At 47.8% G+C, this 56,633-nt stretch carries 66 protein-coding genes, 1 pseudogene and 1 riboswitch (1 of these 68 running past the window's edge); of the genes and pseudogenes, 47 read left to right on the top strand and 20 right to left on the bottom strand.

Going from position 1 to position 56,633, the window contains the following annotated elements:
- The 4 genes from DWX59_RS15090 to DWX59_RS15075 all read left to right on the top strand — a co-directional run.
- A protein-coding gene (locus DWX59_RS15090) for an amidohydrolase (protein WP_117560017.1) crosses the window boundary here: on the top strand, nt 1-1,347 show its 3' portion. The gene continues 282 nt to the left of window position 1, outside the view; 1,347 of the gene's 1,629 nt are visible here — the last part of the coding sequence; its start codon lies beyond the left edge, outside the window; it ends in the stop codon at nt 1,345-1,347.
- Nucleotides 1,348-1,503: 156 nt separating this feature from the next.
- The gene (gene serS, locus DWX59_RS15085) at nt 1,504-2,793 is read left to right on the top strand and encodes a serine--tRNA ligase (RefSeq protein WP_117560016.1); all 1,290 of its coding nucleotides are present in this window, start codon (nt 1,504-1,506) and stop codon (nt 2,791-2,793) included.
- Nucleotides 2,794-2,969: 176 nt separating this feature from the next.
- Nucleotides 2,970-3,338 carry a VOC family protein gene (locus DWX59_RS15080; protein ID WP_008716394.1) on the top strand — a complete coding sequence of 123 codons (369 nt, stop codon included), beginning with the start codon at nt 2,970-2,972 and terminating at the stop codon, nt 3,336-3,338.
- An 11-nt stretch (nt 3,339-3,349) separates the two neighbouring features.
- The gene (locus DWX59_RS15075; RefSeq protein WP_165642262.1) at nt 3,350-3,811 is read left to right on the top strand and encodes a DUF5684 domain-containing protein; all 462 of its coding nucleotides are present in this window, start codon (nt 3,350-3,352) and stop codon (nt 3,809-3,811) included.
- Nucleotides 3,812-4,000: 189 nt separating this feature from the next.
- Here DWX59_RS15075 and DWX59_RS15065 read toward each other — a convergent pair whose 3' ends face one another.
- Nucleotides 4,001-4,432: an aspartate carbamoyltransferase regulatory subunit gene (locus DWX59_RS15065; RefSeq protein WP_117560015.1), complete on the bottom strand. Its 432-nt coding sequence runs from the start codon at nt 4,430-4,432 to the stop codon at nt 4,001-4,003.
- Nucleotides 4,426-5,349, bottom strand: coding sequence for an aspartate carbamoyltransferase (gene pyrB / locus DWX59_RS15060; RefSeq protein ID WP_117560014.1), 924 nt, complete (start codon nt 5,347-5,349; stop codon nt 4,426-4,428). The genes DWX59_RS15065 and pyrB overlap by 7 nt, the downstream gene beginning before the upstream one ends.
- Nucleotides 5,350-5,715: 366 nt before the next feature.
- Here pyrB and DWX59_RS15055 point away from each other — a divergent pair, with 366 nt between their 5' ends.
- The 19 genes from DWX59_RS15055 (at nt 5,716) to tsf (ending at nt 29,707) form a co-directional block, all read left to right on the top strand.
- The gene (locus DWX59_RS15055) at nt 5,716-6,567 is read left to right on the top strand and encodes an ABC transporter ATP-binding protein (protein ID WP_409337936.1); all 852 of its coding nucleotides are present in this window, start codon (nt 5,716-5,718) and stop codon (nt 6,565-6,567) included.
- Between the two features lie 19 nt (nt 6,568-6,586).
- A complete protein-coding gene (locus tag DWX59_RS15050; RefSeq protein WP_409337939.1) occupies nt 6,587-8,383 on the top strand; it encodes a COG1361 S-layer family protein in 1,797 nt (598 codons plus the stop codon).
- Complete coding sequence (locus DWX59_RS15045; RefSeq protein WP_117560012.1) at nt 8,370-9,779, top strand: ABC transporter permease; 1,410 nt, start codon at nt 8,370-8,372, stop codon at nt 9,777-9,779. The genes DWX59_RS15050 and DWX59_RS15045 overlap by 14 nt, the downstream gene beginning before the upstream one ends.
- A gap of 68 nt (nt 9,780-9,847) precedes the next feature.
- Nucleotides 9,848-9,939: riboswitch (ZMP/ZTP riboswitch) on the top strand.
- Between the two features lie 75 nt (nt 9,940-10,014).
- Nucleotides 10,015-10,728 carry an IMP cyclohydrolase gene (locus tag DWX59_RS15040; RefSeq protein ID WP_117560011.1) on the top strand — a complete coding sequence of 238 codons (714 nt, stop codon included), beginning with the start codon at nt 10,015-10,017 and terminating at the stop codon, nt 10,726-10,728.
- A 17-nt stretch (nt 10,729-10,745) separates the two neighbouring features.
- Nucleotides 10,746-11,924: a phosphoribosylaminoimidazolecarboxamide formyltransferase gene (locus DWX59_RS15035; protein ID WP_117560010.1), complete on the top strand. Its 1,179-nt coding sequence runs from the start codon at nt 10,746-10,748 to the stop codon at nt 11,922-11,924.
- A 29-nt stretch (nt 11,925-11,953) separates the two neighbouring features.
- The gene (locus tag DWX59_RS28735; protein WP_165642260.1) at nt 11,954-12,112 is read left to right on the top strand and encodes a hypothetical protein; all 159 of its coding nucleotides are present in this window, start codon (nt 11,954-11,956) and stop codon (nt 12,110-12,112) included.
- A gap of 114 nt (nt 12,113-12,226) precedes the next feature.
- Complete coding sequence (locus DWX59_RS15030) at nt 12,227-13,564, top strand: MATE family efflux transporter (protein WP_117560009.1); 1,338 nt, start codon at nt 12,227-12,229, stop codon at nt 13,562-13,564.
- 271 nt (nt 13,565-13,835) lie between these two features.
- A complete protein-coding gene (locus DWX59_RS15025) occupies nt 13,836-15,695 on the top strand; it encodes an LTA synthase family protein (protein ID WP_117560008.1) in 1,860 nt (619 codons plus the stop codon).
- Between the two features lie 83 nt (nt 15,696-15,778).
- On the top strand, nt 15,779-16,408 hold the full coding sequence (gene sigK, locus DWX59_RS15020; RefSeq protein ID WP_117560007.1) for an RNA polymerase sporulation sigma factor SigK: 630 nt from the start codon (nt 15,779-15,781) through the stop codon (nt 16,406-16,408).
- Between the two features lie 128 nt (nt 16,409-16,536).
- Nucleotides 16,537-17,943: a glycoside hydrolase family 3 protein gene (locus DWX59_RS15015; RefSeq protein WP_235845063.1), complete on the top strand. Its 1,407-nt coding sequence runs from the start codon at nt 16,537-16,539 to the stop codon at nt 17,941-17,943.
- Nucleotides 17,944-18,074: 131 nt separating this feature from the next.
- A complete protein-coding gene (galE, locus tag DWX59_RS15010) occupies nt 18,075-19,091 on the top strand; it encodes a UDP-glucose 4-epimerase GalE (protein ID WP_117560006.1) in 1,017 nt (338 codons plus the stop codon).
- Between the two features lie 161 nt (nt 19,092-19,252).
- Entirely contained in the window at nt 19,253-20,887 is a 1,635-nt protein-coding gene (locus DWX59_RS15005) for a putative DNA modification/repair radical SAM protein (RefSeq protein ID WP_117560005.1), read from the top strand.
- A 19-nt stretch (nt 20,888-20,906) separates the two neighbouring features.
- Nucleotides 20,907-21,701: a TIGR03915 family putative DNA repair protein gene (locus tag DWX59_RS15000; RefSeq protein ID WP_117560004.1), complete on the top strand. Its 795-nt coding sequence runs from the start codon at nt 20,907-20,909 to the stop codon at nt 21,699-21,701.
- Nucleotides 21,702-21,911: 210 nt separating this feature from the next.
- Complete coding sequence (locus DWX59_RS14995; RefSeq protein ID WP_117560003.1) at nt 21,912-23,441, top strand: YifB family Mg chelatase-like AAA ATPase; 1,530 nt, start codon at nt 21,912-21,914, stop codon at nt 23,439-23,441.
- Entirely contained in the window at nt 23,432-24,586 is a 1,155-nt protein-coding gene (dprA, locus tag DWX59_RS14990) for a DNA-processing protein DprA (protein WP_117560002.1), read from the top strand. Before DWX59_RS14995 ends, dprA begins: the two co-directional genes overlap by 10 nt.
- A gap of 50 nt (nt 24,587-24,636) precedes the next feature.
- A complete protein-coding gene (gene topA, locus DWX59_RS14985; RefSeq protein WP_117560001.1) occupies nt 24,637-26,742 on the top strand; it encodes a type I DNA topoisomerase in 2,106 nt (701 codons plus the stop codon).
- Nucleotides 26,743-26,896: 154 nt separating this feature from the next.
- Nucleotides 26,897-27,685 carry a GTP-sensing pleiotropic transcriptional regulator CodY gene (codY, locus tag DWX59_RS14980; RefSeq protein WP_117560000.1) on the top strand — a complete coding sequence of 263 codons (789 nt, stop codon included), beginning with the start codon at nt 26,897-26,899 and terminating at the stop codon, nt 27,683-27,685.
- Between the two features lie 303 nt (nt 27,686-27,988).
- Nucleotides 27,989-28,735, top strand: a complete 747-nt coding sequence (rpsB, locus tag DWX59_RS14970) for a 30S ribosomal protein S2 (protein ID WP_117559998.1) — start codon at nt 27,989-27,991, stop codon at nt 28,733-28,735.
- 36 nt (nt 28,736-28,771) lie between these two features.
- Entirely contained in the window at nt 28,772-29,707 is a 936-nt protein-coding gene (gene tsf, locus DWX59_RS14965) for a translation elongation factor Ts (protein WP_117559997.1), read from the top strand.
- A 485-nt stretch (nt 29,708-30,192) separates the two neighbouring features.
- Here the strand turns inward: tsf and DWX59_RS14955 are convergent, their stop codons facing one another.
- The 8 genes from DWX59_RS14955 to DWX59_RS14920 form a co-directional block, all read right to left on the bottom strand.
- Complete coding sequence (locus tag DWX59_RS14955) at nt 30,193-30,399, bottom strand: hypothetical protein (RefSeq protein WP_117559995.1); 207 nt, start codon at nt 30,397-30,399, stop codon at nt 30,193-30,195.
- 28 nt (nt 30,400-30,427) lie between these two features.
- Nucleotides 30,428-30,694: a hypothetical protein gene (locus DWX59_RS14950; RefSeq protein WP_235845062.1), complete on the bottom strand. Its 267-nt coding sequence runs from the start codon at nt 30,692-30,694 to the stop codon at nt 30,428-30,430.
- Nucleotides 30,695-30,729: 35 nt separating this feature from the next.
- Nucleotides 30,730-31,029: a hypothetical protein gene (locus DWX59_RS30010; RefSeq protein ID WP_369910986.1), complete on the bottom strand. Its 300-nt coding sequence runs from the start codon at nt 31,027-31,029 to the stop codon at nt 30,730-30,732.
- A complete protein-coding gene (locus DWX59_RS14940) occupies nt 30,965-31,543 on the bottom strand; it encodes a GNAT family N-acetyltransferase (protein ID WP_235845061.1) in 579 nt (192 codons plus the stop codon). Before DWX59_RS14940 ends, DWX59_RS30010 begins: the two co-directional genes overlap by 65 nt.
- Nucleotides 31,544-31,621: 78 nt before the next feature.
- Nucleotides 31,622-31,969 carry a hypothetical protein gene (locus DWX59_RS14935; RefSeq protein WP_117559993.1) on the bottom strand — a complete coding sequence of 116 codons (348 nt, stop codon included), beginning with the start codon at nt 31,967-31,969 and terminating at the stop codon, nt 31,622-31,624.
- A 96-nt stretch (nt 31,970-32,065) separates the two neighbouring features.
- Nucleotides 32,066-32,263, bottom strand: coding sequence for a hypothetical protein (locus DWX59_RS29345; RefSeq protein WP_235845060.1), 198 nt, complete (start codon nt 32,261-32,263; stop codon nt 32,066-32,068).
- 154 nt (nt 32,264-32,417) lie between these two features.
- Nucleotides 32,418-32,762 carry a hypothetical protein gene (locus tag DWX59_RS14925; RefSeq protein WP_117560070.1) on the bottom strand — a complete coding sequence of 115 codons (345 nt, stop codon included), beginning with the start codon at nt 32,760-32,762 and terminating at the stop codon, nt 32,418-32,420.
- Between the two features lie 53 nt (nt 32,763-32,815).
- A complete protein-coding gene (locus DWX59_RS14920; RefSeq protein ID WP_117559992.1) occupies nt 32,816-33,298 on the bottom strand; it encodes a hypothetical protein in 483 nt (160 codons plus the stop codon).
- A 218-nt stretch (nt 33,299-33,516) separates the two neighbouring features.
- Here DWX59_RS14920 and DWX59_RS14915 point away from each other — a divergent pair, with 218 nt between their 5' ends.
- Nucleotides 33,517-34,482, top strand: coding sequence for an IS91 family transposase (locus tag DWX59_RS14915; protein ID WP_117559991.1), 966 nt, complete (start codon nt 33,517-33,519; stop codon nt 34,480-34,482).
- A 151-nt stretch (nt 34,483-34,633) separates the two neighbouring features.
- Here DWX59_RS14915 and DWX59_RS14910 read toward each other — a convergent pair whose 3' ends face one another.
- Entirely contained in the window at nt 34,634-35,143 is a 510-nt protein-coding gene (locus tag DWX59_RS14910) for a GyrI-like domain-containing protein (RefSeq protein ID WP_117559990.1), read from the bottom strand.
- A 169-nt stretch (nt 35,144-35,312) separates the two neighbouring features.
- On the opposite strand from DWX59_RS14910, the gene DWX59_RS14905 reads away from it, so the two are divergent.
- The 12 genes from DWX59_RS14905 to DWX59_RS14855 all read left to right on the top strand — a co-directional run bounded on the left by DWX59_RS14905 (nt 35,313) and on the right by DWX59_RS14855 (nt 40,783).
- Entirely contained in the window at nt 35,313-35,942 is a 630-nt protein-coding gene (locus tag DWX59_RS14905) for a hypothetical protein (RefSeq protein ID WP_117559989.1), read from the top strand.
- 17 nt (nt 35,943-35,959) lie between these two features.
- Entirely contained in the window at nt 35,960-36,250 is a 291-nt protein-coding gene (locus DWX59_RS29340; RefSeq protein WP_227116785.1) for a hypothetical protein, read from the top strand.
- Complete coding sequence (locus DWX59_RS29335; protein ID WP_227116784.1) at nt 36,250-36,480, top strand: hypothetical protein; 231 nt, start codon at nt 36,250-36,252, stop codon at nt 36,478-36,480. Before DWX59_RS29340 ends, DWX59_RS29335 begins: the two co-directional genes overlap by 1 nt.
- Before the next feature lie 70 nt (nt 36,481-36,550).
- Entirely contained in the window at nt 36,551-36,955 is a 405-nt protein-coding gene (locus DWX59_RS14895; protein ID WP_117559988.1) for a hypothetical protein, read from the top strand.
- A 66-nt stretch (nt 36,956-37,021) separates the two neighbouring features.
- Nucleotides 37,022-37,687: an SMI1/KNR4 family protein gene (locus DWX59_RS14890; protein ID WP_117559987.1), complete on the top strand. Its 666-nt coding sequence runs from the start codon at nt 37,022-37,024 to the stop codon at nt 37,685-37,687.
- Between the two features lie 70 nt (nt 37,688-37,757).
- Nucleotides 37,758-38,039, top strand: a complete 282-nt coding sequence (locus tag DWX59_RS14885) for a hypothetical protein (RefSeq protein WP_117559986.1) — start codon at nt 37,758-37,760, stop codon at nt 38,037-38,039.
- Nucleotides 38,040-38,059: 20 nt separating this feature from the next.
- Nucleotides 38,060-38,518, top strand: coding sequence for a hypothetical protein (locus DWX59_RS14880; RefSeq protein WP_117559985.1), 459 nt, complete (start codon nt 38,060-38,062; stop codon nt 38,516-38,518).
- Nucleotides 38,519-38,531: 13 nt separating this feature from the next.
- Nucleotides 38,532-38,996, top strand: a complete 465-nt coding sequence (locus DWX59_RS14875) for a hypothetical protein (RefSeq protein WP_117559984.1) — start codon at nt 38,532-38,534, stop codon at nt 38,994-38,996.
- A complete protein-coding gene (locus DWX59_RS14870; protein ID WP_117559983.1) occupies nt 38,993-39,463 on the top strand; it encodes a hypothetical protein in 471 nt (156 codons plus the stop codon). The genes DWX59_RS14875 and DWX59_RS14870 overlap by 4 nt, the downstream gene beginning before the upstream one ends.
- 45 nt (nt 39,464-39,508) lie before the next feature.
- Entirely contained in the window at nt 39,509-39,853 is a 345-nt protein-coding gene (locus DWX59_RS14865; RefSeq protein WP_117559982.1) for a hypothetical protein, read from the top strand.
- 67 nt (nt 39,854-39,920) lie between these two features.
- On the top strand, nt 39,921-40,379 hold the full coding sequence (locus tag DWX59_RS14860) for a hypothetical protein (RefSeq protein WP_117559981.1): 459 nt from the start codon (nt 39,921-39,923) through the stop codon (nt 40,377-40,379).
- A gap of 92 nt (nt 40,380-40,471) precedes the next feature.
- Nucleotides 40,472-40,783: a hypothetical protein gene (locus DWX59_RS14855; protein WP_117559980.1), complete on the top strand. Its 312-nt coding sequence runs from the start codon at nt 40,472-40,474 to the stop codon at nt 40,781-40,783.
- A gap of 179 nt (nt 40,784-40,962) precedes the next feature.
- On the opposite strand, the gene DWX59_RS28730 is transcribed toward DWX59_RS14855, so the two are convergent.
- The 4 genes from DWX59_RS28730 to DWX59_RS14840 all read right to left on the bottom strand — a co-directional run bounded on the left by DWX59_RS28730 (nt 40,963) and on the right by DWX59_RS14840 (nt 42,893).
- Entirely contained in the window at nt 40,963-41,124 is a 162-nt protein-coding gene (locus tag DWX59_RS28730; RefSeq protein ID WP_165642248.1) for a hypothetical protein, read from the bottom strand.
- A gap of 181 nt (nt 41,125-41,305) precedes the next feature.
- Complete coding sequence (locus DWX59_RS14850; RefSeq protein ID WP_117559979.1) at nt 41,306-41,881, bottom strand: hypothetical protein; 576 nt, start codon at nt 41,879-41,881, stop codon at nt 41,306-41,308.
- Nucleotides 41,882-41,950: 69 nt separating this feature from the next.
- Nucleotides 41,951-42,199 carry a DUF3781 domain-containing protein gene (locus DWX59_RS14845; protein WP_117559978.1) on the bottom strand — a complete coding sequence of 83 codons (249 nt, stop codon included), beginning with the start codon at nt 42,197-42,199 and terminating at the stop codon, nt 41,951-41,953.
- A gap of 133 nt (nt 42,200-42,332) precedes the next feature.
- Complete coding sequence (locus DWX59_RS14840; RefSeq protein ID WP_117559977.1) at nt 42,333-42,893, bottom strand: TetR/AcrR family transcriptional regulator; 561 nt, start codon at nt 42,891-42,893, stop codon at nt 42,333-42,335.
- A 141-nt stretch (nt 42,894-43,034) separates the two neighbouring features.
- Between DWX59_RS14840 and DWX59_RS29330 the strand changes: the two are divergent.
- Together DWX59_RS29330 and DWX59_RS14825 are read left to right on the top strand one after the other, a co-directional pair.
- A pseudogene (locus DWX59_RS29330) lies at nt 43,035-43,967 on the top strand (NmrA/HSCARG family protein).
- A 76-nt stretch (nt 43,968-44,043) separates the two neighbouring features.
- On the top strand, nt 44,044-44,898 hold the full coding sequence (locus DWX59_RS14825; RefSeq protein WP_180215692.1) for a sialate O-acetylesterase: 855 nt from the start codon (nt 44,044-44,046) through the stop codon (nt 44,896-44,898).
- 407 nt (nt 44,899-45,305) lie between these two features.
- Here DWX59_RS14825 and DWX59_RS14815 read toward each other — a convergent pair whose 3' ends face one another.
- The 5 genes from DWX59_RS14815 to DWX59_RS14790 all read right to left on the bottom strand — a co-directional run bounded on the left by DWX59_RS14815 (nt 45,306) and on the right by DWX59_RS14790 (nt 48,577).
- Nucleotides 45,306-46,079: a 4Fe-4S binding protein gene (locus tag DWX59_RS14815; protein WP_409337938.1), complete on the bottom strand. Its 774-nt coding sequence runs from the start codon at nt 46,077-46,079 to the stop codon at nt 45,306-45,308.
- A 201-nt stretch (nt 46,080-46,280) separates the two neighbouring features.
- Nucleotides 46,281-46,706, bottom strand: coding sequence for an MmcQ/YjbR family DNA-binding protein (locus DWX59_RS14810; protein WP_117560067.1), 426 nt, complete (start codon nt 46,704-46,706; stop codon nt 46,281-46,283).
- 370 nt (nt 46,707-47,076) lie between these two features.
- Nucleotides 47,077-47,520, bottom strand: a complete 444-nt coding sequence (locus tag DWX59_RS14800) for a hypothetical protein (RefSeq protein WP_235845058.1) — start codon at nt 47,518-47,520, stop codon at nt 47,077-47,079.
- 15 nt (nt 47,521-47,535) lie between these two features.
- Nucleotides 47,536-47,937 carry a hypothetical protein gene (locus tag DWX59_RS14795; RefSeq protein WP_117559973.1) on the bottom strand — a complete coding sequence of 134 codons (402 nt, stop codon included), beginning with the start codon at nt 47,935-47,937 and terminating at the stop codon, nt 47,536-47,538.
- Nucleotides 47,938-48,094: 157 nt separating this feature from the next.
- Nucleotides 48,095-48,577, bottom strand: coding sequence for a hypothetical protein (locus tag DWX59_RS14790; protein WP_117559972.1), 483 nt, complete (start codon nt 48,575-48,577; stop codon nt 48,095-48,097).
- Nucleotides 48,578-49,003: 426 nt separating this feature from the next.
- Here DWX59_RS14790 and DWX59_RS29645 point away from each other — a divergent pair, with 426 nt between their 5' ends.
- From DWX59_RS29645 to DWX59_RS14745, 9 genes are all read left to right on the top strand, one after another.
- Entirely contained in the window at nt 49,004-49,129 is a 126-nt protein-coding gene (locus DWX59_RS29645) for a hypothetical protein (RefSeq protein ID WP_268878112.1), read from the top strand.
- A 143-nt stretch (nt 49,130-49,272) separates the two neighbouring features.
- Nucleotides 49,273-49,929, top strand: coding sequence for a DUF2695 domain-containing protein (locus DWX59_RS14780; protein ID WP_117559971.1), 657 nt, complete (start codon nt 49,273-49,275; stop codon nt 49,927-49,929).
- Nucleotides 49,895-50,503 carry a hypothetical protein gene (locus DWX59_RS14775; protein WP_117559970.1) on the top strand — a complete coding sequence of 203 codons (609 nt, stop codon included), beginning with the start codon at nt 49,895-49,897 and terminating at the stop codon, nt 50,501-50,503. The genes DWX59_RS14780 and DWX59_RS14775 overlap by 35 nt, the downstream gene beginning before the upstream one ends.
- A gap of 112 nt (nt 50,504-50,615) precedes the next feature.
- Nucleotides 50,616-51,035 (top strand): VOC family protein, encoded by a 420-nt coding sequence (locus DWX59_RS14770; RefSeq protein ID WP_117560066.1) that lies wholly within the window; start codon nt 50,616-50,618, stop codon nt 51,033-51,035.
- Nucleotides 51,036-51,466: 431 nt separating this feature from the next.
- Nucleotides 51,467-52,003 carry a CD3072 family TudS-related putative desulfidase gene (locus DWX59_RS14765; RefSeq protein ID WP_117559969.1) on the top strand — a complete coding sequence of 179 codons (537 nt, stop codon included), beginning with the start codon at nt 51,467-51,469 and terminating at the stop codon, nt 52,001-52,003.
- An 82-nt stretch (nt 52,004-52,085) separates the two neighbouring features.
- Entirely contained in the window at nt 52,086-52,292 is a 207-nt protein-coding gene (locus tag DWX59_RS14760; RefSeq protein ID WP_166460232.1) for a hypothetical protein, read from the top strand.
- A gap of 428 nt (nt 52,293-52,720) precedes the next feature.
- Nucleotides 52,721-53,536, top strand: coding sequence for a hypothetical protein (locus DWX59_RS14755; protein ID WP_117559967.1), 816 nt, complete (start codon nt 52,721-52,723; stop codon nt 53,534-53,536).
- Between the two features lie 20 nt (nt 53,537-53,556).
- A complete protein-coding gene (locus DWX59_RS14750; RefSeq protein ID WP_227116772.1) occupies nt 53,557-55,521 on the top strand; it encodes an ABC-F family ATP-binding cassette domain-containing protein in 1,965 nt (654 codons plus the stop codon).
- 133 nt (nt 55,522-55,654) lie between these two features.
- Nucleotides 55,655-56,464, top strand: coding sequence for a mechanosensitive ion channel family protein (locus DWX59_RS14745; RefSeq protein ID WP_117559966.1), 810 nt, complete (start codon nt 55,655-55,657; stop codon nt 56,462-56,464).
- Nucleotides 56,465-56,633: the final 169 nt, after the last annotated feature.

The following is a 56,633-nucleotide window of genomic DNA, read 5'->3' as shown; positions in this document are numbered from 1 at the left end:
TTCATCCTTGAACATAATATCAGGCCGGGGACCTGGGTCAAGGGCAGGGGATGGAACCATGATTACTTTGAGGACGGCAGGCGTTTCCCTGACCGCCATGACCTGGACGGGATATCAATGGAACATCCCATTTGCCTGATAAGGACCTGCGGCCACGCGTGTGTGGTCAACACCAAAGCCCTGGAGCTTACCGGTATCACAAAGGACACGCCCCAGGTGGAGGGGGGAAGGTTCGAGGTGGAGGCGGATGGCAGGCCCAACGGTATTTTCCGTGAGAATGCAATGGACCTGATATACGGCCGCCTGCCCGAACCCACCAAGGAAGATATCAAGGAGATGATCCTCGCCGCATCCCATGCCCTGAACCGCTGCGGTGTTACCTCTTCCCAGACCGATGACCTGCTGGCCTTTAACAATGTGCCATATGAGCGTGTGCTGGAGGCATACAGGGAACTGGAGGCGGAAGGCCGGATGACGGTCAGGGTATATGAGCAGTCCCAGTTCACCACCTTAAAGGACCTGAAAGGATTTCTGGAAAAAGGGTATCATACAGGATGGGGAACCCCATGGTTTAAGATCGGACCGTTAAAAATGCTGGGGGACGGCTCACTGGGCGCCAGGAGCGCGTATTTAAGCAGGCCATATGCCGACGATCCGTCTACCTGCGGGATTCCTATATTTACCAGGGAACAGTTTGAGGAGATGGTGGGTTATGCCAACTCCCATGGGATGCAGGTGGCCATCCACGCAATCGGTGACGGGATACTGGACGATATACTGGCTGCTTACGAAAAAGCCCTTAAAGAGTGCCCAAGGCCGGACCACCGCCACGGCATTGTCCACTGCCAGATAACAAGGCCGGACCAGTTAAGGAAATTTGAAGAGCTGTCCCTGCATGCCTATATCCAGTCCATTTTCCTGGATTACGACATCCATATCGTGGAAGAACGCATCGGGAAGGAGCGGGCCGCATCCAGCTATAACTTTAAGACCTTGTATGAGACAACCCATACATCCAACGGCTCCGACTGTCCGGTGGAACTGCCGGATGTGATGAAGGGCATCCAGTGCGCGGTAACCAGGACAACGGTAAAGGACCATGTGGGACCGTATCTCATGGAGCAGGCCATGAGCGTTCAGCAGGCCCTTGATTCCTTTACGGTTGAAGGCGCCCATGCTTCCTTTGAGGAAAATGAAAAAGGCCGTATTGCGCCGGGCATGGCCGCGGACTTCGTGGTGCTGGATTCAAATCCCTTTGAGGTGCCTGCCGGGGAACTGGCCCGGATCCGGGTGGAGGCCACCTATGTAAACGGCGTGTGCTGCTATGCATCACAGGAAAGAGATTAAATTTCGCTCTTTTCGTGCTGTCAGCCTCAAAAAATCAGTAAAAAGGGGCTTTTATTTCCCTGGAAAATGTTATATACTTTGTAACAGTACAGGAATGCCTGTCTTTTTATGGAAGGCAATGAAGGCATTACATCAAGGAAACCCAGGAGGAATACCATGTTAGATTTGAAGTTTGTAAGAGAAAACCCGGACATCGTCAAACAGAACATTAAAAATAAATTCCAGGACAGCAAACTGTCGCTGGTGGACGAAGTGATTGCATTGGATGCAGAAAACCGCGTCACCCAGAAGGAAGCAGACGACCTGCGCGCCAGCCGGAACAAGCTGTCCAAGGAAATTGGAAAACTGATGGCACAGGGTAAGAAGGAGGAGGCTGATTCTGTCAAGGCCCAGGTAAGCGCCAACTCCACCCGTCTGGCCGAGCTGGAGGCAAAGGAAGGGGAACTGTCTGAGAAAATCATGAAGATCATGATGACCATCCCCAACATCATCGACCCCAGTGTCCCCATTGGAAAGGATGACAGTGAGAACGTGGAGGTGGAGCGCTTTGGGGAACCGGTGGTGCCTGATTTTGATATCCCATACCACACGGAAATCATGGAGCGCTTTGAGGGCATTGACCTGGATGCTGCAAGAAGGGTTGCAGGCAATGGCTTCTACTATCTGATGGGTGATATTGCACGGCTGCATTCCTCTGTTATTTCCTATGCGAGAGATTTTATGATTGACCGTGGATTTACCTACTGTGTGCCTCCCTTCATGATCCGCAGCAATGTTGTGACCGGCGTCATGAGTTTTGCGGAGATGGACGCCATGATGTACAAGATTGAGGGTGAGGACCTGTACCTGATCGGTACCAGCGAGCACTCCATGATCGGCAAATTCATTGATACAATCACACCGGAAGCCCAGCTTCCCCAGACACTGACCAGCTACTCCCCATGCTTCCGCAAGGAGAAGGGAGCCCATGGCATTGAGGAGAGAGGGGTTTATCGTATCCACCAGTTTGAGAAGCAGGAGATGATTGTTGTCTGCAAGCCGGAGGAAAGCCCCATGTGGTATGATAAGCTGTGGCAGAACACGGTTGACTTATTCCGTACCCTGGACGTTCCGGTCCGTACCCTGGAGTGCTGTTCCGGCGACCTGGCCGACCTTAAGGTCAAGTCCGTGGACGTGGAGGCGTGGTCCCCAAGACAGAAGAAGTACTTTGAGGTGGGAAGCTGTTCCAACCTTGGGGATGCCCAGGCCCGCCGACTGAAGATCCGCGTGCAGGGAGAGGATGGAAGCAAGTACCTGGCCCATACCCTGAACAACACCGTGGTTGCGCCGCCCCGTATGCTGATTGCCTTCCTGGAGAACAATCTGCAGGCTGACGGCAGCGTGAAGATCCCGCAGGCCCTTCGTCCATACATGGGCGGAATGGAAGTCATGGTCCCGAAGAAATAATGAGATGACGTCTGTCTGGAACCGCAGCAATTTTATCAGACGCAGTATCAGCCTGACCGGTCCCTATGAGTGGGGCCGGTCAGTTTTTTCCTGCATATGGTAATTTGGTCCGCCATGTGCTATAATAACAACGTGTCCATGCGGATTGATTTATTCACAATAAGGAGAGAAACCCTATGATAACATTTAACCATTTTAATTTTAATGTACTGAACCTGGATAAGAGCCTTGCCTTTTATAAGGAAGCACTGGGCCTGGTGCCGGTAAGGGAGAAGGAGGCATCTGACGGCTCCTTTAAGCTGGTATACCTGGGTGACGGGAAAACGGACTTCACCCTTGAACTGACCTGGTTAAGGGACAGGACAGAAGCCTATAACCTGGGAGAATGTGAATTCCACCTGGCATTCCACGTGGATGACTTTGATGATATCCACAAGCATCATGAAGAGATGGGATGCATCTGTTATGAGAACCCGGGCATGGGCATTTATTTCATCACGGACCCGGACGGCTACTGGCTTGAGATTGTCCCGGCCAGAGGATAGGGGGAGACACAATGGAAGAATTGGTCATGCTGCTTTTGGGGTTTGGGATTTTACTGTTCTTTATAGCAGTAGTGCTGCTCATCATCTACATCCTTGCCTACTGGATGATATTCAATAAGGCAGGGGAGCCGGGCTGGAAGGCATTGATCCCTATCTACAGCACCTATACCGAGTATAAGCTGGTCTGGAATACGAAGATGTTCGCAGTGTTCATGGCATTTGTCATTGTCACGGCCATTCTTGAGAGGGTGGACGGTATGCTGTTCCTGTATTACGCCGCATCCATTGGGACAATTGTGATGAACATCATGGCCTGTGTCAAGATGTCCATGTCCTTTGGCCACGGCACGGGATTTGCAATCGGTCTTATCCTGCTGAATCCCATTTTCCTGCTGATTCTGGCTTTTGACGGCTCCGCCTACATCGGGCCTGAGGGACGGCGCCCGCAGACAGAGCGTCAGGGGATTTTATGAACACATGGGATTCGAGGTCTATCAAAGGGATGAACTGGACGGACAGAGAAACCCATTTCCCATCCTCCATATGAGGAGAAGGGCGTGATGTCCGGCAGCGGCATGTCACGGCCCCATGCATCGAAAAAAGAAGCCCACCGGAATCCATATCCCGGCGGGCTTCTTTCTTGTATGCTTTAAATCCTTGTCCTACTTAAATTCGCTGTACTTCTCCTCGCAATACTGGCACCTGTATGTCTCGCTCTTCTCGTCCGCCAGATAGAATATATGGGGAAGTTCCTGTTCGATGGAGGTAATGCAGCGCGGGTTCTTGCACTGGATTACATTGGTGATCTTCTTGGGAAGCTTTAATGCCCGCTTCTCAACAATCTTGTCATTCTTAATGATATTCACCGTAATGGTGTGGTCGATGTAGCCAAGGACCTTAAGGTCCACGGTATCCAGTCCGCCTTCAATCTTAATGATGTCCTTGCGGCCCATCTTGTTGCTGCGCGCGTTCTTGATGATGGCTACCTGGCATTCCAGCTTGTCCAGGCCAAGGTGATAATAGATATCCAGGCTTTTTCCGGCCTCGATGTGGTCTAAAACAATGCCTTCTTTTAATCCGCTGATATTTAACATGGTTTTTCCACCTCCAGTAATCTCATGATTAAGGCCATACGCACGTATACCCCATACTGGGCCTGCTTAAAGTAAGCGGCCCTTGGGTCGTCGTCCACTTCCACGGAAATTTCATTTACCCTTGGGAGGGGATGGAGCACATACATGTCTTCCTTGGCCAGTTTCATCTTCTTCTTGTCCAGGATATAGCAGTCTTTTAACCGGATATAGTCTTCTTCATTAAAGAAGCGCTCCTTCTGCACACGCGTCATATAAAGGATGTCCAGCTTGCCGATGGCTTCATCCAGGTTGCCTACTTCCTCGAATTCCACGTTGTTGGCAGTTAGCACGTCCTCGCGGATATTATCCGGAATACGAAGTTCAGGCGGGGATATTAGGATAAATTTGATGTTGGGGTATCGGACCATGGCATTGATGAGGGAGTGTACGGTGCGTCCGAATTTCAGGTCGCCGCAAAGGCCGATGGTCAGGTTGTCAAGGCGTCCCTTCATGGAACGGATTGTCATAAGATCGGTTAAGGTCTGGGTGGGATGCTGATGACCGCCGTCACCTGCATTGATGACAGGAATCTGAGCCTTTTGGGCTGCTACGAATGCAGCGCCTTCCTTTGGATGACGCATGGCACATATATCGGAATAGCAGGAAATCATGCGGATGGTATCGGCAACGCTTTCGCCCTTGGCGGCGGAACTGGAGTTGGCGGATGAAAAACCTAATACATTGCCGCCCAGGCTCAGCATGGCTGCCTCAAAGCTTAAACGCGTTCTTGTGCTTGGCTCATAAAAAAGGGTAGCCAGTTTCTTGCCGTCACACACGTGGGCGTACTGGGGAAGATTCTGCTCAATGTCCCTTGCAAGAGCCAGAAGGTCATCGATTTCTTCCACAGAGAAGTCTAAGGGATTCAATAAATGTCTCATGGGATTCTCCTTTGCCATTATGGATTTATTAAAAACTTGATTTTGGGAAATACTTCGCACCCTACCAGTGCGATAGCCGGAACCTGCCAGATATGGCACTGATTTGTGCCTCGTCATATTCTTACATAGAATGGAGTAGAAGTCAAGTGATTTTTCGTGGCTTTTTTAAAAATTTATGTTATACTGTCACAGCAGGGAATTCCCCGGAAAATGTGTCCTGCCGGTATGGGGACGCGGGACCGTGTAAGGAATTATTAAGGATCTTTAAGGAAAATACAGAAGAACAGGAACTTAAGCCTGTGCTATACTGTGTACAAAAATAGCTATACTGTACAAAAATAGGAAGATAGGCAGATCAACAGGAATATGCAGGAAAGGAGCATTGCTTTGGCAGGACAGACAGGTACGGCAGAAGAGGAAAAAAAGGAACTGCCGGTGACAGGAAAGCAGGAGGCGGCAGACAGCAGGAAAGTGGCCATAAGCGTGAAGAACCTTTACAAGATTTACCGTGTGGGGGAGATGAAGGTCCGCGCCCTGGACGGCGTGGATTTTGAGATATATAAGGGGGAGTTCGTGGCAATCGTCGGAACCTCCGGATCTGGCAAATCAACCCTCTTAAACATGCTGGCCGGCCTTGAGAAGCCCACCAGGGGAGAGATAGAGATAGGCAGCACACACATAGAAAAAATGACGGAAAAACAGCTGGTGACCTTCCGGCGTGAAAAGGTGGGATTCATTTTCCAGTCCTACAACCTGCTGAATACCATGAATGCGGTTGAGAATGTGGCGCTCCCCCTTTCGTTCCGCGGCGTGTCAAAAAGGAACAGGCTGAAGCAGGCCAGGAAGTTCATGGACCTGGTAGGCGTGGGGGACCAGGCAGGTCATATGCCGAACCAGATGTCAGGCGGACAGCAGCAGAGGGTGGGCATAGCAAGGGCCCTGGTGGTGAACCCCCAGATCATATTCGCGGACGAGCCCACAGGGAACCTGGATTCCAGGACCACCATGGAGGTGCTGCGCCTGATGCAGAAGATTGTCAGGGAGCAGGGGCAGACACTGATCATGGTTACCCATGACAACAACCTGGCTTCCTATGCGGACCGGCGGATCAGAATCGTAGATGGAAAAATCGTGGGCATGGAAACCGGCGGCAGGCTGGCTGAGGAGACCCACATGGAAAAGGGAGTATGTGAAAATGAAACCAATGAGAATTCGTAAAGGCCTTATACTGGCATCAATGGTATTCCTCATGGCCGGGGCCCATCCGGCCAGCGTCATGGCCAGCGGTTACCAGCTGGGCTATAATACCAATGCCAGTGATAATGATTATATTTCCACAACCAAGGCGCCAAGGGGAAGGGTTGGCAAGTCCATGTCCATTTCCTTCCGGGTAAGGGCCACGGATGAGGACATGGACAACCTGAAGATAAGCCTTTTAGAGACCAATGACTTCCAGCAGATTGAGGAGAGGGGCAACGGGGATTATACGGTTGACTACTATCCTTTTGAAATCATGGAAACCACGTTCCTGGCCAAGAACGTGGGCAATATAAAGAAGGGCAATATAAAGAGCGTATCCCTTTCAGCCAATGTGCGCAGGGATGCACAGCAGGGTTACTACAGCATCCCGATCCTTCTGGAGTGGGACGGTGGTTCGGACATTGACTATATCAATATCTGGATTTCAACGGACACTTCTTCCGGCGCGGACGATGAGGAGGATAAAAAAGAAGGCAATTACTTCGTGATTGGAGAGAACCAGTCAACGCCCCGGGGCGTGTATCCCAATGTGATGAACTATACGGTGAACTTCCGCAATAAGCGCAATACCACGGCCCAGGATGTGACCATCAGCATGCAGCTGTCAGAGGATGATACCAAGTTCCCGTTTGAAATCAACGATGGAAACTATGACAGGACCTTTGAGCGGGTGCAGTCAGGCGAAACCGTGTCGGCGCCTTACAGCATGGCCATACGCAAAGACTCCTACACCGGTTATTATCCGATTAAGTATACCATTACATTCCGTCTCAGTTCGGAGGGGGACCTGCATACGGAGGAGGGGACCTTTTACGTACATATCGTGTCCAAGGACAAAGAAGATAATCTAGGTGATTTTGACGCCAACGACAGGACCAGGGCAAGGCTTATCGTGGACAGCTATTATACGATTCCGGAACAGGTCTATGCGGGCAATGAATTCGAACTGGTGCTGAACATGAAGAATGCATCCACATCGGTCCCTGCCAGCAATATCCTGTTTAACCTGGAATCTGAAAAGGTATCGGACAGCGCGGTATTCACAACCAAGTCAGGGTCTTCCTCCATGGTGGTCAATGACCTGGGTTCGGGGCAAAGTACGGAGGTGCGGGTCAAATTCACGGCCAGGGCAGGCGTGGACCAGCGCTCCTATGCAATCACCATCAAGGAAAAGTATGACAGCCCTGAGTTTAAGAATGCGGAAGAGAGCATTGTGGTGGACATACCGGTGAAGCAGTACGCCAAGCTGAGTACCAGCACCATAGACGTGATGCCTGACACCATGACAGTGGGCTCTGAGTCCAATGTGATGTTCGGCATCAATAATACGGGAAAAGTCATTCTTTATAATGTGACGGCTGCCTTTGAGGGAGACTCCATTAAAACCACGGACGCCTATGTGGGCAATATCAAGCCGGGCGACACGGGCAACGTGGACATCATGCTTACAGGCGTGGCCCCCACCACGGATGACGGGACCATAAAGATAAGGATTACCTATGAGGATGAAAACGGCGTGACCGCGGAACCCGTGGAAAAGGAACTGACCCTCTTCGTGACAGAGGAGATGGAAGATTCCTTTGGCATGGATGCGGGCATGGAGGCAGGCGCCATGGATGCGGAGGCGGAGCAGCCTTCCTTCTGGGACCGGTATAAAGTTCTGGTGATTGCCGGAGCGGCGGTGGCGGTGGCTGTTATCACAGCTGTTGTCATAGTCATTAAAAAGAAGCGCAAGGCCGCCAGGGAAGAGGATGTGGACGATGAGATTTCCTGATCTTCTGATTATGAGCATTAACAATTTAAGACGGAGAAAACTCCGGACGGTCCTTACCGTGCTGGGCGTCATCATCGGCACTGCTTCCATCGTGGTAATGGTATCCCTGGGAATTGGCCTGGACCAGATGTTCATGGAACAGCTTTCCTCCTGGGGAAGCCTGACCACCATTGATGTGTATGGCGGCTCCGGCGGCTCCTACAATGGGGGCGGGGCTGTGATGGTGGCGGGAAGCAGCAGCGGCAAGTCATCTGACCCCACTTACATCACAGATGAGGTAATGGAGAAATTCGGACGCCTGAATCATGTGTCCGGTGTCTCGCCCATCCTGGACATGAACGTGGTAATCCGGCAGGGCGCCTATGAGGCGCAGTACATGACCTTAAGGGGGGTGGGGCAGAAGTTCCTGGAACAGATTCCTCTGGGGGAAGGCCGGCTGCCGGGGCCAGGGGAGACAGGGCTGGTTTTTGGCAATACGGTACAGCAGGATTTTTATAATTCCAAGACAGGAAGGGGATACTGGGATACAGGTGAGCTTCCGGATGTGGACTTCCTTAACAAGCCTCTTTTCGTTATTTTTGATATGGATGCGTATTTCCAGTCCAAGAACAGCCGGGGCAGTTACGGCGATTCATCCGATGACAGCCAGACCCGGGTCAAGCCTCCAAAGAAATATATGATGGATGGGATCGGGCTGGTGGAAGGAGGCCCGCAGGATTACGGCACGTATTCCTACGGTGTGTTTACCGACATAGACGGACTGAAGGCACAGCTTCGCAAGGCCTTTAAAAGAGGGACCGTTATTCCCGGACAGCCCACCAATAAAAAAGGAAAAGCCCTGCCCTACCTGGTATACAGCCGGGCGCAGATTTACGTGGACGATATGGAATATGTAAAGGATGTCCAGGCCCAGGTGGCTGATATGGGATTTCAGGTAAACAGCAGGATGGACTGGATGGAAAGCTCCAAGCAGCAGTCCCAGATGATACAGGCAGTCCTTGGCGGAATCGGCGCCGTGTCCCTGTTTGTGGCGGCCATCGGTATTGCCAATACCATGATGATGTCCATCTATGAGCGGACCAAGGAGATTGGGGTCATGAAGGTCCTTGGCTGCGATATGGGCAATATCCGCAACATGTTCCTCATTGAGTCTGGTTTTATCGGATTCATGGGAGGCGTGATCGGTATTGTCCTGAGTTATGGGATTTCCGGCATCATCAACAAATTTGTCAGTCTGGAAGAGACCAATGGACTGGTGGGGAACCTTTCCAGGATTCCGCCCTGGCTTTCCATATCCGCCATTGGGTTTGCCATCTTTGTGGGTATGGCGGCAGGTTTCATGCCAGCCATGAGGGCCATGAAGCTGAGCCCGCTGGCAGCCATCCGCAATGATTGATTGTGACAATTCAGTAGTGAAACTTCTAATAAACTATTGCAATATTAGAATAAATGATATATAGTAATAACAGGGCGTGTGACTGGCGGATAGTGGATGAACCACAGGGAGCACGCGGACCGTATTACGGAAGATTTGGCCGACCGCCTGGGCACGCGTGTTTTTTGCGTGTCCGGCGGGCCGGCCCCTTTTTATGTTTACATGGACAACAATCACAGCAAATGGAGGAAACACTATGAAGCAGATGTCGCTGGAGCAGGAATTGAAAAACAATGCATATCCCGGACGCGGAATTGTCATGGGACGTTCTGAGGATGGGACCAAGGCAGTGACCGCCTATTTCATCATGGGCAGGAGCGCCAACAGCCGTAACCGCGTGTTCGTGGAGGACGGACAGTCCATCCGCACCCAGGCATTTGACCCGGCAAAGCTGGAGGATCCCAGCCTTATTATCTATGCTCCTGTGAGGGTCCTTGGCAATAAGACAATTGTGACCAACGGCGACCAGACCGACACGGTTTACCAGGGAATGGACCATCAGATGACCTTTGAGCAGTCCTTAAGGTCCAGGGAGTTTGAACCGGATGCTCCCAACTACACGCCGCGCATTTCCGGTATCATGCACATTGAAAACAGCGGGTATAATTACGCCATGTCCATTTTAAAGAGCAATCACGGAAGTCCTGATTCCTGCCTGCGTTTTACCTACGCCTATGAGAATCCGTCTGCGGGGGAAGGACGTTTCATCCATACCTATATGCATGACGGGAACCCCCTTCCAAGCTTTGAGGGAGAACCGAAGCTGGTGGGCATTTCCGGGACCATTGACGAATTTACGGATATGATCTGGAACAGCCTGAATGAGGACAACAAGGTATCCCTGTTTGTCCGCTTCATTGATATTGCGTCAGGAACCTATGAGTCAAGGATTGTCAATAAGAACAAATGAAAAGAGAGGGATTTGTTATGAAAGAACTGGAACTGAAGTATGGCTGCAACCCCAATCAGAAACCATCCAGAATCTTTATGGAAGGGGATAAGGAGCTGCCTATCACCGTGCTCAGCGGCAGGCCGGGTTATATCAATTTCATGGACGCGTTAAACGGCTGGCAGCTGGTGAAGGAACTTAAGAAGGCAACCGGGCTTCCCGCGGCTGCATCCTTCAAACATGTTTCACCGGCAGGTGCCGCGGTCGGTCTGCCATTGGATGATGTGCTGAAGAAAATATACTGGGTGGACGACATGGGGGAACTGTCCCCCCTGGCCAGCGCCTATGCAAGGGCAAGGGGAGCGGACCGTATGTCCTCTTTTGGTGATTTCATTTCCCTGTCAGATGTGTGTGACAGTTCCACGGCCAGGATTATCAAGAGGGAGGTGTCGGACGGCGTCATTGCCCCCGGATATGAGCCGGAAGCCCTGGAAATCCTCAAATCCAAGAAGAACGGCAATTACAATGTAATCCAGATTGATCCGGATTATGAGCCGGCTGCCATTGAACGCAAGCAGATATTCGGGGTTACCTTTGAGCAGGGCCACAATAACCTGGAGATTAATAAGGAGCTTCTTCAGGATATCGTGACGGAGAAACGGGAGCTGACGGAGCAGGCTAAGGCTGACCTTATGATTTCATTGATTACCCTTAAATACACCCAGTCCAACTCTGTCTGCTACGTAAAAGACGGGCAGGCCATCGGCATTGGAGCCGGACAGCAGTCCAGGGTACACTGTACACGTCTGGCCGGTAATAAGGCGGACAACTGGTATCTGCGTCAGGCGCCCCAGGTCCTTGACCTTCCCTTTGCGGACGGCATCAGACGCGCGGACAGGGATAATGCAATTGATGTCTATATCGGCGAGGACTGCATGGACGTGCTGGCTGACGGCAGATGGGAAAAGACGTTTAAAGTAAAGCCTCCTGTATTCACCAGGGAGGAAAAGAGGGCCTGGCTGGATACCATGACCGGCGTGTCCCTTGGTTCGGATGCATTCTTCCCATTTGGGGATAATATTGACAGGGCCTATAAAAGCGGTGTCCGGTATGTGGCCCAGCCAGGAGGCTCGGTGCGGGATGACCAGGTAATCGAAACCTGCAACCAGTACGGCATGGTCATGGCATTTACAGGAATCAGGCTGTTCCACCATTAGTCTCCGTCCGGTCAGGAACCGTACTGCCAGTGTTTGATATCCTGTCAGCCGGCAAGGCGGAGGAGAAAAGCGGGGCAGGTCCGCCGCTGACTGACGGCAACGCGGCAGATGGCGGCAATGAATGTTCAGGCACGCCCGGATTGTCCGCAGGGATTTACAGGTATACAGAAAAAGGCAGGAAGATATAAGCCCCAGGGCTTCCTGCCTTTTTTCCGTGTCTGTTTCCATGTATAAAAACAGTTGCCTTCATTCATACACAGGGTTATAATGGAGCAAGTATTTTGAATGAGGAGATATGTTGTATGATAACGGATCTGACAGTGGGACATCCTAAACATACATTGTGGCGGTTTTTGCTGCCCATGTTTATAAGCGTCATGTTCCAGCAGCTTTACAATATTGCGGACAGCAGCATAGCCGGGCGGTTTGCCGGGGAGGATGCGCTGGCAGCCGTAGGGGCGTCCTATCCCATCACGGTGATTTTCATGGCCTTTGCAGTGGGCAGCAACCTGGGGGCGTCCGTGGTGGTATCCAGGCTTTTTGGCGCAAGGGACATTGGGAAAATGAAATCCGCTGTCTACACTGCATTCATTGCCTGCGGTCTCATGAGTTTAATCCTCACCGTGCTGGGATATGTGTACTGCGGCAGCATGATGCGTCTGATACATACCCCGTCCAATATATTCGGCGATGGGGAGCTGTACCTTAAGATTTATGTGTTCGGCCTTACCTTTCTGTTCCTGTACAATGTATGTACCGGAATCTTCACGGCCTTGGGGGACTCCAAGACGCCCCTCTATTTCCTGATTGGTTCGTCCATTGGCAATATCCTGCTGGATTACTGGTTTGTGGCAAAGTTCCACTGGGGTGTGGCAGGCGTTGCCTGGGCCACCTTCATTGCCCAGGGCATATCGGCCGGGCTGGCCCTTGTGACGCTGTCCCTGAGGCTTAAGGGGATAAAGACCAGCCGCAGGGTGGTGCTTTTTGACCTTTTGCTGCTGTCACAGATTGCTGCCATTGCTGTTCCCAGCATCATGCAGCAGAGTGTGCTGTCTGTTGGGAACATGTTTGTCCAGGAAATCGTGAACCGTTATGGATCCGCTGTCATAGCGGGATATTCCGGCGCAATCAAACTGAACACATTTGCAATCAATGCATTCATGTCCCTGGGCGGATGCCTGTCCAGTTACACGGCCCAGAATCTGGGAGCCGGTAAAAAGGAGCGGCTGCCCCTTGGATTCAAGACAGGCGTCAGGCTGTCCATCCTTGCGGCCATCCCGTTTTTTGTCCTTTATTTTGGCTTCAGCCGGCAGATGATGGGACTGTTCCTGGGGAATGGGAGCGGGGAGGCAATCCAATCCGGCGTGGACTTCCTGCGCATTGTGAGCCCCATGTATTTCATGATAAGCATCAAGCTGATGACGGATGGGATCATCAGGGGATCCGGGGCAATGGCATACTTTGTGCTGGCCACGGTGCCGGATTTAATCCTGCGCATCATTGTGGCCAATATCCTTACCGGCCGCTTCGGCAGCATGGGAATCTGGATGGCCTGGCCCTTTGGATGGATTGCAGCTACCGTGCTGACCGTCATCTTTTACCGGAGGATTGTCACCGGGAAGTATTGTATCCGGCTGTAGCATCAGGATGGTCAGGACGCCCGGGAGATGGTCGGCATCCGGCCGCCTGTCCGGCCCGTCCTGTAAATGTGAAGCTTTTGTGAACTCGCTTTTATGGAAGCATTTGTCTCTTGAACCTGAAAAATGTTTGTGCTAGGATATGCTTGTTAATGAAGCCGCGCCGGGAAGGGATGCGCCTGAAAGGCCGCGCCGGGAAAATGCAGTCAGAGAGGAATGCAGCAGGATAAAAACGCCTTGAAAATCAGGCAAAAGCTGCAGAGGGACAATATCGGTGACAAAGGAAAAGCTGCAACAATCAATAAAAATCATATGGAATGTGTTTGGAACCGTGTGCCTCATACTGGTACCCTGTGTATCGTATGTCCTGTTTGAATATGTAACGGGTAATCTGGCCACGGTTCCTGGTGATATGGCGGTGTGGAACATTGCATGGATTTATGTGCTTTATCTTGCTGTCTTTGCTGTCAGCGGGACCAGCCGTGCAGCCGTGCCCGTTGTTTCCGTGGCGCTGCTCATCATATCCATGGCAGAGGCATTTGTGGTCGGGTTCAGGGGAAGGCCCATCATGCTCTGGGATGTGATGGCTTTTAAGACAGCGGCCACGGTGGCTGGGAATTATGCCTTCGTGATTTCACATGAAATGAAGGTGGCCTGCCTGGCAGTCGTGCTGATGAACGCAGGTCTGTGGTTTGCACCGTTCCGGCTCAGGGGATGGAGGCAGCGTCTGGCGGCGGGCAGCGCGGTGGCGGCGTTGACAGGCGGTTTTGCGGCATGGTTTTTTATTTCCCTGGTGCCGGGGCAGGGATGGGGCATCAACATGTGGGAGGTCAATGACACATATAAGGAATATGGATATGTGCTGTCCACGGCTGTCTCCATGCAGTATGTGGTTAAGAAGCCGCCTCATGGCTACGGCACCGGGCGGCTGAAGGAGATTTACGGCAGGCTGGAGGAGGAAGGGCAGCTGCAGCTGGCATCCCTGGATAATGTACAGACGGACGGCAGCGGCGACATTACACCTGTGAACCTGATCTGTATCATGAATGAGAGTCTGTCTGACCTTAGGGCTGCCGGGGATTTTACCACCAATGTGGAGTATTTCCCATTCATCAACAGCCTTAAGGAAAATGTGGTAAAGGGCAGCCTGACCGTGCCTGTGTTCGGTTCCATGACAAGCAATTCGGAGTACGAGTTCCTTACAGGGGATTCCATGGCGCTTCTGCCTGCCAACTCCATTGCATACCAATTCAATGTAAAGCCGGATACCTATTCCCTGGTAAGCACATTGAAGGCCCAGGGGTATGCCGCGGTTGCCATGCATCCTTATCCGGGGGAGAACTGGAACCGTGTGGAGTGCTACCGGAACATGGGATTTGATGAATTCATGGATGAGGAATTTTATGAGGAAAGTGAACAGCTGCGCAGCTATGTCAGCGACAAGGCTGATTATGACAGGCTGATTGACGTGGTGGAAAGCAAGGAATCACCGGAAGACAGGCTGTTTATCTTCAATGTGACCATGCAGAACCATGGGGGCTATGAGGGGGAATATGATAATTTTGAACAGGAGGTATGGCTTACCGGCCAATATGAGGGCCAATACCCCAAGACAGACCAGTATCTTTCCCTGATGAAAAAATCAGACGAGGCATTCCGGTACCTGCTGGACTATTTTTCACAGGTGGACGAACCCACCATGATTGTCATGTTTGGCGACCATCAGCCCAGTGTGGAGGATGAGTTCTATGATGCCATCGCAGGCATGCCCAGCAGCCAGGTGCCGGTCCAGGACCGTCTGATGTGGTATGAGACGCCTTTTATTATCTGGACCAACTATGACATGCCATCTGAGGACATGGGAAAACTGGGGGCTGTCTACCTTTCCACGGAGGTATTGAAAAGGGCAAACCTGGCCATGACGCCATATAACCGTTTTCTTCTCCAGCTGGAGGAAGTCCTGCCCGTGGTGCATTTCCTTGGCTGTTATGACAGGGAAGGAAATTATTATTACTGGCCCAAGGCAGAATCGGAGCGCTGCCCGTACCAGGACATGGTCCTGGACTATGAAATGCTGGTGTACAACCATAGTCTGGACCGTAAAAAGTATAAAGACATGTTTGTCGTAAAATAGTATAAGCCCCGAAAAAATTGTAAAAGCACTTGGCAAGCTGCCCTCGCATAGAATGAAATTAAGAATGTGCAGGGTGGCTTTCTTTGAAGACTTTTCCAAAACCATTATCAGCAGGAGAGGAAAAAGAGTATCTGGAGCGCTGCAAAGAGGGCGACCAGTCAGCAAGGGATATGCTGATTGAGCATAATATGCGTCTGGTAGCCCATGTGGTAAAGAAGTACCAGGGCTCTGATTATGATATGGAGGACCTGCTGTCTGTTGGGACCATCGGCCTTATCAAGGCCGTGAATACGTTTAATGCCGATAAAGGATCGCGACTGGCCACCTATGCAGCCAGATGCGTGGAAAATGAAATACTGATGCTCCTTCGTGCCAGCAAGAAATTCTCCAAAGAAGTGTCTCTTTTTGAGCCCATCGGGGTAGACAAGGACGGCGAGACCGTAAGCCTGGTAGATGTCATTGAGATGGACAATAAAGAAACTTTGGATACAATGATACTGAAGCAGGATGTGAAAGAACTGTACGAGGCCTTTGAAGCCTGTCTGACGGAGACAGAAAAGACCGTCTTGGGAATGCGTTACGGGCTGTACAGGGGAAAGGAACATACCCAGCGGGAGATTGCGGGCAATCTGGGCATTTCCCGCTCCTATGTGAGCCGCATCGAGAAGAAGGCAATTGAGAAGATACGGGCGGAATTTTCAAGACACGGATAAGAGAAAAGATGGGAAATACGGGGCATCGGGACTGATTATGGTTCCGATGCTGTTTTTGTGGTTTTTTGCTGTGGACCCCCCCTTTACCACATGGGGCTGAATCATTTATACTATAGAAAGCCGGTATCATGATTAAGAAGGCAGAAGGAGACATGGGGGTCATGGAAAAAGGGAGTTCCGGAAGAAAAGACAACAGAAAAGTATGGTTTGGCTGTCTGGCAGGAGTGTGTGCGGTTACATTGCTGCTTGCGGCAATCCTTTGCTTTGCAGGCCCGCTGCCAGGCATGGGCAATGGAAGCCGCGGACCGGAAGCCGGGATGAATGGAATGGGAACCCGGACTGATGAGATGCAGGGAAGGGAAAATGACACGGAAGGCGGGGGCGATGGGACGGACCCCGTGGGATATGACATTGACGGCGGTGGTGATGGGATGGAAGCTGGGGGATATACAGGAAAAGATGGAGTAAACAGCCAGGAGGAATGGGCCAGGAAACAGCTGGAGGCCATGTCACTGGAAGAAAAAGCGGCGCAGCTATTCATCATCACGCCGGAACAGCTTACAGGCTGCAGCCAGGTTACACGGGCCGGGGAGGTTACCAGGGAAGCGCTGAGGAAGTATCCGGTAGGCGGCCTTATCTATTTTTCCAATCATCTGGAGGATGCTGACCAGTTAAGGACAATGACCGGAGATACCCAGAAGATGGCCATGGAGGAGATTGGGATACCGCTGTTCCTTTCCATGGATGAAGAGGGCGGGGATATTGCCAGGATTGGGAACCATGGCGGCTTTCAGGTAAAGCAGGTGCCGCCCATGGCCGTAATCGGCGCATCCGGGGACAGCAGCCAGGCGTATGAGGCGGGCAGTACCATAGGGGCATACCTGCATGAATACGGGGTGAACCTGGATTTCGCACCGGATGCGGATGTCCTGACCAATCCGGACAACACAGTGGTAAAGAGGCGCTCCTTTGGTTCGGATCCACAGCTGGTATCGGAAATGTCCCTGGCATACCTTAAGGGACTTTGGGAACATGGCGTCTATGGGGCGCCAAAGCATTTTCCTGGACATGGAGCCACAAAGGGGGACAGCCATGAAGGGTTTGCCTATACAGATAAAACATGGGAAGAACTTGAGGAGTCTGAGTTGAAACCATTTTATGCCATGGTGGGGAATCAGGTGCCTTTTATCATGGCGGGCCATATATCGCTGCCTGAAATCACGGGCGGGGATCTTCCCTGTTCCCTTTCCGTCCAGGTAATCCAGGAATATCTCAGGGACAGGATGGGGTATGAAGGCATCATCATCACGGACGCATTAAACATGGGGGCCATTGAGGACCACTATCCTTCCGGGCAGGCAGCAGTCATGGCGCTGAAGGCCGGTGTGGACATGCTCCTGATGCCTGCGGACTTTCCGGCTGCCTATGAAGCTGTGGTAGAAGGGGCCGGGAATGGGGAAATACCGCTGGAACGTCTGGATGCTTCGGTCCTGCGCATTTTAACACTGAAAGCTGAAATTCGAAAAATATTATAAAAAGATAGAAGAATTGTGCATTGTTTTATCGAAGCATTGCCTTTATACTATTCATAGCAGGCAGGACCGGCGGTTTCATACCTGTTCTGCCTTTCTTGCGGTAACCAAGTGTTGATGAAGGAGGAAAAACAATGGCGATTTTAGTAACTGGAGGCGCCGGTTATATCGGAAGCCACACCTGTGTGGAACTGTTAAATGCAGGTTATGATGTAGTAGTAGTAGACAACCTTTACAATTCCAGTGAGAAGGCGCTTCAGAGGGTGGAGCAGATTACAGGTAAGAAGGTTAAATTCTATGAGGTGGACCTGTTAGACCAGCCTGCGCTTAAGGACGTGTTCGATAAGGAAACAATAGAATCTGTCATACATTTTGCAGGACTTAAGGCAGTGGGCGAGTCCGTGCATAAGCCTCTTGAATACTACCATAATAATATAACGGGAACCCTGATTCTCTGTGATGAGATGAGGAAGCATGGGGTAAAGGATATTGTGTTCAGTTCCTCCGCAACCGTGTACGGCGACCCGGCTGAGATCCCCATCACCGAGCACTGCCCCAAGGGTGAGATTACCAATCCATACGGACGTACCAAAGGTATGCTGGAGCAGATCCTTACGGATTTACATACGGCGGATGATGAGTGGAATGTGGTGCTTCTGCGTTACTTCAATCCCATCGGTGCCCATGAAAGCGGCCTGATTGGAGAAGATCCCAAGGGAATCCCCAACAACCTGGTTCCTTATATTGCACAGGTGGCTGTTGGAAAGCTTGAATATCTCAACGTATTCGGTAATGATTATGATACCCCGGACGGCACCGGCGTGCGTGACTACATCCATGTGGTTGACCTGGCAAAGGGACATGTCAAGGCTGTGAAGAAGCTTACCGACAAGGAAGGGGTCAGCATCTATAACCTGGGCACAGGCGTTGGATACAGCGTCCTGGATGTGCTTCATGCATATGAGAAAGCCTGCGGTAAGACACTGAAGTATGAAATCAAGCCGCGCAGGGACGGGGATGTGGCCGTATGCTACTCTGATTCCGCTAAGGCAAAGAAGGAACTGGGCTGGGTTGCTGAAAAGGGAATTGAGGAAATGTGCGCTGATTCCTGGAAATGGCAGTCCATGAACCCGGATGGATACAGGGACTAATTCAATACATGAAACAGGATGGCCTGGGGCCGGAGGATGAATCCGGCCCCAGGTTTTTATGTATAAGGATAAAAAGAACAGATGTTCGCTTCTGGGGTTGATTTTCGTGTCCGGATATGCTAAACTGTATAAACAAACATATGTTCGAAAGAGGCGATGCCATGTTAATACAGGAGAATCTGTCCGTTCAGGATAAACTTAAGATACTTACGGATGCGGCCAAGTACGATGTGGCCTGCACCTCCAGCGGCGTGAAGCGCAAGGGAAAGGCGGGAAGCATCGGGAATACATCAGAAGCAGGAATCTGTCACAGCTTTGCCGCGGACGGAAGATGCATATCCCTGCTGAAGATACTTTTTACCAATCAGTGCATTTATGACTGCAAGTACTGCGTCAACCGGTGTTCCAACGATGTGGTCAGGACGGCATTCACACCGGATGAGGTGTGCAGGCTGACCATTGAGTTTTACAGGAGGAATTATATCGAAGGATTGTTCTTAAGCTCCGGTATCCTTTATAATGCCAACCATACCATGGAACAGATATACGAGACTTTATATAAGCTGCGGAACCAGTGGTGCTTCAACGGATACATCCATGTCAAGGCCATACCTGGAGCGGATGCAGAACTGGTGGAGCGCACCGGGTTTCTGGCGGACAGGATGAGCATCAACCTTGAACTGCCCACCGCGGAGGGGCTTAAGAATCTGGCGCCGGGCAAGACGCGGGACAAGATACTTGCGCCCATGCGGCAGATACAGCAGGGGATTTCCGTATCCAGCCATTTGCTTGGGTATGACAGGGGATATAAGAAGCCATACAGTACGGAGCGTGCCGGGTTTGCAGGAGGCGCTGCCCTGATACGGCCGGAACTGGCCGGGGCGCCGGGGGCTGCGCTGGACAGGACCATATCCGCGGGAACCATGAAACAGGGAGCAGCCCGGGGAATGATAGGAGCAGCCCAGGGAATGGCAGGAGCAGCCCAGGAGGTGGCGGGCGGGAATCCGCTTAAGGATATGCACTCTGATTCCCATGTCGGTAACCACTCCAAAGGATTGAAAAGCCGCCTTGTGCTTCCTGCTTCCCAATATAAGAAGTCGGCATTCGTACCAGCCGGGCAGAGTACCCAGATGATTGTAGGCGCCACGCCGGAGAATGATTATCAGATGATGTCTGTCACCCAGTCATTGTACCGGAATTTTGGACTGAAGCGGGTATTCTATTCCGCCTACATTCCTGTGAATGAGGACAGCTGTCTGCCAAGCCTTCCGGATGGCCCGCCGCTTCTCAGGGAGCACAGGCTGTATCAGGCGGACTGGCTTCTGCGTTTTTACGGTTTCAGGGCTGAGGAGCTGCTCTCAGAAGACAGGCCGAATTTTAATGTGTTTCTGGATCCTAAGTGTGATTGGGCCCTGCGACATCTGGAAGGCTTTCCGGTGGAAGTGAACCTTGCTCCATATGACCAGCTTCTCAGGGTGCCTGGAATGGGGGTTAAGTCTGCTTCCAGGATTGTTGCCGCCAGAAGAAGCGGAAGACTTGGGTTTGAGGATCTGAAGAAGATGGGAGTGGTCTTAAAGAGGGCCAGATATTTCATCACCTGTTCCGGGCGCATGATGGAGGGGGCAAGGCTGGATCAGGATTATATTACAAACTGTCTTGTGGGAGATGAGCAGCGGGCCAGATGGGATATCGAACACAGGGACAGCTTCCGGCAGCTTTCCCTGTTTGACGATATGCATATGGAGATGCCTGTGACCAGAGATGACCACTATGCCGCTGCGGCCGGGCATTTTTAGGGTAAGGGAGGGATCTGCTATGACCATATATTTATGCGTGCCGGATTTTGAGGGGATTCTTTGCGGTGTATATGATGCGTGGATGAGCCGGAAGGGCCATGACAATGTGCGCCTGGAACTAAAGGGAACCTACCATGAACTGGAACTGTTCAGCGAGTATGTGGAGTCGGAATCCACCCACGGGAAGGCCCGGAAGGTAATTAACTCCGTGTGCGGCAAACTCTCCCAGGAAGTATATAAGAAGATATATGTTGCATCCTTAAGCCAGGATGCGGGGAGGGCAGACAAGATATACCGTTTCCTTGTACAGGCATTCAGCATTGGACCGGGAATCCTGGACCAGCTTCAGATTCCTGAGAGCTGTGAGATATTTGAACTGTGCCGCAATGTTTATAATGAGAACCATCTTCTGGTGGAATTCCTGCGGTTTTCCCAGGCATCAGGGGGTGTCCTGGTAGCAAGGATTGGACCCAAGAATGATGTGATGACCCTGCTGGCGCCCCATTTTGCGGACCGGCTTCCGGAAGAGAATTGGATTATTTATGATGAGAACCGGGAAAAGGCAGCGGTCCATCCCAGGGGAAAACCATGGATTCTGGTTAACCATCCGCTGGAACAGCCGGATGGGGACAGCATATGGCAGCTGTGTCTGGAGCAGGAAACAGATGAGCGGGAATACGAGGATTTGTGGATTTCCTTTTTTCACACCATTGCAATTAAAGAAAGGACAAACCCTGTCTGCCAAAGAAACCATCTGCCCCTGCGTTACCGGGCCTATATGACAGAGTTCAAAAGAGGAAGCACACCGGGATAACGACCATCAGGCGCGGCCTGGCAGCTGTTCACGCGTATTGAGATGAAATCAATCATGCCCCTTGTCTTTTTGTTGTTCTTTTAGTATAGTAATACTATCTGTATTTCATTGGAACAGGTATTTTCCTGTTCTGTCCAGAAATCATCCGGCGGGTATTTACGCCACATTCCAATTTGTTTTTTACCAAATCAAAAAGAAAGGGGCATATGGATGTTTACACAAATTAACAGCGGGGGCATTCGGGCTGTCCGGGGGTATGTTGTCTCCGTGGAAGCGGATGTTTCCAACGGCCTGCCGGGATTTTCCATTTCAGGCCAGCTGGCTTCCGAGGTAAGGGAATCACAGGAAAGGGTGCGCACGGCGCTGCGCAATTCCGGTTTCCGGTTCCAGGCAAAGAAAATCACGGTTAACCTGTCACCGGCCGGCATACACAAGGGAGGGACTGCGTATGACCTGCCCATAGCAATCGCGGTTCTGGGTGCGTTTGAACAGGCTGACACCAGGGGGCTTAAGGACAGCCTGGTCATTGGGGAACTGGGATTAGACGGCCGCGTGAAACCCATTAGCGGCGTTCTGCCGCTGGTGGATGCGGCCAGGGAATATGGGCTGAAACGCTGTTTCCTGCCCGCGGCCAATGCCATGGAAGGAAGGATGATTGAGGGCATATCAATCATCGGGGTGGAATCATTGGGCCAGATGGCGGTCATGCTTAGGCAGCCGTCATCCATAACGCCATACACGTCATCGATGGAAGGGGGCCGGTTGGAAGAAGTCTACGATGTGGATTTCAGGGATATCCGGGGCCAGCTGGTGCTGAGGCGGGCTGCTGAAGTCGCTGTCGCCGGCATGCATGGGCTTTTCATGAACGGAAGCGCCGGAACCGGCAAGACCATGGTTGCTAAAAGGCTTCCCACCATCATGCCTTCCCTGACCAGGGAGGAAGACATTGAGATATCTAAGATATACAGTATCTGCGGCCTGCTTCCTCCTGACCGGCCGCTCTTATCCCGCCGTCCGTTCAGGAGTCCCCACCACACCATTACACCGCTGGCGCTCACTGGCGGAGGAGCCCAGGCACGTCCCGGGGAGCTCTCCCTTGCAACCGGCGGAATCCTGTTCCTGGATGAATTACCCCATTTCAGCAGGGGGGCGGTTGATATTTTGAGGCAGCCTCTGGAAGAACATAAGGTCACGGTTACCAGGGTCCACGGCAGTTATGAGTTTCCGGCGGATTTCATGCTGGTGGCTGCTGCCAATCCGTGCCCCTGCGGTTTTTACCCTGACCGTTCAAGATGCAGCTGCTCAGAGCTGCAGATCCAGAGATATCTGGACCATATACCGCGGCCTGTCCTGGAGAGGTTTGATATATGTGTGGATGCCTCGCCCGTGACATATGAGGAACTGAATGGGACAAAAGGGAATGGTGAAGATTCTGCATCCATCAGACGCAGGGTGGAGATGGCCAGGAATATCCAGGCAAAGCGGTTCAGAGGGACTAAGATACGGTTTAACAGCAGGATGGGGATAAAAGAAACCCAGGCATACTGCACCTTGGGCCAGGAAGAAGGAACCTTCCTGAAAACAGTCTATGAGACAAAACAGCTCAGCGCCAGGCGGTACCACAAGATATTAAAGGTTGCAAGAACCATTGCGGACCTGGATGGATGTGCTTTCATCCGCAGGAAACATTTATCTGAAGCACTGGGTTATGGAATGCTGGAGGAACGGTTATGGGGATAGCACGAAGATGGGATGAGATGGAGTATGCCGCAGCCAGGACAGCAAGGGAAAAGGAGTTTCTTTACTGGCTGACCAGGTGCCCTGGTTTTGGCTCTGTTACAGTACAAAAGATATGGAATCAGGCTGAAAGTTTTGAGTCTGTATATTATATAGAAGGAATGGAACTATACCGCAGGGGAATCCTTTACAGTGCAAAACAATGTCGGGAATTTGATGCCTGGAAGAAACAGCTGGAACCCATGCGGGAAGAATATTATAACCTTGGAGAAAAAGGAATCCGGTATATTACGCCCCTGGACACGGAATATCCGGAGAGGCTCCGGCATATCTATGACTATCCCATGGGCCTGTATGTAAAGGGGGAATTGCCTGAGGACGGATATCCGTCAGCCGCTGTCATAGGAGCAAGGAATTGTACATCATATGGTAAGCAGTCCGCTGAATACATGGGCAGGGAACTGGCCGCACAGGGCGTACGGATTGTCAGCGGCCTGGCTCTGGGGATAGACGGGGCCGGCCACCAAGGCGCTATCAAAGGCAGGGGAAAGACATTCGCAGTATTGGGCTGTGGTGTCAATATCTGCTATCCAAGAACCAATTTCAGGTTATTTGAACAGATTCTGGAAAACGGCGGCATCCTGTCTGAATATCCCCCGGATGAAGAACCGCGTGCAGGTAATTTCCCTGCAAGGAACCGTATCATCAGCGGATTATCGGATATCATCCTTGTGATGGAGGCCAGGCAGAAGAGCGGTTCCCTGATAACGGCCCAGCTGGGATTGGAGCAGGGAAAAGAGATATTTGCCCTTCCGGGGCGGATAACCGATTCCCTGAGCGAGGGTTGTAATCATCTGATAAGGGCCGGCGCAGGGATACTTACATCACCCGCCGATGTTCTGGAATATATGGGCATTTTTTACGAAAAACAAATGATTTCTTACGAAAAAGCAGATAAGGGACTTGCCAAGTTTGAAAAAATGGTGTATAGTTGCCTAGATTCCGAACCCAGGCACCTGGAACAGATTGCCATGCAGACAGGGCTTCCTGTAAGCCAGTGCATGAGCACGCTCTGCGAACTGGAGCTGGGGGGATTTGCACTGCGGACCAACGGCCAGTGTTACATCCGGCGGATGACACAACCATAAGCATTATTACGTATTTATCAATATATGAATAGGGAATAAGGAGTTTTACAATGGCAAATTATCTGGTAATTGTGGAGTCACCAGCAAAAGTAAAGACCATCAAGAAGTTTCTGGGCAGCAACTATGAGGTGGATGCCTCCGGAGGCCACGTAAGGGACCTTCCCAAAAGCCAGCTGGGATTTGATGCGGAACATGACTATGAACCCAAGTATATCACCATCAGGGGAAAAGGGGATGTGCTTGCCAAGCTGCGCAAGGAAGTAAAAAAGGCTGATAAGATTTATCTGGCAACTGACCCTGACCGTGAGGGAGAGGCCATATCCTGGCATCTTATGAAAGCATTGAAGCTGGATGAGCAGAAGGGAAAAGATGTTTACCGTATCAGTTTTAACGAAATCACAAAAAATGCGGTAAAGGCTTCCTTTAAAACCCCCAGGACCCTTGATATGAATCTGGTGAACGCACAGCAGACCAGAAGGATGCTGGACCGTATGGTCGGTTACAGAATCAGCCCCCTGCTTTGGGCAAAGGTAAAAAGAGGCTTAAGTGCGGGACGTGTACAGTCTGTTGCCCTCAGGATGATCTGTGACCGGGAGGATGAGATCAACGCATTCATCCCGGAGGAGTACTGGAACCTGGAGGCTGATTTCCTGATGAAGGGGAGCAAGAAGCCTTTGGCAGCCCGGTATTATGGTTCCAAAGATACAAAGGGAGGAAAGGCCACCATCCGCAATAAGGAGGAGCTGGACCGTATCTTAAAAGAACTGGAAGGCTGCACCTATCAGGTAGAGGAAGTGAAAAAAGGAGAGCGTATTAAGAAGGCGCCGATTCCCTTCACGACCAGTACCCTGCAGCAGGAAGCATCCAAGGCCCTTAATTTTTCCACACAGAAGACCATGCGTCTTGCCCAGCAGCTGTATGAAGGCGTTGAGGTAAAGGGACATGGGACGCTGGGACTTATCACATACCTGCGTACGGATTCCACCCGTATTGCGGACGAGGCAGATGCAGCTGCAAGGGAATTCGTCAAGGGACATTATGGAGCGGATTATGTGGCCCAGGGCAGCCAGGCGAAAACGGATAATGGTAAAATCCAGGATGCCCATGAGGCAATCCGGCCAACAGACATTACGCTGACACCTACCATTGTAAAAGAATCCCTTCAGCGCGACCTGTTCCGTCTGTACCAGCTGATTTGGAAACGCTTTACAGCCAGCAGGATGGCCTCCGCTGTATATGAGACCACCTCCGTTAAAATCGAGGCAGGCACCCACATATTCACAACATCCGCCTCCAGGCTGACCTTTGAAGGATTTATGTCAGTGTATGTGGAAGCTGACGATGAAGAGGAGAAGAACCAGGTCCTTGGAAACCTGGAAAAGGGCATCACACTGAAGCTGGAAGAACTTAAGCCAAGCCAGCATTTTACCCAGCCGCCCGCCCATTATACGGAGGCTTCACTGGTAAAGGCCCTGGAGGAACAGGGAATCGGCCGTCCAAGTACGTACGCCCCGACCATTACCACAATCATTGCCAGGCGGTATGTTGTAAAAGAAAGCAAGAACCTTTATGTCACGGAACTTGGCGATGTGGTGAACCGCATCATGAAGCGCTCCTTCCCAAGCATTGTGGACCTGAATTTCACGGCCAACATGGAATCCCTGCTGGATAAGGTGGCGGACGGGACCGTTGCCTGGAAAACAGTGGTCAGTAATTTCTATCCGGATCTGGATGAGGCTGTGAAGATTGCGGAGCAGGAACTGGAATCCGTCAAGATTGCAGACGAGGTGTCGGATGAGGTCTGCGACCTCTGCGGCCGCCAGATGGTCATAAAGTATGGCCCCCATGGAAAGTTCCTTGCCTGCCCCGGATTCCCGGACTGTAAGAATACAAAGCCTTATTTTGAGAAGATTGGCGTACCCTGTCCAAAGTGCGGCAAAGAGGTGGTCCTTAAGAAGACCAAGAAGGGGCGTCTGTATTATGGATGTGAGGATAATCCGGAATGTGACTTCATGTCCTGGCAGAAGCCGTCCACCCAGAAGTGTCCCAACTGCGGCTCCTACATGGTGGAAAAAGGAAATAAGCTGCTCTGTTCCAGCGAGACCTGCGGATACCGCACAGATAAGAAGGATCAGCCGGACAGCATGGAAAAATAGAAAAAATAGTAAAACCGAATCGAAAATTATTAAAATCTTAAAATAATCGAAAACTTCAAAAAACTCTTGTTATTGCTTAAAAATTGTGTTAAAATTCAATTATTAGTAGAGTATTTTGGGGCGTTATACAAATTGGATAAGGAGGTTTTCGATTATGAGTGTTCAATTGTTGGACAAAACCAGAAAAATCAACAAGCTATTGCATAACAACAATTCTCATAAAGTGGTATTTAACGATATATGCAAGGTTCTAAGTGAGATATTGTTATCCAATATACTTGTCATCAGTAAGAAGGGAAAGGTACTGGGGGTAAGCATCTGCTCGGATGTGGATGAGATAGAGGAACTGATAGAAGACCAGGTTGGAGGATATGTGGATAAGATGCTGAATGAACGCCTCCTCAGCGTGTTGTCAACAAAGGAGAATGTAAACCTGGCCACCCTGGGCTTTGCAGAGGAGAATGTAAAGAAGTATCAGGCCATCATCACCCCTATTGATATTGCAGGAGAACGCCTGGGCACCCTTTTTATTTATAAGTCAGATTCCCAGTATGATATCGACGATATCATACTGAGCGAATACGGGACCACGGTTGTGGGGCTGGAGATGATGCGTTCCGTCAATGAGGAGAACGCGGAGGAAACAAGGAAGGTGCAGATTGTCAAATCAGCCATCAGTACCCTGTCATTCTCTGAACTGGAAGCAATCATCCATATATTTGAGGAACTGGATGGAAACGAGGGAATCCTGGTAGCCAGCAAGATTGCTGACCGCGTGGGAATCACCCGTTCCGTCATTGTGAACGCCCTTCGCAAGTTCGAAAGCGCAGGTGTGATTGAGTCCCGTTCCTCCGGTATGAAGGGAACATATATCAAGGTCCTGAACGATGTGGTATTTGACGAATTGAAGGCAATTAAGGCCTCCAACACAAATCTGAAATAATGCCCAATGACGCAGCAGCGTCATGTCTGACCACATTATATAACATAAAAAGCCAAAACAGAACGGCAGTTTGCAAAAAACACGTAAAAGTGCTTGCAAGCTGCTGCTTTTTGTGATATATTGGTAAGGCTGACAAAAAACACGTCTGTGGATTCTGCGGGACGGTGCCTGGAAGTATATTGGAAACCAGTATTAAACTGGGAATCAATATCCGGACAGGTCTTCCGGGAAATATGAGAAGCAGGCGGATGCGCCTGAACCACGTGAAACGCGGCAGGCTGAAAACCAATGGAGGTAAAGAACATGAGCGTTATTTCAATGAAGCAGTTACTGGAAGCTGGTGTACATTTCGGTCACCAGACAAGAAGATGGAACCCTAAGATGGCTCCATACATCTATACCGAGAGAAACGGTATTTACATCATCGACTTACAGAAGTCCGTGGGCAAAGTAGACGAGGCTTACAAGGCAGTATCCGACATTGCTGCTGACGGCGGCACCATCCTGTTTGTTGGTACCAAGAAGCAGGCACAGGAAGCTATCAAGGCTGAGGCTGAGCGCTGCGGTATGTACTATGTAAATGAGAGATGGCTGGGCGGCATGCTGACCAACTTCAAGACCATCCAGAGCCGTATTACAAGACTGAAACAGATTGAGACCATGTCAGAGGACGGAACATTTGATGTCCTTCCAAAGAAGGAAGTCATCGAGTTAAGGAAAGAGTGGGATAAGTTAGAGAGAAACCTTGGCGGAATCAAAGATATGAAGAAACTGCCGGATGCTATCTTTGTTGTAGATCCTAAGAAAGAGCATATCTGCGTACAGGAAGCACATACCCTGGGTATTCCGTTAATCGGTATTGTTGATACCAACTGCGATCCGGAAGAACTGGATTACGTTATCCCTGGCAATGACGATGCCATCAGGGCTGTTAAGCTGATTGTTTCCAAGATGGCTGACGCTGTAATCGAGGCGAAGCAGGGCGAAGTTTTAGAAGGCGCAATGGAGATTGAGATTTCTGCAGAGGCGTTTGAGGCAGCAGAAGCTTAATTAAAAAACTAAAACTTATAATTGGAGGAAAATGAAATGGCAGCAGTAACCGCAGCAATGGTAAAAGATTTAAGAGAAATGACCGGTGCCGGAATGATGGACTGCAAGAAGGCACTTGCAGCTACTGACGGCGATATGGATAAGGCCGTTGAGTTCCTGAGGGAAAAGGGACTTGCCGGAGCAGCTAAGAAGGCTGGCCGTATTGCGGCTGAAGGTATCGTGGCTACCGCATTAACCGATGACCATAAGAAAGCAGTTGTAGTTGAAGTTAACGCTGAGACTGATTTCGTTGCTAAGAATGAGAAGTTCCAGACCTATGTTGCGGATGTGGCAGCACAGGCGCTGGTTACAAGCGCTAAAGACCTGGATGCTTTCCTGGAAGAGAAGTGGGCTAAGGATGAGACACTGACTGTAAAGGAAGCCCTTGCATCCCAGATTGCTATTATCGGCGAGAACATGAACATCCGCCGTTTTGAGCAGGTTGAAGAGGCAAATGGTTTTGTTGCTTCCTACATTCATGCAGGCGGCAAGATTGGCGTTCTGATTGATGTTGAGACAGACGTTATCAATGATGAAATCAAAGATATGGCTAAGAACGTAGCAATGCAGGCAGCTGCATTAAAGCCAATGTTCACCAGCAGGGATGAAGTAAGCGATGATTACATTGCAAAAGAGACTGAAATCCTTACAGCAGCAGCTAAGAACGAGAAGCCAGATGCCAACGACAAGATAATCGAAGGCATGGTTAAGGGCCGTATCAACAAAGAACTGAAAGAAACCTGTCTGCTGGATCAGGTTTATGTAAAGGCAGAAGACGGCAAGCAGAGCGTATCCCAGTATGTTGCTTCTGTAGCCAAGGCTAACAGCGCCAACATCAAGGTGAAGAAGTTCATCCGTTTCGAGACAGGCGAAGGTCTGGAGAAGAAGAACGAGGACTTTGCAGCAGAAGTAGCTAAGCAGATGGGGATGTAATTGTTCTGTTGATGTACCACTTAAAATAGGCACGTTGGCCCACAAAACAGTACTATTTTGGGGCTAAAATATCAAAAATAAGGACCTAAGGTATGTGAAAACCATACTTTGGGTCCTTTTTGCGTGCCTTGAATCTCCCAGGCCCCTTGTCCCGGCACCCCCCGGGGTCATCGGCCGCTTTTTCCGGCATCGGGCCATTCTGCCGCTTAAAAAGGGGAGAAGATTGGAGGGCAGCCTGTTGTTTTGTTCCAGATTCTTTTGGCATCTGTACATCCTGTCAATTAATGCTTATGAGATGTAAGGAATGACCTCTTAAACCTATCGGATTTTAAAAATGCAAGGGCCTGCTGATAGTCATACCCATATATTTTCAGAGCCTTATAACAGAATAAAAGGCCGGCTTGACTTTCCTTATTCAGCATGCTGATTTGTTCTAATGTATCATGTGAGTCCATTAAAAGCCTTCTTTCTTATATCTATATCCATTAGCCCACTTTATTGAAAATGACCGTCTGCTCCTTCATGGATATCTTGCCGACCTGATAGCCGTAGTCTGTCAGTTCCTTTTTATAATTCAAGAAAGAGTGGTCTATGGGAATGCCTGCAATCTCCTGTATCTCCTCAAAGGTAAGCTTGAACGAATGGCTTCCGTTTTTCTGTACATATTTCCATAGGGCGTTATATTTGCTCATTGTTCTGTATCTCCTTTTAATTTTGCAATCAGTTAACAGGCAGGCCGCCGACCATTCGGACAAAACCTTCACTCCATTTCAACGCGCCTAATTTCCATCGGATCACAGTCCATTCTGCCCGTTGGTATTTCTTCTTCATGACCGGAAGTTCTGCGTCCGCCTGTTCTTCTGTGAGGAAGCATGGGCTTTCGATGATGTCTGCCTCATCGAGGTTTTCATTTGTGTTCCATCCCTGTAGCGTCCATAAGTAATCGGATATCCTGCTGTTGAAATCACCAATAACATCTTTCTTCACGATACGGTATGTACAGGGGAAATCGCAAAACCCTTTTATATTTTTAAGATAGTGCAGGGCAGTATCTTCAGCTTGCTGTTCGGTTTCAAATAGGCCAATGTAAAAATCCTCTGAATACGGGGGAATCCATCTGCATTATATTCAGAATAAGTCAAATGGAACATATAATATATGTCTGTGCCTCCGCCATTATCAGCCAGATACAGGACATCATCATTTGAATCGCATTTGGCTACTGCCCATATCTGTTTATTATAGAGGAAATGATTCCTACCGATTTCTTTCTTCAGTATAGCTACAAATCCAGTATTGCCATTCAAATTGAGCTGATAAATAGCAGTATGTCATACCAAGCTTTTGCATGACGTTACCGCTTCTCGGATTGTTTCTGTCATGTGTTGCTGTTATATAGGGCAGTCCATCATTTTTTACATGTTCCACGACGGTTTTTCCTGCCTCGGTAACAATTCCCATATGCCAGAATTCTTTTCTAAGCCCGTAATCAAAATCATGGTGTTCTTCCATATCAACTTTAATATAGCCGATAGGATGATTATCTTTTTTCAGACAGATAGCATACGCATATCCTTGTGGCTGTGCATATTTTGAAGCATATCTCTCCTCATAAATCAACATTTCACTGGAGAAGTCTATTCCCCAATTATCAAATCCATACTCCATAAACGGTACAAGAAAACGTCCGCTGCCACACAGAGCTTCTAAAATTTTGTCCCCTTTTTCCGCATACGAAACATAAAAGTCTAATTCATCTTGTGTTGCTTTCTCATGTAAAATCTCATACATCTCCGTACATAAGCTGCCATAATAATTTTGTCTTAATTGATTCATTCTGGTACCTTAAATCCTGATTTTCAAACAATTCTACTTTTCGATAAACCCCTGCTTAACGCCTATATGGACTGAAAGTTACCAAAACAATTCATAACCAGCTGTTTTCAAGATTTCTAGTCCATTCAGATAATGATAACCGGTCAGGTTGGATAAATCTGCCTGTTTACTACATTGTTGTATTATCTGGGAAATGAACAATGGCTGGTTCAAGTTTATGCTCACTCGCTGCCCCTGAAAGACAGCGGGCAAACCGCTGTTGAGCAGGAAGTGCTCCTTAATTGGGAAGTTTATATGCAGGGTTGCTTTGGGAAAAGCTTTTGCGGTTATCAACAGGTATGGAAAATTTTGATAGTCATAACCATCATATCGGAAGAGCCACATATATTCTGAATTATCCACTATGATTTTTCTGAATTTTCCCATTATGTGTAGTTCCTTTCATTGGCTTATCTTCATCTCCTGATAAATCCTGTTTCATTCACATCCGGCAGAGAGCGTAGAAGCATGTCCAATCCGCCATTAGCCCCATAGGCCTAATATGTCAAAATCGATGCACTCTAAATCCCTAACCTTTTCCCAGTCCCGCTCTAAAACAATACCATCAATCTGCAGGGCTTTATACAATTCATCCAACGATTCAAAATTATATTCGCCGCTTATTTCTTCCGGGGCGCCGCACCGTTGAAAGGAGCAATGGTCATCATAAATTATAATCATGTATTCATTCGGGTTGTCATGAAAGCATAAGCGTAATTCTGACTCAAAACCATATTCATGGATGCTTTTTGATAACAATCCCTTTATATCTTCAAATGTGCAATTGGTCATTTTGTCCACCATTTTTTCGGTTGCCAGTCAACATGAAAAGGCGCTATTTATCTGGAAATTCTTTAATGATGTGTATTTCCCCAATGATATGCTTATTAAATTCGCCCAGTTTTTCGGCTGGGACCCATAACTCCTTATGGTGCGCGCCCCCGACCTGATGGACTTCAAACTGTCCGCAATATTGGTCGTCTACCTCAAACTTTGTGACATAACCTCTGTGGTCCTCATTATATTTTACATTCCAGCCGGAAGCAATCTCAGTTGCGTACTGTTCGTTAAGTACAGGATAAAAAATAGGCTGGTCCGCTAACCTTGGCGGAAATATTCGATAATTGCTTTCCCTAATTAATTCTAGTTCTTTCGTACCGACAGGTCTGTATAAAATCATTTTGCCTCCTAATGCTTTTAGTTCCAGTTCGATAAACTGAAATTTATCTTTTTTCATTCACCTCTTCTACGACCGAATAACACAAAAAGGAAGGGAACTAAAAACCGCAGCCATCCAATCGCAGAAATCGAAATTTCAAAATGTTCCTTTAAGTAGAAAGAAAGTTCCGAGAAAAAGCCGGTCCATTCCAACGGCTGTCCCAAGTACATAAATACAACCGCAGTCGGTCCCGTTGTTGCTCCTATGAGGACTTGGATAAGAGGCAGTATCAAACCATAAGCAGAAACAACAGCGGCGGAAATAAATATTTCCTTTCTCGACTGTTTTCGAAGCAAAAGCATTCCGCCCAATATCAAAACCGCCGCAAGGATTCCTAAGCTAGTCATCAGTGATACCCGACTGTCAATCACACCGGGTTCGATTACACCAAACTGAATCACAATTCTTACATAAATTGGAGTATAGAGAAATCCGGCAATTACTGCAACCAAAGGAACTCTCCAGATACTATTCTTGTATTTTTTCAAATTTTTCATAAAAGCAATCCTCCACAAATTCCGATTGAACAAAATCGCTGCGCGATGGCCTGCCAAGGCTGTGGCGCAGTTTATATTTCCAAGAATCAATAAAAAGCAGTGGAAAATACTTCTGTAATTCGGTATTGTTAAGTTACCACACAAAAGTATCTCCATGTCAGCAACAAATCTCTTCTCGGCATTAAGAGTCCCTTTGACAGACCGGAGGGAAACCGGAAATGAGTGACAGATGTACCATACAGGATATTTTCAATCAGTTCTATCCATCCTATGAACTGTCTCACAAGCTTTCAGCGGTACAGCGAAAAACTGCCTACAGTATCATGAACTGCAAGACCGGAGCATTCGGAGTGAATATCAGTGTCTGTGAAGAATGCAGCACGGTTACCATTCACCATAATTCCTGCAGGAACAGGTACTGTCCCATGTGTCAGGAATTCCCAAAGGAAAAATGGGTCGATGCCAGAAAAGAAGATGTTTTGGATGCACCTTACTTTCATGTCGTATTCACAGTACCGGAGGAGTTGAACCCTGTCATCTACAACAACCAGAAGCCGATTCGCGTGATTTCCAGAGTATTCCGGGGTAAGTATCTGATGGAACTCAAACAGCTTTGGACAGACCAGAAACTTGAATTCCACGGTACCTCCCAGAAATACCAGAATCATTATGCCTTTAAGGAACTCCTTGACATCTGCTATGGGAAAGAATGGAGCCCCTACTGTAAAAAGACCTTTCAAGGGGCGCAGGCAGTAATTCAATACCTGGGGAAGTACACACACCGGATTGCGGTCAGCAACCACAGGATTATACATATGGATGAAAAATCCGTTACCTTTGCGGTAAAAGATTATAATAATGCAGGGCAATGGAAGGAACTGACGGTATCCGGTGAAGAGTTTATCCGCCGTTTTCTAATGCACGTGCCACCGAAACGGTTTGTCCGAATCCGTCATTATGGTATGCTATCCAATAAAAACAAGCTCAAAAAGCTTACGTTATGCAGAAATCTTCTGGGCTGTAAAAAATACATCTCCAGATTGAAATCACTTGATGCAGCAGCAATGATTAAACTTATATATCAGGTTGATGTCTGTAAATGTAACGCTTGTGGCGGACATCTGGTTCCTGCCTCGGCTGAATATGCCTGCGGACGCAGGTCAGATGGACCTATGCGATGTTAAAGCACTGCGAATGAATACTTTTTAAAGCTTCCTCACTGGAAGTTTTATTGCCATGCAAAAAAACACTTGGTTCATAGTTAATTGCGAAAAAACCAATTCGGATATGATATTCTTATTGGATAAGCCCAAGTATTGCTTCTCCATAGGGAAGTCACTTATCTATCCGGACGCGCTTTGGGTCTAATTTTATATTGATAGCTTTGCGTCGAATGGCAAAGATAATGTCAATCGCCGGCTGCTTTTCCGTACTTCTTTCTGTGTGATACTCATATTCCAAATTTAATGCTTCAAAGGAACTTGTGGGCAGCCATTTTGTATAGAAATATTGTTTTGCCTCTCCAATAGAAGCACCCCACAAAAAGCCCAATTTAGGTTTTACTGTGATTTTGGCGTACTCGCTGGCTGGGAGGACGTAGCTTTCTAAACCATCCTTGTTAATCTCACTGCCAATAAACAATTCAAAATCGCGGCTTTGCTCATTGTAATTTCTGGACAGAACAAAATAGGGTAACACCTTCCCCTCCGGCATGGAAACCACGGCATGATACTGTTTAGACAGAGCCTTTATATCTTTGGAAATTGTTTTATCATTTGACTTTTGCCATATTCCGTATATTGTTTGTTGCTCGATATATTCTATGTTCACTTCTAAACTTGACATTATTATTTCTTCCTCCAAATCCCGATTCGTTTAAGAAACACTATCAGCTTATAAAAGTATAGCATGTGCGTCTGGATTCTACAATGCTTTCCCTGCCCATCTGCCAGTTGCCGCATCCACTCGCCATATGATATAATTTATCCTATTAAAGAACGGAAGGGGCAGCGGTATGCCTGCATATTTCAATCTATCGGTTCAGTTCAGAAGGGATGCCCTTTATCCCACGTTTGTGAAGGATTTCTATACGGAGCTTGATAAAGCGGGGATGAAATTCTTTTCAGGCTATTGGGGATATGAGGAGGATTCATTAGAAGAAACCATTGAATGGAACCAGCGGAAACTGGAAGCGGATTTTAACCTTGGATTCACGGAACACTGTTCTCATGATTATAAGCAGGTGGTGTATAAGCTTAGTGGTTATTCCGAGGTTCGGGGATTCTGGATGAACAATTACCCGGAGGACGGGGAGTTCACCTATGAAATCATCATACCGGAATCGGATGTCCTGGCGAAAGGATATCCTGTCAGCTTTAAGGAAGAGAGAATTGAGGAACTTCTGGGATTCTCCAAAAGGGTATGGCAATTCCCTCCTGTCAGGGCTATACAGACGGGCCTGGAGATTGAGGATGACTCAACCAGCCTTGCAGAACTGGCACAGGGAGGATGCCCGAACGCCTGGCCTTTTGCCATCGTGGAGGAGCTTGGGGCCTGCCATGAGGATTCCGTGTATGACATTCAACCCATAAGCAAGGGGAAGAAGGGGGTTCTGTTTTGGCGTACAGGAACTGACAATGAATAGAAAATGAGGAGGATATTATGATATCAGCTTTTTGGGAAATGTTCAAGCCGCTTTACGCAGTGGATACATTGGAGGGATATACGGAGAATGAAATTGCATATCTGAAGGAGCTGTTCGGTTCCCTTCCACGGGTGCTGGAGGATTATTACCGCGCCGCCGGACGGACAAAGGCGTTCCACTGTGTCCAGGACACATGGATGCTGCCGGAACATTTCCAGAAGTGGGAATGGCTGCGGGAACCGGATTACTTGATCCTTCTGAATGAGAACCAGGGTGTCTGCGCGCCGGAATCCGCAGGGAGGATTTGATGCTTCCGGACCCACCGGTTTATGTGACGGAGGATGATAAAAACTGGGTCCTTTGCGGCATGCGCATTACCCTCTATAGCAATGAGCCGGACAACATGGTGGCCGTCATGGACTGTGGAGGCTGGGGGATGCATGGAGACGGGGAACTGCAGATGCTTTATGGGGCGGCAAGTGAAGCGTCATATGCAAGCCTGATGTGTGTCCTGGAAGGCGTTGAGGAAGCGATATAATCTGATGTTTGGATGGGATAGTTTGGTTATGGTCTTCTGTATTTAATAAGCAGGCTGGAGGAGGAATAAGTTGATATACAAACGCTACAAGGATGCTGATAAATTGATTGTGGATGCGGATGGGTTAAAATTGTCAGATGATGCATTGGTTTTGATTTATCATGAAGATAAGTGGTATGATGACGTTTTGATTGATTTGGAAGGACAAGCCGTAAGTTTTGAGAAACTAAAACCATATATAATATTTGCTGCGAAGAACCTTGCTGAAATGGATGTTATCGCACAGAAATATAGTGCATTGCATGGGGGCGGCAGATTCGTGGATGGCTATGAGGTTACCTATGTATTTCTTGATGCGCCTGACAGGATAAGGTTGAGGTACTGTGGGATAAACCAAAACTGCTTTCTTTACTTCCAATATGTCAGAACATCCCAGCCATTCCGGACGCATCTGGTTATACGCTTCTCAACATAAGGCGTCTGTGGTAAAATAGGTTTAAAACAGTGGTGCATTCACAGGGACAGACAAAGGAGGAGTGCTGTGAAAAACAGGATGATTGATCAGTTGCGCAATGTGATGCCAAGTGGTATGCAGATTCCGAAGGAGATAAAGGCGCTATATCAATATATTGAGGATAATCATCTCTATATAGATAAAAATGGCTGCAGGTATGGTGTCCTGTTTCCAGAGGATGAGCTGATGGCGAGCCGGACTGAGCATGGAAGAGAGGGAGGAACCAGAATCATCTTTTATCCGGGAGGAACAGAAAACTTGAAATATTGGTTTGCCAGTGGGGAAGATGAGGAACTGCAGCAAAGGCTATGTGTCTTTGCACAGACCGGTGGGGAGGGCTCCGAGGCGGCGTTCTGGCTTACGGATGAAGGGGAACTGAAGATTATCCATATGGGTTCAGGCTCAGGCTCCATGCTATCCTGTATGCTGGCGGATAATGCGCTGGATTTTTTAAGGCTGATTGCTATTGGGTATGATGAAATATGTTGGGATGAGGATTTTGCGTATCCGCCAAATGAGAATCCGGATGCGGAAGTGATGGTGAAGCCGAATACAAAGTTTCAGAACTGGGTTACCCAGGCGTTCGGCACCCGGATACCGAAGACTGCCCTGGAAGTCGTGAAGCATCCGGCGAATATGGACGATGAAAGCTCGGAAGATGCGTTTTTCAAGTGGATTCAGAAGTATATGTGAGATAGGTCCCTGTATGTGGAAAGTTAAATTAAATCTTTAGATTGTTCTATTGCAATTAAGGAGTATGTAAATGGAATTAACAAATGAACAACGAAAATATTTGGGCCTGGAGCTGATTGAACCTGCGTGGGAACGCATTGGAATACCGAATAACTGTCTGAAGCCTGAATTATCCACAGGAAAGGATATCCTGTTTTTTGATGGCGACATACTTCGTAAGGTGATTTGGCTAGATGATAAAGGAAGTTTGCTATTGCAGGGGAAAGGACTACCAGATAGGTATATTGCTTCCGATATAACTGACGGGCTGGGTTCTGCAAAAAGATTTGGAAATGACTTGTATGAAAAGTGAGGATATGGAGAAGAACAGAAATGGATGAGAATGTTTTGTATTTAACCCGTTTTTGTGGCGTGGAACGGTATCCGGTGGAAACGGCAAAGTGGTACATCATAGAGGGCGATGGGACAGAGGATGACCCGGATATGCTGTGCTTGGAAATGGATTTTGGCATGGGGGATGGCCTGCATGAGGATACGGCATATCTGGAAGCGGAGCCGTCATGGGAGGTAAACTTCTATTCGCTGAAAATCCCAGCGGCTTCCCTGCAGCCGGGATTCTGCCTGGAACAGCCTAACCGGGAGGAAGATGTGGAGGGGAACCTGTACTATATGGAGCATCAGCCTACCATCGATAATAAGATGGAGGTTGTTGAAGCGGAAGGAGAGCGTCTGAAAATCCGGCTGACCGGGATTACAGAGGACGTGAACTATTATGATGGTTCCAAGCCGAAAAATACAATGGAACTGGTCGCGTGGTTTGATAAGAATTAATAAGGGGGAATATATGTCAAGAATAGACAGCGGCGAATGCTTTTGTATGGACATGGAATGGTACGGCGTTGACAAAAAGGGCAACATAGCTGTTTTCTGTAGTGCTGGCAAGGGGTATCTGCCGGAGTTTGTGTGTGAGGATGTGGAGAGGGCGGAAGAATTGATGGAGTATTTTGACACAGTTGAAAAAATAACAGAAAGCACATTGTTTTTTAAGTCAATGGAACAGGCGGAGCAGGCTGCAAGGGAGTTTTCTGACAAAGGGCTATATTATTTTGATTCGGATGATGGCACAAGGTTCGGGGTTGCAACGCTCCACGAGTATTACACAAAACGTTCCGCCCCGCTGAGGCCATTGGAATATGAGAGGCTGCCAGAACATATCAGAGACATATTAGGGCATAACCGGATGGATGTTGAGGATTTTTCTGCTACCCATGCACTGCATGTGAAGCATGCGTATGAGGTACGCATATGAGGTATGATGGTAAGCCTTTATTTGAATGTGTTCAGTGCCTAATGTGCATCTGCCGCCAGCTGCCTCCATATGGGCATTTCACGGTTGGATTGGATTATGTATTTGATTACATAATTGACGCAAGGAAAGTAACGGACGACCTGGGGGAAACCATTACATTACCAGAAGCTGTATTCCTTTCCTGTTTTGAGAATCTGGGGGAGGCTATTACTTCCTTCAGCCCGATTTTGTACGATACGACAGAATACCATTTATATCTGATTTTAAGCGGATCTGGCTGCAGCTTGGAGGAAATCAAGGCGTATGCAAAGGCCATGAATGTGAACTATCTCCAGGCAAAACGGGCATTGACGCAGGAGCGGAATCTGATTGCGTCTGGGAGAGCCTATGATATAGGAGAAATGCTTGGCAAACTTGAAACGTTTGACATACATTATGAAATCGAGCCTGAGTATCCATATGGATAAAAGATGAGCGGGCTACACAGACAGACTGTATAGGGAGGTGCTGGTATGGCAAAGGCTGAATTCGGAATCATTGAAGATATTATGGAAACAAGAGAGTATTCATATAACCCGGAAAAATACCATTGCGTGTCCATTGATGATGAGGTTTACATAGAGGACTGGTGGGATAAGCTGGTCCTTCTGAAGACATATTTCCATAACCTTAACCGCCCGGATTTTGGGCTCGCTAGGTGGGGGATAACCTTGATACCGCCGGAATCACTCCCTGCATTCCAGGAGGTAGTGATAGCGGATAGAAGGATGAACAGGGATGGGCAGTTGGCAGCGCTGGCCGATAAAATAAGCGAGGCAATCCGTAGGGAGAAATATATGATACATTTTGGCGTCTGACCCAGGAGTCTAAATTACAAGGGCATAAAAGTCCAGGCTATTTGGCAGGAATAATGGAGGATAAACGATGGATATGGTTGAAAAACAGCGCATTCATGCTCTTTTTACGGCAAAGGATTATATGGAGCTCTACCGGACCCAGAAACCAACGGTTGACCTGATGCTTGGGATTAAAGAGCAGTGGGAGTTTGAGGATTTCCTGGTAGAGGAGGGATACTTTGAGGAGGCTCCTTTCTGGCTGTATTATTCAGTCGTACAGGGTGATTTTTTAGAGATGGGCGGATATGAGGAAGATGTTACTGAACAGGTCGCGGCGTTCCTGCAGGGAAAACTGCCGAAAGCTGATTTCCAAAGCATTGCAGTGCATCTCCAGGGTATATATGTGGACATAGATGAAAGGGATAATTTGGAAGAAAAAATTGAATTTTGCAACCAGTGCCTGACGGGTGCAGGCTATTCAATCCAGGTAGAGCATGACGATACCTATTGTACATGGGATTATTTCTTGTCGGTTCAGCACACATGAAAATCTCCCAAATACAAGGATAAGCTGTTTGACGGATATTGTAATAAAATCAGGGAGGCTAATAAACTCCCGTTGAAATGAGGAGGGGCTGGGTGATAAAAGTACGGTTTTATACTGACGACAGAGACGTATGTTCCATCATGGAGGAAAATCTGACTGGCGGCATTGAAATAGAAGACTGGCTCATGCAGCGTATGGATGGGATATCCTTTGACAGTATGGATTACCCGTGTGATATGGAATTCTGTTATGACTGCTATTTCCAGAGTGATGCAGATGAATTGAAAGCCAGGGAGATATACGGTTTGCTTGAAATCTCCTCCTTGGACAGGATGGGTGTAAGATGTACTGTTTGGGTTACGGATCATTCTTTAAATGAGGAAATCAAAATAACAGGAAGGTGAGGTGGACACATGGGCTTCCCCGTATTTATGTTCCTCCACGATATTACCGACAAGGCACCATTGCCATTCCTGTCCGGCAGTTTTTCCTTCTGTTGTTGTTTCCATCGTATTTATCACCCTGAAAATCCTGTTTATTAATCCACTTTGTTAAAAATGACCGTCTGTTCCTTCATGGAAATCTAACCGACCTGATAGCCGTAATCCGTCATTTCTTTTTTATATTGTAGAAAAGAGTGGTCTATGGGTATGACTGTAATCTCCTGTATTTCCTCAAAGGCAAGCTTGAATGATTGGCTTCCGTTTTTTTGTACATATTTCCATAGGGCGTTATACTTGCTCATTGTTTTTCGCCTTCTTTCTATTTTTTCAGTTATTTATGGGCTGTCTAACCTTCCTTAAGCCTCGCCGATATATGGTGTTGTTCAATTTCCGACAAACTGTAATTATGTTGGAAAAGGATTCCCCAGGTGCAAACTCAATTCCCCTCCAGAGCTTTTTAATGGGTAACGACAAGCGGATTAACTATTCTGACCAATACCCTATACCAGGGTTATATTCAGCGCCAATGATGCCTTCCCTTTCAAAATCATAGTCAAGGAATCCTTCTTCATCCAGATGAAATACACCGCTGAGATAAAATGCAATCATGGTTTTGAAAAACAGTTCTGCTGAAGCATGCATTTTCTGCAGGCCATTATCTGGGGAAAAATGAAACACAGCTTCTTCATTATTATATGTTTCCACATAGCAGACATAGCAGGATGAATAGTCGGCTAATAAGGGAATGATTGTTCTTATCCGGGCTTCACATATATCATCTGACGCTAACATTTGTAAAAGGGTGTGGTATTCCTTTTCTAATTCCTCAATGTGTATCAGCCTATATCCTGGAACGAAATCCATATACGTTTGATTGTCAATGCCTCTATATGTTCCGGATACTTCTCCGTATATTGCCTTGAAAACATCGGGTACGACGGGTGATAACCTGGAAAGGGTTTCATTCCATGTCTGGCTCTCAGTCCCCAGGCTGTCTTTATATCCTTTTCTCATTATATCTGACAAAGAAAGATACTCCTTGACCAAATCATCCAACATTTCGTAGTTCCTCCTGTGTTAATTCCGATGACCCTTACTGTGCAGCTCCCTGGCAAATGGGAATTGAATTTATTTTTTAATATGCGCTGTAATAATTGTATAGCTGTAAGCGTTGACGGTTATCTTTATAGTTCCAATTTCGCAGTACCAATTTTTACCCTGTCGGTATATATGGCAATTTTCATCCATAATTAAATCCTTACAATATTCAACTACATCCGTGTCATCTAATTTCAGATTCTTTTTTATTCTGTCGATTCCCATTTCAGTAGTGTGTATTTTATCAATATTATCAACCAATAATGCGCAATCGCTCATTATGCCATGCTCCTATCGCTTCCGATTGTTCGGACAACCAATTCCCTGCAAATGGGAGGTTGTCATTCAATCATATATGATATTCCTTTATTAAGATTTTCTAATATATGTTCCATTGGACGATCCTTTTCCATTACAGAAACAGCGCCTCAAACAACAAACGGTTCTCGTTGATAACATCAAATTTTCCACCTGCCATAATCCATTTGAGGACAATGCCGTTTGACAAGCAGCATAACGAGTTGCCCAGTATCTTAGGAGATGAGGTGCGCTTAATCTGTCCTTCCTGCTGGGCGCGTTCAATCAGGCTGGTTACAATATCCGATAGCCCGTCCTGTTCCGGCAGCAAAGGGATAACCTCGTCCTTTAGGTATATACGGTACAACTCCTTTGTCAAAGTGACACCGGCCCTTGTGACGTGGCGGATGCGTGTTTCTATAATCCTCAAAACTTGATTCGCATAGTCATTTGCGCTCAAAATAGAGGCTAATTCCTCACTGCTTAGCATGTTGTCAGTGGAAAAATAATCACGGACCAACTCATCCTTTGATTTGTAGTAATAATAAAATGCCGTTTTCGTAACATCAATTTCTTTACATATGTCATCTATGGTGATATTTTCAAAACCGTGTTTCTGGAACAAACCAATGGCAGCTGTCAAAAGCGCCTCTTTGGTGGCTCTCTTTTTAGCCATCCTAACACCTCCGTTCGTGAATGTTTTTATTATAAAATACTTTACCCTAAAAATCAATAACATTACTATGGTAATAATTTTAATTACTTAGATATTGATTTTTTGATATCACAGGAGTATAATGATGCCAATGAAACCAAAATGAAGGTAATATTTAGGATGAAGAAAACATTGCAGCCAATACGAATCATTGGAGGGACAGGAGTACAGGGCGGAAATGCTGCACGGGAACTGCTGAAGCACAATTACTGTGTTCGCGTTCTTAGCAGGAACCCGCAGTCTGCCGCAGCGCAGGAAATTGCGGCAGAAGGAGCAGAGGTTATACAGGGCGATATGGCTGATGTCGATTCGCTGGAGCCTGCTATGAGAGGCGTTTCAGCTATATTTTCCGCCCAATACGCCGACCCGGACGACCCATCGGTCGAGCCGCGCAACGCGGCTAATATGGTTAAGGCCGCTCAATAAGCCGGAATTGAGCAAGTGGTTCACACTTCAGTTGCAGGCAGCAATTTATTCCCGCGCTGGAACAAATACAAAGCATTAACCGACTATAACGAGCAAAAATACCAGATTGAGGAATTCGTCAGAAACGGCGGTTTTCGTTATTGGACAATTCTCCATCCATGTCTGTTCATGGAATGCTTTGAGGAAAAGTCCGTCAAGGTAATGGCGCCAGAACTGAAAAATGGCGTGCTTTTCGGCATATTGAAGCCGGATACCCCAATAAAGTGGACTTGCGGCGACAATACCTCACAGTTTGCCCGCGCCGCGTTTGAAAGCCCGGAAAAGTTCAATAAGAAAGATATCAATGTTGCCGGAGATGAATTGTCGATGTCACAGGCGGCACAAACGTTGAGCCGAGTGCTCGGTAAGAACGTAGTTTATGAGGCTTTCAGCCATGAAGAAGCTGTGCGCAGAGGTCTGATGGAAGGTACTGTATGCGGTCAGGAATGGATGGAGGCCGTGACTCCCGGCTTTGGATTTGATATCAATGAAACCAGGCAGTATGGCGTCCCTCTGACCAACCTCGAAACGTGGGTAGCCACTCATCAGGAAACAATCTTCATCCGATAAAATATAAGCGTAAAGCTAACCAATTGGGAATTTATATCAGATTAAGAATATGTAGAGATTAAGGAGTTTTTAAGAAATGAAAGATATAGTGAAATCATTTTTGATAATTGGTCAATCTAACATGGCTGGCCGTGGCCATCTCCACGAAGTAAAACCTATAATAAATGAAAGGATTGTCATGTTGCGCAACGGAAGATGGCAAATGATGGCTGAGCCCATCAACTGTGACCGTTCAGTCTCTGGAATCAGCCTTGCAGCGTCGTTCGCAGATGCATGGTGTCGTGAATACAAAGAAGGCAAAATTGGTCTCATACCATGTGCCGAGGGCGGAAGCGAAATCGATGAGTGGGATGTTGGTAAAACGCTCTATAACCATGCGGTCAGTGAGGCCCGGTTTGCCATGAAAAACAGTCAGTTGTCAGGTATTCTATGGCATCAGGGGGAGTCGGATAGTATGGGCGGCAAGCATGAAATATACTATGAAAAACTACATAGAATCATGCAAGGATTTAGAAAGGAGCTGGATGCACCTGATATTCCAATTGTCATCGGCGGGTTAGGAAGCTTTTTAGGTCAATCAGGTTTTGGAAAGAATTGTACCGAATATATGCTTATCAATCAGAAGTTGAAACAATTTGCTTTTGAGCAGGCTAACTGCTACTTTGTTGATGCTGCCGGGCTTGCCTGTAACCCTGACGGCATTCATATCAATGCAGTGTCCCAAAGAAAGTTTGGCTTGCGGTATTTCGAGGCGTTTTTCCACAAGCAGCATATATTAGGACCTTTAACAAATGAGGATGAAAGGGTTTTGGTTCTTGAAGCCAGAACACACACAAAGACCGAGAAAACATTCCTGTTAAGTATGCAAATGGCTTTAGGCGATATATCGTATAGCGATTTTAAAGCACAGCTGGCACAGACCGGAGAGTGAATACAGATGGAATAGCAGGTTCGTTTTTGCTAACAATCTGAGTCCGAGGCGTGTGCCTAGGACTTTGTCTACAGTCTGATTCCACATCACGGTAAAATGTGATGTGGGATTTCTTAACTTAATGCCATTGGACATATTCTCCAAGGCTTTTCGCTTTATATCAAGGGCAGGGTACCTATGGTGGGCGGAGCCGTCATGGGAGGTAAACTTCTATTGGCTGAAAATCCCTTCAGATTCATTGGAGCCGGGATTTTGCCTGAAGGAGCCTGACCAGGAGGAAGATATAGGCAGGAACCTGTAATATAGGGAGCATCAGCCAACCATGGATAATAAAATGATGGTCATTGAGGTGGATGGGGAGCGTCTGAAAATCCGGCTGAGCTGGGTCACTGAGGATGTGAACTATTTCACAGTGCATTTTTAGGGCAGTTCACAACACACTCAAAACAAAGGATACATTCCGTACCGTTTTTCCTTTTGCGGGAATTGTCTGTTACATCCACGTTCATTGGACATATCTTTTTACATTTGCCGCAGGAAATACATTTATTTTTATCACATTTTATCCGGAGCAGGGAAAAATAACTCATGGGTTTCAGAAACACCGTGATTGGGCATATGTATTTGCAGAATGCGCGATTATCTTTAAAGACAAATGCCAGGATAATGCCAATAACATAGTATGATATGTTTCCTATGATAAAAGCCCAGAACATAATCCTTTCAATATTACTAACATGTATGAGGAACAGGGCTGAGACAAAAATAAGCGAGGCTGTGAATGTGAGGTAACGAATCCAGCCAATGCTCTTTCCCGGCTTTTTAGGGATTTTATAGGGAAGGAAATCAAGGACCATGGCCGTCCAACAGGCAAAGCCACACCATCCCCTGCCAAAAAGTAATGGCCCAAAGATCTTAGCGGCAGCATAATGGATGGTTGCGGCTTCAAATACGCCCGTAAAGAGATAGTACCAGAACCCCTCAATCTGCATGTTCTCGCCGCTGATGAATCCCAGATAAACCAGCATATAAAGCCCGACCAAAAGCTGTGAGCTTCTGCGGGCATATCTGTATTTTTCGATAATAAGAAATATCCCCAAAGAGACGGATATCCCGATATAGCTGAAATTAAATAAGTAAAACAAATTTTTCCGTGTCAGCCACAATGTGACTGCTGCCATTTCAAATACCAGCAGTATCGCTGTGGGCAATAGATATTTTCTTGATTTTTTTGCATCTGCAGTTTTGGCTTTCATAATTCCTGCTCCATCCATCCTGGGTTTACGGCGCGATAAACTGGAACCAGCGTCCCCTGTCATGGTGCGGGCCCCAAGACTTATGTGATGTTAATCCATGTTCTTTATTTCCTTTTAATTCTGCAATCAGTCCACGGGCAGGTCTTGCTTTTCCAGTAATCCCTGCTGCATCTTTTTGCTTAAGGACGAACGTACTAAGTGATAGGAAGCATGCACAATATCTGCAAGTACATCCTGCGGCATGTTGCCATCCAGATATACTGTGCTCCAATGTATCTTATTCATATAGTAGCCTGGCACGATATCCTCGTACTTGCTGCGCAACATATCACTGAAGGCAGGTTCCAGCTTCAAGGTGACAATCGGACGTCTGTTTCTGTCATCAATGCCTATGTAGGCGTACATCTTGCCGCACAACAGATACTTGTATGCCTGCCATGCAGGCTGAAATTCTTTTTCCGTAGACGGCTGTCTTTGTAAGCAGTCATCCAGCCATTGGTAATTTTCCATGATGCGCTCAGGCCATGGTGTTGCGTTTGATAATCCTGCCATAATATATTCCCTTTCCAGGTTATGTCTGATCATTATTAGGCTAAATCACATTCTTGATGAGTACCTTTGGTTCAGCCGACGACATTATGTCAATTGTGTGGTTTTGCGTATATACGCCGTAATACCTCCATTTTCCAGGATAGATAGGATGTTATTTATCTGGAAATTCTCTAATGACGTGTATTTCCCCAATGATATGCTCATTAAATTCTTCCAGTTTTCCGGCAGGGCCCAATAACTCCTTATGGTGCGCGCCCCCGACCTGATGGACTTCAAACTGCCTGCAATAATGGTCGTCTACCTCAAACTTTGTGACATAACCTCTTCCGATTTTGCTGTATTGTATAATGAAGTATCCTCAACACAATTTTTATCCTTCGTTGTTTACCAGATTCAGACAGGTTTTTGTTATATATTCCTTATGTCTATATTCAAACGCCTTCCCATGATTTTCGTCCTTTGTGCTTATGAAGATCTCCACAAATACCGTATAGGGCGCTGCCTTTTTTACATATTTCACCAGGGAGTTGTGCACCTTGGTCAGACAGTCCGGTCTTGGTATATCCTTTTTATTTTCATCGTGATATCCAGAATTGCCGGTTGCGGTATAGCCGTAATCCAAACATTCCTTGCCATTTACGGTCAGAATCCTTATGTCTCCGGCCTCCGGAAGATGGAAGTAGCAGCTTGGATGATTATATTTTCCATATGGAGAGATGATTCTGTTATCCTTGCTTTCGATGGCCCTGCCTGATGTAAGGTCTTCTTTTACAACCGTAAAGCCTAAGTCAACAGCCTTTTGTGCGGCTGTCACCAACTTACTTAGTATTTACCGGCCATTTACTATCTTGTCTCGGTAAGCCTTCCATCTTTTAAATCCAGTGGGTTTATCCAGGCTGATAAATCTGCCTGTACTGCAGTTGATGAGCCGGGTATTTAAGTCGGCCATTAAAACAGCAAATACCTCTTTTGGCTCACCGCCTCTGATATGCAGCATGACAGATTCCGTATCTGGATGTTCACCAACATTGAATTCAATTGACCAGCGGCTGCTGTCAAGGTTCTGCCAGGACAAATCATCACAATTGTAAATAAGTCCAGGCTCTTTTGCGATTTTCTTTATCACGGAGGCTATTTCTGTCTGCTTAAATGGAATGATATTTTCGCTGTTTATCTCGTCTATGGCTTCGCTGTTTGCCTGTGTCCTTATCATTATGACATCCCAACTCATTCCTTGCTCCTTCCTGGGCTGTTTAGGTTCTGTTGCGCCGGAGTTATTCTTATGATGAATATTCTAGCACAATGTGGATATTCCGTCCATGCAGCGTTAGGAATCATCCTGGCTGCCCATGGCTTTTGTGACCGCATACAAATACAAATCTTTAAATCTATATTTCTCCAAACTTCAATACTTCGCTTTTATGATTCAAGATTAAATCATACATCCACTTATAGAGATATACCTCATTGTCGCTTATCCATTTGTCTATCTTGTCCGTTTCATCAAACCATTCCTCTGGATAGTCATAGTTTTTCTGATATTTTTCATTTGCATAATCGTGTATACCGCATCCATAAACAGATGCCATTTCTTCTTCGTTAGTTGCTTTCAGAAAAGACAGTGCCCTTTCAAATTTCCCGTTTTGGAATGCGCCGCTCTCGTAATATTGCCATACTCCGCACCTAAGACTCATTCCCTGCCAGTTATTTATTTCCATATACATAAAAGCAATATCCGGAATGTCTGTGAACGGTGTGTTCCTGTACCTGTCATAAAACAGCATGAAGAACTCTGCGTCGTATTTCCAGAACATTTCATGTCCTGATGATTTAGTGGAAACAATCAATTCATTTATTGCATTGTAAGTCATACCATATCTCCATTCAATTCCAGTTTTGCTGTAGAGAAATAATCAGTTTACAAAAGTATAACATGCGCATCTTTATTCCACAACGGTTTCCATCTCCCTCTCTGTCTGTTGCCGTATACACGCACCATATGTTATAATTTAAGCATGGAAATATATGGACCCTGACCATATTCAGGGCATTGATAAATAGAAATTGAGGAGGCTGTCACGGCGCCTGCTTTATGGGGCGGAGCAGCCTAACCAGGAGGAAGATGTGACGGGAACCTGTACTACATGGAGCATAAGCCTGCATGAATCATAAGATGGAGGTATTGCGGCGGACGGGGAACGTCTGAAAATCCGGATGGGAGAGGCCATTGCTTGCTTCAGCCTGGAGGGAATCAAGGCATATGCAAAGGTCATGAATGTGAATTATCTCCAGGCAAAATGGTATTGACGCAGAAGCGGAACCTGATTGCGGCCGGGAGTGCCTATGATATATGGAAAATGCCAGGCAGGCTTGAACCGTTTGATGTATACTATGGAATCAAGCCGGAATATCCATATGAATGAAAGATGGCCGGCAAGGTGGGGGATAACCTTGATACCGCCGGAATCACTTCCTTCATTCCAGGAAATAGTGATAACGGATAAAAGGATAGGCAGGTGTATGTTACCTGGATTGTACAGGTAAAGAAGTATTCCTTTCTGATATCATGGACAAAATGAAGGCAAACAAGATAGCTATACCGGATGGGAATGCTTATCAATTGGTATTGGGGCATTTTATAGATGAATTGTATCGGTATAAAATCGGTAATATAATAACCGGCAGTCAGGATAGCCAGGGAGACATCCTATTGATGAAAGCAGCTGAAAATGAAAGGGCGGCCCTGCGGATTCCAGTCAATAAAACAGATTCCATCCGCTGCCATGACAAGGGCGGACTTGACAAAAAGAGGGAAGTCCGGCAAATGGAAAAGCAGCAGGAAGGCAGCCATAAGCTTCTATCAAAAGAAGAAAAGAAGCTGCTGTTGAAACAATGGAAAGCCTCCCAAAATAAAAAGCATATGCTCAGTAAGACGAAGGTGCAGAAACTTTTTCATTACTTAGAAGTACAATTAGCAGGAAATCCCTGTAATCATACATTACATTTTACAGGACAATGGCTGGAGCGTCATCTGCCGCCGGAAAAAATAGGGAAAGTAATTGCGCAGATAAAAGGAATGGGTGGATATTGTGATTGTGAGGTGCTGTTCAATTGCTATGAAACATATGGAAGCCATGAAAGACGGGGGATGACTCCAGGCTATTCAGGCCCCGTACAAAAGGAGAAGGATGAAGCGGAAAAAGGGGATATGGAACAATTATGAAGGAGGCCTGCGCATGGCCGTCCAGCGGTGGGTTTCATTCAGGCCTGTGTTTGACACAAGGCCGATAGTTACCTTTGGGACGGATTATATCCATACCCATGACTGCCTGGACCCATGCAGGGGATATGGATGGGTGACGCTTCCTGACTGGCATTGCGGGGATACAGAGCGGGCATATAAAAGTTATACGGAAAAATTCATTCCTGGGTTTGAGGCGTTAAAGGCAAGTATATTGGACGCGGTCCTGCTGCAGCTCAATGAGATGCGCTCTCTGGACCAATTCATCACTGCTTACCAGTCCAATGATTTATTGTTTGGAAAACGGATCCAGTCCTATGTCGGAGCAGGATCATACTTTGGATTTATCAACGGTGTCAGGCACAGCCATGGTATGGAGCGCCTGGACCTGGTCATGAAAGAGATGGAGGATTGGGATTTTTGCAATTTACCCAAGGCTGTCAGGGAATATCTGTTGGAGCTGAAGGAGAAGCGTTTCACAGATGATGAAGCAGATACGCTGTTTGTTGGATATTGCGATAAAATCAGGGAGGCCAATAAACTCCCGTCCGGATAAGGAAGGATGGCGCGATAAAAGTACGGTTTTAACAGATGACAGAGTTTTATGTCCTGTCATGTAGGAGAAACTGACCGGTGGTATTGAGATGACGATAGAGGAGAAAATGACGATGAATGGAAAAAAAGTACGTGTAGGTGTGAGTCTGTTGGTTGGCAACATGGACAATATGGTACGGTTCTACAGAGATATATTAGGCTTTCATACTCAATGGGAGGGTGGTCCATTTGCGGATTTTGAAACGGGAAGTGGTGATTTATCCTTGTTTATGTATAGCAGGGAAGAATTCGTCAAAGCAATAGGAGAGGACTACATTCCGCCAAAGGGTATCAACCAGACGTTTGAAATTGCTCTCTGGCTGCCTGGTTTTGCTGATGTGGATTTGGAATATGCGCGCCTGTCAAAGTTGGGTGTGCAATTCCCAACAGGAGAACCTATTACCTATCCTTTCGGCATCCGCAACTTTTATGTAGCTGACCCAGAGGGGAATTTGCTTGAAATCGGGAGCACGGACTTATATAGATTATCCTAGGGCGTGTGTTGCCCTAAGGGGGACCTATGGTGGTTTCACATTTTTTCACCTGAATCGAACCTTGTTCCCTTACTTCTCTTAAGTTCTGCCCCATTCATCCGCTGCCTGCCAAATGCCCGGGCAATCCTGTTTGGGTTGTAGTTGCCGTTATTCCGCCATAGGTATGGCTTGTGACAATCTCAACAGGGTTCTTGGTAAGCTCCCCGCTGTTATTATGCTTGCGATAATCATGTTGCCGCACCCACTGGTCATATGATATAATTTATCCCATGAATGAAGGAAGAGGCGGCAGGATGCCGGCATATCCCAATCAGCAGTACTGTTCAGAAGGGATGACCGTTATCCCGTATTTGTCAAGGCGCTCTATGCTGTGCCTGATGAAGCGGGAATGAAATTCCGGTCAGGCTTCTGGGGAGTTGTAAGGAGGTATTATGTTTAATGATGGAAGAAGCAAAAGAGTTGTTTTTGTTGCACATTGTTTTCTGAACCAAAATTCTATTTCTGATGGGACCGCGGTCTATCCGGCCGCGTTCAAGGATCTGGTCGTTTTTTTCTTAAATGCTGATATCGGTATTGTTCAGATGCCTTGTCCTGAACTTTGCTGTTTAGGGCTTGACAGAGGAAATATCCATGGCGCGGATAGTCCGGTAGTTGTAGAAAACACACGTATCCGTAAAGAAATGAAAGAGGATGGGGCGAATAGGAAATTGGCAAAGTTAGCTGATTATGTAGTGCAGCAAATCTTAGAGTATGATAAGTCCGGATTTGAAATCGTTGGCATGGTGGGGGCAAACCGTTCCCCAAATTGCGGTGTTGACACAACCTCGGACAGGAATGAGGAAATCAGCGGAATGGGGCTGTTTATCGAGGAGATATCCTCCCGGCTTTCAAACATGGATATTACCATCCCAATGATTGGACTGAAAGGAAATGATAATATAATTGAACGGCTTCAGCAATTATTATAAAGTCCGGCTCACGCAGCGGCTGACCTGCATAATAAACCGGAACATATGGTATGATGACATATATGGTAATTTTGCCGTTGATGTGGATTATCTTTATGACGGTGATACATCTGGCATTCCATTGGCAGATTTTAAGGCTTTCTTCCGTTCCCATGAAACCGTGTTTGATGATGACGGCGAGTGTTATATCTGCTGGAATTACGGGCTTTATAAAGAGTCATTTACCCATGACCATTTTGACGATGTACCGGCCAGTTATGGCCAGAAAAAGACAGGAGATTTGATATAGTAATACCGCGCAGATTAAAATCACGCCAGCCGCAGCGTGTTCCCGGGATATTCAATGTGAGACCGGACACCTGCGATACGGGCTGGACCGCACTCCTCCCGGAACTGGTGTGATGGGACTATTGTACCACGCCGGTCTATGGAAGGCAATATCTGTTTAAGCGGGGATAATCGGTCCAACAGATTATGAGACGTCAGTCATCTGAAATCAAGCCCCAAAAAGGGAGGAGCCGGCAGGGATTACTCCCTCCGGCTGTATTATGAAAAAAAGTCTTATAAGCAATGTTCTTTATGCTTCTTAGTATATCCATCAAATATGAGCAGATTATAGATGAAATATGAACAGATTGTAAGAAGTTTGTAAATGAAATATGATGTGGGAATATAAATATTTATGGTATAATCCCCCTTATAGGGAGGTGTGATGTTTTGAAGGGTATAATAAAAAATGCTGCAGTGTCATTGCTGGTATGTATGATGCTTCCTTTGACAGGGATGGTTTCCCTGGCAGGACAGTGGGAGCAGGATCATCTGGGTATCTGGAGCTACAGGTATCATGACGGTGATTTATTAAAGGGCAACTGGTACTGGATTGACGGGAATCTGGACGGGACAGCGGAATGCTATTGTTTTGATGCACAGGGCAGTCTGTATCAGAACACGGTTACTCCGGATGGATACACGGTTGATTCCTCCGGGGCATGGATGCAGGACGGGGTCCCGCAGACCCGGACAATCCGCCGTGAGGGGACAGGAAGGCCGTTTGGCATGGCATCCTTAACTGGCGGCGTCCTGTCCAATGAATGGTCGGATTACCGTCTGGTGATCCCTCCGGGCAGTGATAGGAAGGATACGGCGGAATATACGGATGCCGGGGATCCGGATCAGGAATACTATGACCTCAATATGCTTACAACGGATGGGGAGGGCAGCTTTTCCATGTTCATTTGGTATTATAAGGATAAAGAACCTGGGATACCGGCCTCCAGCCAGATGAGGAAGCATAATTACGATTTGATACACCGGTACAATTATCCGGAACCCTTTGTGGAATCGGAACAGACGGTAGGAGGACATACCTTCAGCGCAACCAGGTTTTACGGCTGGGGTTATGGACATATCCAATTTAAAAGAAAGATAGATGATATGGTCATGGATATGACATTTTCCTATCCTGACAGACCGGAGTCCGAAGAAAAAGTCATGGATTTCATTGAAAGAATCATGCCCGCGGGCGGCGTATAGGAAAGAAGCAGGATAAAGACATGTTATACCAGATAAAAGACGGAACCGTGTCGGCAGGGGGGAAGGTCATCTTGTCCCACATTGATTTTGAGATACGCGGAACAGAGAAGATTGCAGTGGTTGGAAAGAATGGGGCGGGCAAGACCACATTGTTGAATGTGATTGCAGGTACAATCCCACTGGACCGTGATGATAAAAGGATGGGGCCAGGGATTTTGTGTTCCAGGAAGGTGATGACCGGAATGCTGTCCCAGCAGGTTTTTGCGGATGAGCACCGGACTGTGGAGGAACTGCTTATGCTGTCCTGCCCCTTAAGGGACAGCTTTGACCGGGAGCGGTTTGAGTATGAACAGGAATATGACAGGCTGTTTACCGGGCTTGGGTTTGCAAAAGAGGACAAGAAAAAGCCCATATCCCGGTTTTCAGGAGGGGAACAGACCAAGATTGCCCTAATCCGCCTCCTGCTTGAAAAACCGGATATTCTGCTGCTGGATGAGCCCACCAACCATCTGGATATGGAGACCTGTGAGTGGCTGGAAGGTTATATGGGGCAGTATAAAAAGGCGGTTGTGATGGTTTCCCATGACCGCTTTTTCCTGGACCGTACCGCGGATGTGGTTTATGAACTGTCGGAAGGCAGGCTTACCAGATATCCGGGTAATTACACGCATTACAGGGAAGAAAAGCTTAAGAAGATACAGCTTCAGAAAAAGGCTTATGAGCGGCAGCAGGAGGAACGGGAGCGTCTGGGCGGCCTGGTGGAGCGCTTTAAGCATAAGCCAAATAAGGCATCCTTTGCCCGTGCAAAACGCAAGGCCATGGAGCGGATGGAACGGGTGGAAAGGCCCCAGGAGGATGACAGCCGCATCTTTACAGGAGAGATAACGCCGGAAGTTCCAGGGGGCAAATGGGTGTTCACCTCTGAACATTTAAAGGTTGGATATGACAAGGCGCTGTTGGAAATCACCATGCGTATACGCAGGGGGCAGAAGATAGCCATTCTTGGTTCCAACGGGGCAGGTAAGACAACTTTCTTAAAGACCGTGGCCGGTTTCCTTCAACCTGTGGATGGGGAATTTTCCCTGGGCAATCATACCACAATCGGTTATTTTGACCAGCACAGTGCGGGAATTGAGTCAGGGAAAACGGTATTTGAACATTTTACAGGCATTTTCCCGTCCCTTACACAGAAGGATGCCAGAAGCATCCTGGGTGCATACCTGTTCGGGGGCCGGGAGGCGGAGAAAAAGGTGTCCTCCCTGTCCGGCGGGGAAAAGGCAAGGCTGGTGCTGGCTGAACTGCTGCAGAGCCGCCCCAATTTCCTGGTCCTGGACGAACCTACCAACCACATGGATATACGGGCAAAGGAGAATCTGGAATCCGCGTTCCGCGCCTATAAGGGAACCATTCTTTTTGTGTCCCATGACCGTTACTTCATCCGCCAGATAGCAGATGCGGTGCTTATATTTGAAAACCAGGCCGTGATGTATTATCCCTTTGGTTATGAACATTATCTGGAACGGAAGAAGAAGCAGGAGGCGGGAGCCTCCATCGGGGCTCAGATTAAGGCCGAGGAGCAGGCTCTGATTGCCGGCATGCGCGCGGTGCCAAAGGCAGAACGCCACCGTCTCCGGGAGATTTCCACAGAGTCGGCTTATGTGGACTGGAAAATGAACCTGGCCCTGGAACGTCTTGTATCAGCAGGGGAAAAGGCAGAAGCCATGCAGATACGGATGCAGGAGTTATATGGGTGCTGGCTGCAGTCTGAGGCCTTCTGGGCAGGAGAGGAGTGGCCTGAGACGGGACGTTACGAGGAGCTTGCCGGACAGTATGAGGAAGCCTTCAGGGTCTGGCATGAAGCCTGTATGGAGTGGCTGGACACGGCAGGGGAGACGGGCGTGTATTGTATGGACAGCAGGAATCATGATCGGGAGTTTTGCCCTGATGCAGTTCATGCTGTATATGATGTTCCGCCCGGAATTTAATGGGACAAATTGGATTAAGACAGTGAAGATTCGGAAAAATATGGATGATAGTTGAAAGAAAGCCAGGATTGTCAATTTCCGGTGTTTATGATAGACTGATAGGCAAGCAGTCATAAAAGGAAAGGACGTCTGAATGGAAATACTTCTCATTAAGATAGCAGTCATCGGCGGTCTATGGAGCGCCGGTATGTTTGCCATTAACAAAATATTCGGGATTATCCTGAAGCGCAAGGAACAGATCCACATCAAATTCTTAAGAAGCATGTCAAAGGTTTTATTGTCCATCACGGCATGTATCTGTATCAGCGGTCTGTTTACCACCACAAAGGCCCTGAGCGCAACCCTTTTGACCAGTTCCTCCCTGCTGGTCGCCATTGTGGGTTTTGCGGCCCAGCAGGTGCTGGCCGATGTAATCAGCGGCATCATGCTCAGCTGGTCCAGGCCCTTTAACCTGGGAGAGAAAGTCAATATCAGCAGCCTGGGGATATCGGGGATTGTGGAGGACATGACGGTGCGCCACACAGTCATCCGCACGTATCACAACAGCCGGATGATTATCCCGAACAGTGTGATTAATAAGGCAATCATTGAAAACAGCAATTACAACAATGATTACATTGGCAATTACATGGAGATAGCGGTCAGCTATGAAAGTGACCTGGAGCTTGCCATGGAAGTCATGCGCGATACCATTGCGTCCCATCCCCTGGTAACGGATATCCGGGCGGACCAGACCGAGGGCAGCAAGGTAAACGTGGCTGTCAAGGAACTGGGGGATGACGGTATCATCCTGAAGGCCACGGTATGGACCAACAGCCTTGACGATAATTTTGCGGCCTGCAGTGATATCAGACGGCTGATTAAGAAGAATTTTGATGCAAACGGCATCTCCATTCCGTACCGGCATGTGCACGTTGTGACGGATACGGAAGATGGGGCTTGATGCAGGTATCATGGTCAGGGGGAGGAAGGCTGGCCCGGAACCGCCGGAACGGAACCGCTGTCAGAGGGCTCTGGCCCGGAACCGTTAACAAAGAACTGCGGATACAGATACAGGCTGCCCGGTAAGCGGTTTACCGGACAGCCTGTATGCGTATCATTTGGGGGGGGGG

The organism is Enterocloster aldenensis, from assembly GCF_003434055.1.
Lineage (GTDB): Bacteria > Bacillota > Clostridia > Lachnospirales > Lachnospiraceae > Enterocloster > Enterocloster aldenensis.
This window is presented reverse-complemented; position numbering and strand designations above follow the sequence as displayed.

Coding starts and splice junctions, on each gene's coding strand:
- serS (WP_117560016.1), top strand. CDS start 1,504: ATGTTAGATTTGAAGTTTGTAAGAGAAAACCCGGACATCGTCAAACAG.
- DWX59_RS15080 (WP_008716394.1), top strand. CDS start 2,970: ATGATAACATTTAACCATTTTAATTTTAATGTACTGAACCTGGATAAG.
- DWX59_RS15075 (WP_165642262.1), top strand. CDS start 3,350: ATGGAAGAATTGGTCATGCTGCTTTTGGGGTTTGGGATTTTACTGTTC.
- DWX59_RS15065 (WP_117560015.1), bottom strand. CDS start 4,432: ATGTTAAATATCAGCGGATTAAAAGAAGGCATTGTTTTAGACCACATC.
- pyrB (WP_117560014.1), bottom strand. CDS start 5,349: ATGAGACATTTATTGAATCCCTTAGACTTCTCTGTGGAAGAAATCGAT.
- DWX59_RS15055 (WP_409337936.1), top strand. CDS start 5,716: ATGCAGGAAAGGAGCATTGCTTTGGCAGGACAGACAGGTACGGCAGAA.
- DWX59_RS15050 (WP_409337939.1), top strand. CDS start 6,587: ATGGTATTCCTCATGGCCGGGGCCCATCCGGCCAGCGTCATGGCCAGC.
- DWX59_RS15045 (WP_117560012.1), top strand. CDS start 8,370: ATGAGATTTCCTGATCTTCTGATTATGAGCATTAACAATTTAAGACGG.
- DWX59_RS15040 (WP_117560011.1), top strand. CDS start 10,015: ATGAAGCAGATGTCGCTGGAGCAGGAATTGAAAAACAATGCATATCCC.
- DWX59_RS15035 (WP_117560010.1), top strand. CDS start 10,746: ATGAAAGAACTGGAACTGAAGTATGGCTGCAACCCCAATCAGAAACCA.
- DWX59_RS15030 (WP_117560009.1), top strand. CDS start 12,227: ATGATAACGGATCTGACAGTGGGACATCCTAAACATACATTGTGGCGG.
- DWX59_RS15015 (WP_235845063.1), top strand. CDS start 16,537: ATGATTAAGAAGGCAGAAGGAGACATGGGGGTCATGGAAAAAGGGAGT.
- galE (WP_117560006.1), top strand. CDS start 18,075: ATGGCGATTTTAGTAACTGGAGGCGCCGGTTATATCGGAAGCCACACC.
- DWX59_RS15005 (WP_117560005.1), top strand. CDS start 19,253: ATGTTAATACAGGAGAATCTGTCCGTTCAGGATAAACTTAAGATACTT.
- DWX59_RS15000 (WP_117560004.1), top strand. CDS start 20,907: ATGACCATATATTTATGCGTGCCGGATTTTGAGGGGATTCTTTGCGGT.
- DWX59_RS14995 (WP_117560003.1), top strand. CDS start 21,912: ATGTTTACACAAATTAACAGCGGGGGCATTCGGGCTGTCCGGGGGTAT.
- dprA (WP_117560002.1), top strand. CDS start 23,432: ATGGGGATAGCACGAAGATGGGATGAGATGGAGTATGCCGCAGCCAGG.
- topA (WP_117560001.1), top strand. CDS start 24,637: ATGGCAAATTATCTGGTAATTGTGGAGTCACCAGCAAAAGTAAAGACC.
- codY (WP_117560000.1), top strand. CDS start 26,897: ATGAGTGTTCAATTGTTGGACAAAACCAGAAAAATCAACAAGCTATTG.
- rpsB (WP_117559998.1), top strand. CDS start 27,989: ATGAGCGTTATTTCAATGAAGCAGTTACTGGAAGCTGGTGTACATTTC.
- tsf (WP_117559997.1), top strand. CDS start 28,772: ATGGCAGCAGTAACCGCAGCAATGGTAAAAGATTTAAGAGAAATGACC.
- DWX59_RS14955 (WP_117559995.1), bottom strand. CDS start 30,399: ATGAGCAAATATAACGCCCTATGGAAATATGTACAGAAAAACGGAAGC.
- DWX59_RS14940 (WP_235845061.1), bottom strand. CDS start 31,543: ATGAATCAATTAAGACAAAATTATTATGGCAGCTTATGTACGGAGATG.
- DWX59_RS14935 (WP_117559993.1), bottom strand. CDS start 31,969: ATGGGAAAATTCAGAAAAATCATAGTGGATAATTCAGAATATATGTGG.
- DWX59_RS29345 (WP_235845060.1), bottom strand. CDS start 32,263: ATGATTATAATTTATGATGACCATTGCTCCTTTCAACGGTGCGGCGCC.
- DWX59_RS14925 (WP_117560070.1), bottom strand. CDS start 32,762: ATGATTTTATACAGACCTGTCGGTACGAAAGAACTAGAATTAATTAGG.
- DWX59_RS14920 (WP_117559992.1), bottom strand. CDS start 33,298: ATGAAAAATTTGAAAAAATACAAGAATAGTATCTGGAGAGTTCCTTTG.
- DWX59_RS14915 (WP_117559991.1), top strand. CDS start 33,517: ATGAGTGACAGATGTACCATACAGGATATTTTCAATCAGTTCTATCCA.
- DWX59_RS14910 (WP_117559990.1), bottom strand. CDS start 35,143: ATGTCAAGTTTAGAAGTGAACATAGAATATATCGAGCAACAAACAATA.
- DWX59_RS14905 (WP_117559989.1), top strand. CDS start 35,313: ATGCCTGCATATTTCAATCTATCGGTTCAGTTCAGAAGGGATGCCCTT.
- DWX59_RS29340 (WP_227116785.1), top strand. CDS start 35,960: ATGATATCAGCTTTTTGGGAAATGTTCAAGCCGCTTTACGCAGTGGAT.
- DWX59_RS29335 (WP_227116784.1), top strand. CDS start 36,250: ATGCTTCCGGACCCACCGGTTTATGTGACGGAGGATGATAAAAACTGG.
- DWX59_RS14885 (WP_117559986.1), top strand. CDS start 37,758: ATGGAATTAACAAATGAACAACGAAAATATTTGGGCCTGGAGCTGATT.
- DWX59_RS14880 (WP_117559985.1), top strand. CDS start 38,060: ATGGATGAGAATGTTTTGTATTTAACCCGTTTTTGTGGCGTGGAACGG.
- DWX59_RS14875 (WP_117559984.1), top strand. CDS start 38,532: ATGTCAAGAATAGACAGCGGCGAATGCTTTTGTATGGACATGGAATGG.
- DWX59_RS14870 (WP_117559983.1), top strand. CDS start 38,993: ATGAGGTATGATGGTAAGCCTTTATTTGAATGTGTTCAGTGCCTAATG.
- DWX59_RS14865 (WP_117559982.1), top strand. CDS start 39,509: ATGGCAAAGGCTGAATTCGGAATCATTGAAGATATTATGGAAACAAGA.
- DWX59_RS14860 (WP_117559981.1), top strand. CDS start 39,921: ATGGATATGGTTGAAAAACAGCGCATTCATGCTCTTTTTACGGCAAAG.
- DWX59_RS28730 (WP_165642248.1), bottom strand. CDS start 41,124: ATGAGCAAGTATAACGCCCTATGGAAATATGTACAAAAAAACGGAAGC.
- DWX59_RS14850 (WP_117559979.1), bottom strand. CDS start 41,881: ATGTTGGATGATTTGGTCAAGGAGTATCTTTCTTTGTCAGATATAATG.
- DWX59_RS14845 (WP_117559978.1), bottom strand. CDS start 42,199: ATGAGCGATTGCGCATTATTGGTTGATAATATTGATAAAATACACACT.
- DWX59_RS14840 (WP_117559977.1), bottom strand. CDS start 42,893: ATGGCTAAAAAGAGAGCCACCAAAGAGGCGCTTTTGACAGCTGCCATT.
- DWX59_RS14825 (WP_180215692.1), top strand. CDS start 44,044: ATGAAAGATATAGTGAAATCATTTTTGATAATTGGTCAATCTAACATG.
- DWX59_RS14815 (WP_409337938.1), bottom strand. CDS start 46,079: ATGGCAGCAGTCACATTGTGGCTGACACGGAAAAATTTGTTTTACTTA.
- DWX59_RS14810 (WP_117560067.1), bottom strand. CDS start 46,706: ATGGCAGGATTATCAAACGCAACACCATGGCCTGAGCGCATCATGGAA.
- DWX59_RS14795 (WP_117559973.1), bottom strand. CDS start 47,937: ATGAGTTGGGATGTCATAATGATAAGGACACAGGCAAACAGCGAAGCC.
- DWX59_RS14790 (WP_117559972.1), bottom strand. CDS start 48,577: ATGACTTACAATGCAATAAATGAATTGATTGTTTCCACTAAATCATCA.
- DWX59_RS29645 (WP_268878112.1), top strand. CDS start 49,004: ATGGTATTGACGCAGAAGCGGAACCTGATTGCGGCCGGGAGTGCCTAT.
- DWX59_RS14780 (WP_117559971.1), top strand. CDS start 49,273: ATGGACAAAATGAAGGCAAACAAGATAGCTATACCGGATGGGAATGCT.
- DWX59_RS14775 (WP_117559970.1), top strand. CDS start 49,895: ATGAAGCGGAAAAAGGGGATATGGAACAATTATGAAGGAGGCCTGCGC.
- DWX59_RS14770 (WP_117560066.1), top strand. CDS start 50,616: ATGAATGGAAAAAAAGTACGTGTAGGTGTGAGTCTGTTGGTTGGCAAC.
- DWX59_RS14765 (WP_117559969.1), top strand. CDS start 51,467: ATGTTTAATGATGGAAGAAGCAAAAGAGTTGTTTTTGTTGCACATTGT.
- DWX59_RS14750 (WP_227116772.1), top strand. CDS start 53,557: ATGTTATACCAGATAAAAGACGGAACCGTGTCGGCAGGGGGGAAGGTC.
- DWX59_RS14745 (WP_117559966.1), top strand. CDS start 55,655: ATGGAAATACTTCTCATTAAGATAGCAGTCATCGGCGGTCTATGGAGC.